This window comes from Actinoplanes flavus (assembly GCF_017592555.1).
GTDB classification, from domain to species: domain Bacteria; phylum Actinomycetota; class Actinomycetes; order Mycobacteriales; family Micromonosporaceae; genus Actinoplanes; species Actinoplanes flavus.
Genome location: NZ_JAGFNS010000020.1, coordinates 108,978 through 165,532, shown reverse-complemented (window position 1 = coordinate 165,532; position 56,555 = coordinate 108,978). Strand labels below are relative to the sequence as shown.

At 72.1% G+C, this 56,555-nt stretch carries 56 protein-coding genes and 1 riboswitch (1 of these 57 only partly in view); of the genes, 31 read left to right on the top strand and 25 right to left on the bottom strand.

Going from position 1 to position 56,555, the window contains the following annotated elements; genetic code table 11:
• The 11 genes in view from J5X75_RS28315 to J5X75_RS28265 are tightly spaced (at most 8 nt apart) and all read left to right on the top strand, a layout consistent with a single transcriptional unit that may run on beyond the window.
• A protein-coding gene (locus J5X75_RS28315) for a carbamoyltransferase family protein (protein WP_238489554.1) crosses the window boundary here: on the top strand, positions 1-989 show its 3' portion. The gene continues 691 nt to the left of window position 1, outside the view; only the last 989 of its 1,680 coding nucleotides appear in the window; its start codon lies off the left edge, out of view; the stop codon is at positions 987-989.
• Complete coding sequence (locus J5X75_RS28310; RefSeq protein WP_208470552.1) at positions 986-2,023, top strand: glycosyltransferase family 2 protein; 1,038 nt, start codon at positions 986-988, stop codon at positions 2,021-2,023. Before J5X75_RS28315 ends, J5X75_RS28310 begins: the two co-directional genes overlap by 4 nt.
• Positions 1,927-3,597 carry an HAD-IIIA family hydrolase gene (locus tag J5X75_RS28305; RefSeq protein WP_208470551.1) on the top strand — a complete coding sequence of 557 codons (1,671 nt, stop codon included), beginning with the start codon at positions 1,927-1,929 and terminating at the stop codon, positions 3,595-3,597. The genes J5X75_RS28310 and J5X75_RS28305 overlap by 97 nt, the downstream gene beginning before the upstream one ends.
• The gene (locus tag J5X75_RS28300; protein ID WP_208470550.1) at positions 3,594-4,514 is read left to right on the top strand and encodes a glycosyltransferase; all 921 of its coding nucleotides are present in this window, start codon (positions 3,594-3,596) and stop codon (positions 4,512-4,514) included. Before J5X75_RS28305 ends, J5X75_RS28300 begins: the two co-directional genes overlap by 4 nt.
• Positions 4,499-5,701, top strand: coding sequence for a glycosyltransferase (locus J5X75_RS28295; protein WP_208470549.1), 1,203 nt, complete (start codon positions 4,499-4,501; stop codon positions 5,699-5,701). The genes J5X75_RS28300 and J5X75_RS28295 overlap by 16 nt, the downstream gene beginning before the upstream one ends.
• Positions 5,698-6,303, top strand: coding sequence for a D-sedoheptulose-7-phosphate isomerase (locus J5X75_RS28290; RefSeq protein WP_208470548.1), 606 nt, complete (start codon positions 5,698-5,700; stop codon positions 6,301-6,303). The genes J5X75_RS28295 and J5X75_RS28290 overlap by 4 nt, the downstream gene beginning before the upstream one ends.
• Positions 6,300-7,649, top strand: coding sequence for a PfkB family carbohydrate kinase (locus J5X75_RS28285; protein ID WP_208470547.1), 1,350 nt, complete (start codon positions 6,300-6,302; stop codon positions 7,647-7,649). The genes J5X75_RS28290 and J5X75_RS28285 overlap by 4 nt, the downstream gene beginning before the upstream one ends.
• Before the next feature lie 3 nt (positions 7,650-7,652).
• A complete protein-coding gene (locus tag J5X75_RS28280) occupies positions 7,653-8,333 on the top strand; it encodes an SDR family oxidoreductase (RefSeq protein ID WP_208470546.1) in 681 nt (226 codons plus the stop codon).
• Positions 8,330-9,259: a glycosyltransferase family 9 protein gene (locus J5X75_RS28275; protein WP_208470545.1), complete on the top strand. Its 930-nt coding sequence runs from the start codon at positions 8,330-8,332 to the stop codon at positions 9,257-9,259. Before J5X75_RS28280 ends, J5X75_RS28275 begins: the two co-directional genes overlap by 4 nt.
• Positions 9,240-10,229, top strand: coding sequence for a DNA topoisomerase IB (locus J5X75_RS28270; protein WP_208470544.1), 990 nt, complete (start codon positions 9,240-9,242; stop codon positions 10,227-10,229). The genes J5X75_RS28275 and J5X75_RS28270 overlap by 20 nt, the downstream gene beginning before the upstream one ends.
• Positions 10,230-10,237: 8 nt before the next feature.
• Positions 10,238-10,786, top strand: a complete 549-nt coding sequence (locus J5X75_RS28265; protein ID WP_307798310.1) for a GNAT family N-acetyltransferase — start codon at positions 10,238-10,240, stop codon at positions 10,784-10,786.
• Between the two features lie 41 nt (positions 10,787-10,827).
• Here J5X75_RS28265 and J5X75_RS28260 read toward each other — a convergent pair whose 3' ends face one another.
• The 5 genes from J5X75_RS28260 to J5X75_RS28240 all read right to left on the bottom strand — a co-directional run bounded on the left by J5X75_RS28260 (position 10,828) and on the right by J5X75_RS28240 (position 14,393).
• Positions 10,828-11,478, bottom strand: coding sequence for an N-acetyltransferase (locus J5X75_RS28260; RefSeq protein WP_208470543.1), 651 nt, complete (start codon positions 11,476-11,478; stop codon positions 10,828-10,830).
• Between the two features lie 26 nt (positions 11,479-11,504).
• The gene (locus tag J5X75_RS28255) at positions 11,505-12,242 is read right to left on the bottom strand and encodes a hypothetical protein (protein ID WP_208470542.1); all 738 of its coding nucleotides are present in this window, start codon (positions 12,240-12,242) and stop codon (positions 11,505-11,507) included.
• Positions 12,243-12,464: 222 nt separating this feature from the next.
• A complete protein-coding gene (locus J5X75_RS28250; RefSeq protein ID WP_208470541.1) occupies positions 12,465-13,115 on the bottom strand; it encodes a maleylpyruvate isomerase family mycothiol-dependent enzyme in 651 nt (216 codons plus the stop codon).
• Positions 13,112-13,561 carry a MarR family winged helix-turn-helix transcriptional regulator gene (locus tag J5X75_RS28245; protein WP_208470540.1) on the bottom strand — a complete coding sequence of 150 codons (450 nt, stop codon included), beginning with the start codon at positions 13,559-13,561 and terminating at the stop codon, positions 13,112-13,114. Before J5X75_RS28245 ends, J5X75_RS28250 begins: the two co-directional genes overlap by 4 nt.
• 79 nt (positions 13,562-13,640) lie before the next feature.
• On the bottom strand, positions 13,641-14,393 hold the full coding sequence (locus J5X75_RS28240) for a class I SAM-dependent methyltransferase (RefSeq protein WP_208470539.1): 753 nt from the start codon (positions 14,391-14,393) through the stop codon (positions 13,641-13,643).
• A 253-nt stretch (positions 14,394-14,646) separates the two neighbouring features.
• Here J5X75_RS28240 and J5X75_RS28235 point away from each other — a divergent pair, with 253 nt between their 5' ends.
• A complete protein-coding gene (locus J5X75_RS28235; RefSeq protein WP_208470538.1) occupies positions 14,647-15,252 on the top strand; it encodes a DUF7919 family protein in 606 nt (201 codons plus the stop codon).
• A 304-nt stretch (positions 15,253-15,556) separates the two neighbouring features.
• On the opposite strand, the gene J5X75_RS28230 is transcribed toward J5X75_RS28235, so the two are convergent.
• The 6 genes from J5X75_RS28230 to J5X75_RS28200 all read right to left on the bottom strand — a co-directional run bounded on the left by J5X75_RS28230 (position 15,557) and on the right by J5X75_RS28200 (position 24,298).
• On the bottom strand, positions 15,557-15,967 hold the full coding sequence (locus tag J5X75_RS28230) for a hypothetical protein (protein WP_208470537.1): 411 nt from the start codon (positions 15,965-15,967) through the stop codon (positions 15,557-15,559).
• A complete protein-coding gene (locus J5X75_RS28225; RefSeq protein WP_208470536.1) occupies positions 15,964-16,284 on the bottom strand; it encodes a hypothetical protein in 321 nt (106 codons plus the stop codon). The genes J5X75_RS28230 and J5X75_RS28225 overlap by 4 nt, the downstream gene beginning before the upstream one ends.
• A 49-nt stretch (positions 16,285-16,333) precedes the next feature.
• Entirely contained in the window at positions 16,334-16,906 is a 573-nt protein-coding gene (locus tag J5X75_RS28220) for a TetR/AcrR family transcriptional regulator (protein WP_208470535.1), read from the bottom strand.
• A gap of 10 nt (positions 16,907-16,916) precedes the next feature.
• Positions 16,917-21,440 (bottom strand): thiol reductant ABC exporter subunit CydD/CydC, encoded by a 4,524-nt coding sequence (locus J5X75_RS44705; protein WP_307798309.1) that lies wholly within the window; start codon positions 21,438-21,440, stop codon positions 16,917-16,919.
• 452 nt (positions 21,441-21,892) lie between these two features.
• Positions 21,893-22,873: a cytochrome d ubiquinol oxidase subunit II gene (cydB, locus tag J5X75_RS28205; RefSeq protein ID WP_208470534.1), complete on the bottom strand. Its 981-nt coding sequence runs from the start codon at positions 22,871-22,873 to the stop codon at positions 21,893-21,895.
• A gap of 12 nt (positions 22,874-22,885) precedes the next feature.
• On the bottom strand, positions 22,886-24,298 hold the full coding sequence (locus J5X75_RS28200) for a cytochrome ubiquinol oxidase subunit I (RefSeq protein WP_208470533.1): 1,413 nt from the start codon (positions 24,296-24,298) through the stop codon (positions 22,886-22,888).
• A gap of 73 nt (positions 24,299-24,371) precedes the next feature.
• Between J5X75_RS28200 and J5X75_RS28195 the strand changes: the two genes are divergently transcribed.
• The 3 genes from J5X75_RS28195 to J5X75_RS28185 all read left to right on the top strand — a co-directional run bounded on the left by J5X75_RS28195 (position 24,372) and on the right by J5X75_RS28185 (position 26,896).
• The gene (locus tag J5X75_RS28195) at positions 24,372-24,728 is read left to right on the top strand and encodes a BlaI/MecI/CopY family transcriptional regulator (RefSeq protein WP_208470532.1); all 357 of its coding nucleotides are present in this window, start codon (positions 24,372-24,374) and stop codon (positions 24,726-24,728) included.
• Positions 24,725-25,633: a M56 family metallopeptidase gene (locus J5X75_RS28190; protein ID WP_208470531.1), complete on the top strand. Its 909-nt coding sequence runs from the start codon at positions 24,725-24,727 to the stop codon at positions 25,631-25,633. Before J5X75_RS28195 ends, J5X75_RS28190 begins: the two co-directional genes overlap by 4 nt.
• A gap of 122 nt (positions 25,634-25,755) precedes the next feature.
• Positions 25,756-25,892, top strand: a riboswitch (cyclic di-AMP (ydaO/yuaA leader).
• Positions 25,893-25,909: 17 nt separating this feature from the next.
• Positions 25,910-26,896 carry a C40 family peptidase gene (locus tag J5X75_RS28185; RefSeq protein WP_307798308.1) on the top strand — a complete coding sequence of 329 codons (987 nt, stop codon included), beginning with the start codon at positions 25,910-25,912 and terminating at the stop codon, positions 26,894-26,896.
• 86 nt (positions 26,897-26,982) lie between these two features.
• Here the strand turns inward: J5X75_RS28185 and J5X75_RS28180 are convergent, their stop codons facing one another.
• Positions 26,983-27,405, bottom strand: coding sequence for a MarR family winged helix-turn-helix transcriptional regulator (locus J5X75_RS28180; protein WP_208470530.1), 423 nt, complete (start codon positions 27,403-27,405; stop codon positions 26,983-26,985).
• Between the two features lie 68 nt (positions 27,406-27,473).
• On the opposite strand from J5X75_RS28180, the gene J5X75_RS28175 reads away from it, so the two are divergent.
• From J5X75_RS28175 to J5X75_RS45610, 7 genes are all read left to right on the top strand, one after another.
• Positions 27,474-28,538: an epoxide hydrolase family protein gene (locus J5X75_RS28175; protein WP_208470529.1), complete on the top strand. Its 1,065-nt coding sequence runs from the start codon at positions 27,474-27,476 to the stop codon at positions 28,536-28,538.
• Positions 28,539-28,821: 283 nt separating this feature from the next.
• Complete coding sequence (locus J5X75_RS28170; RefSeq protein WP_208470528.1) at positions 28,822-30,093, top strand: AAA family ATPase; 1,272 nt, start codon at positions 28,822-28,824, stop codon at positions 30,091-30,093.
• Positions 30,090-30,674 (top strand): hypothetical protein, encoded by a 585-nt coding sequence (locus J5X75_RS28165; RefSeq protein WP_208470527.1) that lies wholly within the window; start codon positions 30,090-30,092, stop codon positions 30,672-30,674. Before J5X75_RS28170 ends, J5X75_RS28165 begins: the two co-directional genes overlap by 4 nt.
• Positions 30,671-31,693, top strand: coding sequence for a tetratricopeptide repeat protein (locus J5X75_RS28160; RefSeq protein ID WP_208470526.1), 1,023 nt, complete (start codon positions 30,671-30,673; stop codon positions 31,691-31,693). Before J5X75_RS28165 ends, J5X75_RS28160 begins: the two co-directional genes overlap by 4 nt.
• A gap of 776 nt (positions 31,694-32,469) precedes the next feature.
• Positions 32,470-33,237 (top strand): phosphatase PAP2 family protein, encoded by a 768-nt coding sequence (locus J5X75_RS44695; protein WP_238489552.1) that lies wholly within the window; start codon positions 32,470-32,472, stop codon positions 33,235-33,237.
• On the top strand, positions 33,206-33,541 hold the full coding sequence (locus tag J5X75_RS45615; protein WP_307798307.1) for a tyrosine-protein phosphatase: 336 nt from the start codon (positions 33,206-33,208) through the stop codon (positions 33,539-33,541). The genes J5X75_RS44695 and J5X75_RS45615 overlap by 32 nt, the downstream gene beginning before the upstream one ends.
• Complete coding sequence (locus J5X75_RS45610; RefSeq protein ID WP_208470523.1) at positions 33,517-33,894, top strand: tyrosine-protein phosphatase; 378 nt, start codon at positions 33,517-33,519, stop codon at positions 33,892-33,894. Before J5X75_RS45615 ends, J5X75_RS45610 begins: the two co-directional genes overlap by 25 nt.
• 33 nt (positions 33,895-33,927) lie before the next feature.
• Here the strand turns inward: J5X75_RS45610 and J5X75_RS28140 are convergent, their stop codons facing one another.
• From J5X75_RS28140 to J5X75_RS28125, 4 genes are all read right to left on the bottom strand, one after another.
• Positions 33,928-34,632: a GntR family transcriptional regulator gene (locus J5X75_RS28140; RefSeq protein ID WP_307798306.1), complete on the bottom strand. Its 705-nt coding sequence runs from the start codon at positions 34,630-34,632 to the stop codon at positions 33,928-33,930.
• Positions 34,619-35,410, bottom strand: coding sequence for a tryptophan synthase subunit alpha (gene trpA, locus J5X75_RS28135; RefSeq protein WP_208470522.1), 792 nt, complete (start codon positions 35,408-35,410; stop codon positions 34,619-34,621). The genes J5X75_RS28140 and trpA overlap by 14 nt, the downstream gene beginning before the upstream one ends.
• Positions 35,411-35,623: 213 nt before the next feature.
• Positions 35,624-36,784 (bottom strand): tryptophan synthase subunit beta, encoded by a 1,161-nt coding sequence (gene trpB, locus J5X75_RS28130; RefSeq protein ID WP_208470521.1) that lies wholly within the window; start codon positions 36,782-36,784, stop codon positions 35,624-35,626.
• Positions 36,785-36,919: 135 nt separating this feature from the next.
• Positions 36,920-38,104, bottom strand: coding sequence for a sigma-E factor regulatory protein RseB domain-containing protein (locus J5X75_RS28125; RefSeq protein ID WP_208470520.1), 1,185 nt, complete (start codon positions 38,102-38,104; stop codon positions 36,920-36,922).
• A gap of 119 nt (positions 38,105-38,223) precedes the next feature.
• Here J5X75_RS28125 and J5X75_RS28120 point away from each other — a divergent pair, with 119 nt between their 5' ends.
• Genes J5X75_RS28120 through J5X75_RS28110 form a run of 3 tightly spaced genes read left to right on the top strand, consistent with a single transcriptional unit; the run spans position 38,224 to position 41,190 of the window.
• Positions 38,224-39,126, top strand: coding sequence for a dioxygenase family protein (locus J5X75_RS28120; RefSeq protein ID WP_208470519.1), 903 nt, complete (start codon positions 38,224-38,226; stop codon positions 39,124-39,126).
• Positions 39,127-39,180: 54 nt separating this feature from the next.
• The gene (locus tag J5X75_RS28115) at positions 39,181-39,843 is read left to right on the top strand and encodes a response regulator transcription factor (protein ID WP_208470518.1); all 663 of its coding nucleotides are present in this window, start codon (positions 39,181-39,183) and stop codon (positions 39,841-39,843) included.
• A 3-nt stretch (positions 39,844-39,846) separates the two neighbouring features.
• On the top strand, positions 39,847-41,190 hold the full coding sequence (locus J5X75_RS28110) for a sensor histidine kinase (RefSeq protein ID WP_208470567.1): 1,344 nt from the start codon (positions 39,847-39,849) through the stop codon (positions 41,188-41,190).
• A gap of 13 nt (positions 41,191-41,203) precedes the next feature.
• On the opposite strand, the gene J5X75_RS28105 is transcribed toward J5X75_RS28110, so the two are convergent.
• The 3 genes from J5X75_RS28105 to J5X75_RS28095 are packed head-to-tail and all read right to left on the bottom strand — an operon-like array spanning position 41,204 to position 43,935.
• Positions 41,204-41,698 (bottom strand): MarR family transcriptional regulator, encoded by a 495-nt coding sequence (locus tag J5X75_RS28105; protein ID WP_238489550.1) that lies wholly within the window; start codon positions 41,696-41,698, stop codon positions 41,204-41,206.
• Positions 41,699-41,706: 8 nt separating this feature from the next.
• Positions 41,707-42,954 carry an FAD-dependent oxidoreductase gene (locus J5X75_RS28100; protein WP_208470516.1) on the bottom strand — a complete coding sequence of 416 codons (1,248 nt, stop codon included), beginning with the start codon at positions 42,952-42,954 and terminating at the stop codon, positions 41,707-41,709.
• 51 nt (positions 42,955-43,005) lie between these two features.
• A complete protein-coding gene (locus J5X75_RS28095) occupies positions 43,006-43,935 on the bottom strand; it encodes an alpha/beta hydrolase (protein ID WP_307798305.1) in 930 nt (309 codons plus the stop codon).
• A gap of 316 nt (positions 43,936-44,251) precedes the next feature.
• On the opposite strand from J5X75_RS28095, the gene metK reads away from it, so the two are divergent.
• Positions 44,252-45,448 (top strand): methionine adenosyltransferase, encoded by a 1,197-nt coding sequence (metK, locus tag J5X75_RS28090; RefSeq protein ID WP_208470515.1) that lies wholly within the window; start codon positions 44,252-44,254, stop codon positions 45,446-45,448.
• Between the two features lie 144 nt (positions 45,449-45,592).
• On the opposite strand, the gene rfbH is transcribed toward metK, so the two are convergent.
• Complete coding sequence (gene rfbH / locus J5X75_RS28085; protein ID WP_208470514.1) at positions 45,593-46,894, bottom strand: lipopolysaccharide biosynthesis protein RfbH; 1,302 nt, start codon at positions 46,892-46,894, stop codon at positions 45,593-45,595.
• 107 nt (positions 46,895-47,001) lie between these two features.
• Positions 47,002-47,223: a hypothetical protein gene (locus J5X75_RS28080; protein WP_208470513.1), complete on the bottom strand. Its 222-nt coding sequence runs from the start codon at positions 47,221-47,223 to the stop codon at positions 47,002-47,004.
• 354 nt (positions 47,224-47,577) lie between these two features.
• Between J5X75_RS28080 and J5X75_RS28075 the strand changes: the two genes are divergently transcribed.
• The 4 genes from J5X75_RS28075 to J5X75_RS28060 are packed head-to-tail and all read left to right on the top strand — an operon-like array spanning position 47,578 to position 50,804.
• Positions 47,578-48,393 carry a class I SAM-dependent methyltransferase gene (locus J5X75_RS28075; RefSeq protein ID WP_307798304.1) on the top strand — a complete coding sequence of 272 codons (816 nt, stop codon included), beginning with the start codon at positions 47,578-47,580 and terminating at the stop codon, positions 48,391-48,393.
• A 10-nt stretch (positions 48,394-48,403) separates the two neighbouring features.
• Entirely contained in the window at positions 48,404-48,667 is a 264-nt protein-coding gene (locus tag J5X75_RS28070) for a phosphopantetheine-binding protein (RefSeq protein ID WP_208470511.1), read from the top strand.
• Between the two features lie 50 nt (positions 48,668-48,717).
• A complete protein-coding gene (locus J5X75_RS28065) occupies positions 48,718-49,923 on the top strand; it encodes a cytochrome P450 (RefSeq protein WP_208470510.1) in 1,206 nt (401 codons plus the stop codon).
• Between the two features lie 35 nt (positions 49,924-49,958).
• On the top strand, positions 49,959-50,804 hold the full coding sequence (locus J5X75_RS28060) for an alpha/beta fold hydrolase (protein ID WP_208470509.1): 846 nt from the start codon (positions 49,959-49,961) through the stop codon (positions 50,802-50,804).
• Between the two features lie 15 nt (positions 50,805-50,819).
• On the opposite strand, the gene J5X75_RS28055 is transcribed toward J5X75_RS28060, so the two are convergent.
• The 4 genes from J5X75_RS28055 to J5X75_RS28040 form a co-directional block, all read right to left on the bottom strand.
• Entirely contained in the window at positions 50,820-51,407 is a 588-nt protein-coding gene (locus tag J5X75_RS28055; RefSeq protein ID WP_208470508.1) for a TetR/AcrR family transcriptional regulator, read from the bottom strand.
• Between the two features lie 135 nt (positions 51,408-51,542).
• Positions 51,543-52,997, bottom strand: coding sequence for a serine hydrolase domain-containing protein (locus J5X75_RS28050; protein WP_208470507.1), 1,455 nt, complete (start codon positions 52,995-52,997; stop codon positions 51,543-51,545).
• Positions 52,998-53,027: 30 nt separating this feature from the next.
• Complete coding sequence (locus J5X75_RS28045; RefSeq protein WP_208470506.1) at positions 53,028-54,203, bottom strand: cytochrome P450; 1,176 nt, start codon at positions 54,201-54,203, stop codon at positions 53,028-53,030.
• 78 nt (positions 54,204-54,281) lie between these two features.
• Complete coding sequence (locus J5X75_RS28040) at positions 54,282-55,451, bottom strand: nucleotide disphospho-sugar-binding domain-containing protein (protein ID WP_208470505.1); 1,170 nt, start codon at positions 55,449-55,451, stop codon at positions 54,282-54,284.
• Positions 55,452-55,623: 172 nt separating this feature from the next.
• On the opposite strand from J5X75_RS28040, the gene J5X75_RS28035 reads away from it, so the two are divergent.
• Positions 55,624-56,451, top strand: a complete 828-nt coding sequence (locus J5X75_RS28035; protein ID WP_208470504.1) for a class I SAM-dependent methyltransferase — start codon at positions 55,624-55,626, stop codon at positions 56,449-56,451.
• The last annotated feature ends 104 nt before the right edge of the window (positions 56,452-56,555 follow it).

The window sequence follows — 56,555 nt, the reverse complement described above, 5'->3', positions numbered from 1 at the left end:
TGGTCCGGGCCGACGGCGACGGCGGGTTCACCGTCGAGCGCATCGACTGGGACGCCCTCGCCAAACCGCGGACCGCCGGCGAGGAGATGACCGAGGCGCACGCCGACCTCGCCGCCAGCGTGCAGAAACGCCTCGAGGAGGTGCTGCTCGACCTGGCCCGGTGGACGTACCGGGCGGCCGGCGGGCTGTCCACGCTCACCCTGGCCGGCGGCACCGCGCTCAACTGCGTGGCCAACGCCCGGATCGCCGCCGAGGGCCCGTTCGAGCGGGTGTGGGTGCAGCCGGCCGCCGGTGACTCGGGCACCGCCCTCGGGGCCGCGCTCGCCGTCAACGGCGAGCACCTGCCGTTCACCACGGCCGCGCTGGGCCGCGGCTGGAGCGACGACGAGCTCGAGGCGGAGCTGCGCCGGGCCGCCGTGCCGTACACCCGGCCCGCCTCGATCGCCGCCGAGGCCGCCGGGGTGCTGGCCCGCAACGGCATCGTCGCCTGGTACCAGGGCCGCAGCGAGTACGGGCCGCGCGCCCTCGGCCACCGGTCCCTGCTCGCCCACCCCGGCGACCGCGACACCCAGACGCGGATGAACGACGTGAAGGGCCGCGAACAGTTCCGGCCGATCGCGCCGATGGTCCGGGCGGAACGCTTCCACGACATCTTCGAGGGCGTCTACCCGAGCCCGTACATGCTCTTCGTCCACCGGGTGCGACCGGACTGGAGGGACCGCATCCCGGCGGTCACCCATGTCGACGGCACCGCACGTGTGCAGACCGTCCATGCCGAGGACGAGCCGGTCGTGTCGTCCCTGTTGACGGAGTTCGAGCGGTTGACCGGACTGCCGGTGGTCGTCAACACGTCGCTCAACACGGCCGGCCGCCCGATGGTCGACACCCCGCGCGAGGCCCTCGAACTGTTCGGGTCGGCGCCGGTCGACCTGCTCGCGCTCGGCCCGTTCGCGGTGCACCGTGCCCAGACCTACCGGAGCGTGGAGTGACGTTCGCCAGCATCGTCGTACCCACCGTGGGGCGGGTCAGCCTCGGCGCTCTGCTCGCCGCGATCGGTTCGCTGCCGGAGGACGTCGAACTGCTGATCGTCGACGACCGGGCCGACCGGCGTACCCCTCTCGAAGTGCCCGCCCGGGTGATCGCCGGCCGCGCCGCCGGGCCCGCCGCGGCCCGCAACACCGGCTGGCGGGCCGCCGAGGGCGAGTGGGTGGCGTTCCTCGACGACGACGTGCTGCCCGACCCGGACTGGATCGAACGGCTCGCCGACGACCTGCGGTCGGCGCCCCCGACCGTCGGCGGGGTGCAGGGCGACCTACGGGTGCCGTTGCCGCCGGGCCGGCCGCCCACCGACTGGGAGCGGGTCACCGCGTCCCTCGCCGACGGCGAGTGGATCACCGCGGACATGGCCTACCGCCGGGCCGCGCTGGCCCGCGCCGGCGGCTTCGACGAACGGCTGCCGCGCGCCTTCCGCGAGGACGCCGAGCTGGCCTTCCGGGTCCGGCGGGCGGGCTGGGAGCTGCACCGCGGCCGTCGCCGGGCCACCCACCCGGTCCGTCCGGAAGACCGATGGATCAGCGTACGGGCACAGCGCGGCAACGCCGACGACGCCCTGCTGCGCCGCCTCTACGGTCCGGAGTGGCGGGCGATGCTCGGGATCCCGCCCGGCCGCCGGCACCGGCACGCCGTGACAACCGCCTGCCTGGCCGTGGCCGCCGGATCGGCCGTCCTGCGCGCGGCCACCGGCGGCCGCGTCTGGTCGCCGGCGGCCGCCCTGGCCGCGGCCGGCTGGGCGGCCGGGACCGCCGAGTTCGCGATCGCCCGCATCGCTCCCGGCCCCCGCGACGCCCGCGAGGTCGCCACCATGCTGGTGACCAGCGCCGTCATCCCCCCGGTGGCGATCGCCCACTGGCTGTACGGCTGGCTCCGATGGCGCGGCGCCGAGCCGCACCGGCCGGTTCCCGAGGCGCCGTCCGTTCCGCTGTCCGACGGCTCCGCCGGGTCGCACGGGGGGCGGGCGCGGTGAGCGCGCCGCTCTACGACGCGGTGCTGTTCGACCGGGACGGCACGCTGATCGTGGACGTGCCCTACAACGGGGATCCGTTCAAGGTCCGGCCGATGCCCGGCGCCCGCGCCGCCCTGGACCGGCTGCGGGCCGCCGGCCTGCGGCTCGGCGTGGTCACCAACCAGTCCGGCCTGGCCCGCGGCCGGTTCACCGCCGAGCAGCTGGCCGCCGTCAACGAACGGGTCGAGGAGCTGCTCGGCCCGTTCGGCACATGGCAGGTGTGCCCGCACGACGACACGGCCGGCTGCGCGTGCCGCAAACCGGCCCCCGGACTGGTGCTGGCCGCGGCGGCCGCGCTCGGCACCACCCCGGACCGCTGCGTGCTGGTCGGCGACATCGGCCGGGACGTGGAGGCGGCGCTCGCCGCCGGGGCCGCCGGGATCCTCGTCCCGACCGGGGTCACCCTGGAGGCCGAGGTGGCCGCCGCCCCGCACCACGCCGCCGACCTGGCCGGAGCCGCCGACCTGATCCTCGGCCGGCAGCGGCTGCTCAGCCCGGCGCCCCGGCCGCGCGCCGCCGGCACGGTCCTGGCCGTCCGCTCCGACTCGGCCGGGGACGTGCTGGTCACCGGCCCGGCGATCCGTGCCCTGGCGGCCGGCGCGGATCGGGTGGCGCTGCTCTGCGGCCCGCGCGGCCGGGCCGCCGCCGAACTGCTGCCCGGCGTGGACGAGATCATCGAATGGCGGCTGCCGTGGATCGACCCCGAGCCGGGACCGGTCGACCCGGCCGACATGCGGGCGCTCATCGACCGGCTGCGGGCGGCCGGCGCGGACGAGGCCGTCGTGTTCACCTCGTTCCACCAGTCGGCGCTGCCGCTGGCCCTGCTGCTGCGGATGGCCGGCGTCGACCGGATCACCGCGATCAGCGAGGACTATCCGGGAACGCTGCTGGACGTACGGCACCGCGTACCGGACGACCTGCCCGAACCGGAACGTGCCCGCAGCGTCGCGGCAGCCGCGGGTTTCGCTCTTCCGGCGGATGACGATGGGCGCCTGCGGGTGACCGTCGCGCGCCGGCCGCGTGGCGGGTACCTGGTGGTGCATCCCGGCGCGAGCTGCGAGGCCCGGTCGTGCCCGCCGGACAACCTGCGCCGCATCGTGGCCGCCCTCGCCGACCAGGGCCACCGGGTCGTGGTCACCGGCGGGCCGGGGGAGCGGCACCTGGCCGCCTACGTGGCCGGCGACGCCGCCGACGACCCCGGGCCGATGCCGCTGTCCGAGCTGGCCGCCCTGCTCTCCGGCGCCGACTGCCTGATCGTCGGCAACACCGGCCCGGCCCACCTGGCGGCGGCCGTCGGCACCCCGGTGATCAGCCTGTACGCGCCGACCGTCCGCTACGGCCGGTGGGGCCCCTACCGGGTGCCCGCCGTCCGGCTCGGCGACGCGGCCGCACCCTGCCGGGACACCCGGGCCACCCGCTGCCCGGTCCCCGGCCACCCCTGCCTGACCGGCATCCGACCGTACGACGTGCTGGCGGCGGTGCACCGTCTCGGCATCGCCGTACCCGACCCGAACCACGACGAGGTGGCCGCGTGAACATCCTGCTCTGGCACGTGCACGGCTCCTGGACGACCTCGTTCGTCCAGGGCAAGCACCGGTACCTGGTACCGGTCAACCCGGCCCGCGACGAGTGGGGCCGCGGCCGTGCCCGTACCTTCGACTGGCCGGACACCGTCGAGGAACTGCCGCTCAACGAGATCCGCGACGTGGACGTGGCGATCGCCCAGCGTCCCGCGGAACTCGACCTGATCCCCCCGCACGTGCCGGTGATCTACGTCGAGCACAACACCCCCAAGGGCGACGTGCCGAACACCCGGCATCCGCTCGCCGACCGTGACGACCTGGTCATCGCGCACGTCACCGACTTCAACGACCTGTTCTGGGACTGCGGCGGCACCCGGACCGCGGTCATCGAACACGGCGTCGTCGAACCGGCCGCCCGCTGGACCGGCTCGCTGTCGCGCCTGGCCGTGGTCACCAACGAACCGGTCCGTCGCGGCCGGGTCACCGGCACCGACCTGTTCCCCCGGTTCGCGTCCGTCGCCCCGCTGGACGCCTTCGGCATGGGCGTCTCCGGGCTCACCGGATGCACCACCTTCGAGGACCCGCCGCAGCACGAGATGCACGCCGCGGTCGCCGAACGGCGCGCCTACCTGCACCTGTGCCGGTGGACGTCGCTCGGGCTCAGCCTCATCGAGGCCATGCAGATGGGCATGCCGGTGCTGGCCCTGGCCACCACCGAGGCGATCGCCGCCGTCCCGCCGGACGCCGGGATCCTCTCCACCCGGGTGGACACCCTGGTCGAGGCCGCCCGCCGGCTCATCGACGAACCGGACGAGGCGGCCCGCCTCGGCGCCCGGGCCCGGCAGGTGGCCCTGGCCCGGTACGGCCTGGACCGCTTCCTCGCCGACTGGGATCGATTGCTGGAGGAGGAAACATGCGCATCGCGATGATCTCCGAACACGCCAGCCCGCTCGCGGCGCTCGGTGGCGTCGACGCGGGCGGGCAGAACTCGCACGTCGCCGAACTCGCCGCCGCACTGGCCGCGAACGGGCACGAGGTACGCGTCTACACCCGGCGGGACAGCCCCGACCTGCCGGAGGTGGTGCCGATGGGAGAGCGGGCCGACGTGGTCCACGTACCGGCCGGTCCGCCCGAGGCGCTGCCCAAGGACGAGCTGCTGCCGTACATGGGCGCCTTCGCCGCCTGGATGGCCGGGGACTGGCGCGCCGAGTGGATGCCGGACGTGGCGCACGCCCACTTCTGGATGAGCGGGCTGGCCACCCTCGACGCCGGGCACGCCTGCGGGGTGCCGGTGGTGCAGACCTTCCACGCCCTCGGCACCGTCAAGCGCCGCTACCAGGGCGCCGCCGACACCAGCCCACCCGGGCGGATCGGCTACGAACGCCACATCGGGCGAAGCGCCGACCGGGTGATCGTGCAGTGCCGCGACGAGATCGAGGAACTGCTGCGCCTGGGGGTGCCGCGGTCGAGGATGTCGCTGGTGCCGTCCGGGGTCAACACCGAACGGTTCAGCGCGCGCGGTCCGGCCGTGGCCCGCACCCCCGGGCTGAACCGGATCCTCACGGTGGCCCGGCTCGTCGAGCGCAAAGGCATCGAGGACGCCATCCGGGCCATGCCGGCGGTGCCCGGCGCCGAACTCGTGGTGGTCGGCGGCCCGCCACCCGAGGAGCTGGACGCCGAACCGTACGCCCGCAGGCTGCGGGCCCTGGCCGCACACTGCCGGGTCGCGGACCGGGTCCGGCTGGCCGGCGCGGTTCCGGCGCACGAGATGCCGGCCTGGTACCGGTCCGCCGACGTGCTCGCCGCCACGCCCTGGTACGAGCCGTTCGGGCTCACCCCGCTGGAGGCGATGGCCTGCGGGGTGCCGGTGGTGGCCACCGCGGTCGGCGGGCTCACCGACACGGTCGTCGACGGCGTCACCGGCGACCTGGTGCCACCCCGCGATCCGCGCGCCCTGGCCGTCGCGCTGCGCCGGATCGCCGGGGACGAGGTCCGCCGGTACGGCTACGCCGCCGCGGCCGCCGACCGGGCCGCCGCCTCCTACTCGTGGCCTCGCATCGCCGAACGACTGACCGCCGTCTACTCGACCGTCGCCAACCTGGAGGTAGTCGCTTGAACCCCCTCGACGTCCACCTGACCGGACTCGTCCAGGCGCTTCTGCCGTACCGGGAACAGGCCGGGCGGCTGGCCCGCTGGGGCGCCACGCTGGCCCGCCACCTCTCCGGCGGCGGGCGGCTGCTGGTCGCCGGCAACGGCGGCAGCGCCGCCGAGGCCCAGCATCTGGCCGCCGAACTCGTCGGCAAGCTGCGCGAGGACCGGATCCCGCTGTCCGCGATCGCGCTCACCCCCGACTCGTCGGCGGTCACCGCGATCAGCAACGACTACGGATTCGAGGAGGTGTTCGCCCGCCAGGTCCGGGCCCACGGCCGCCGCGACGACATCCTGCTCCTGCTCTCCACCAGCGGCCGCAGCCCCAACCTGGTGGCCGCGGCGCACGCCGCCCGGGAGATCGGCATGCGGACCTGGGCGATGGTCGGCGAACGGCCCAACCCGCTCGCCGAGATCTGTCACGAGGCGCTGTGCTGCCCGTCGCCGGACAGCCAGGTGGTCCAGGAGCTGCATCTGGTCTCGGTGCACGTGATGTGCGAGTACCTGGACCGGCATCTGGCCCCTTTGGTCCCGGGCCGCGACGAGCTGGAGGAGATGGTCAGCGCATGAGGCTCGTGGTCGTCGGGGACACGCTGCTCGACCGGGACGTGCACGGCACCGTCACCCGGATCGCCCCGGACGCGCCCGCCCCGGTCCTCGACGAGGAGCGGGTGTCGGAGCGGCCCGGCGGCGCGGGCCTGGCGGCTCTGCTCGCCGCCCGGCGGGGCATCGAGGTCGCGCTGGTCACGGCGCTCGCCCCGGACGCCGCGGGGGCCCGGCTGAGCGAGCTGCTCACGGCCGAAGGCGTTCAGGTGTACGCGCTCCCGCTGCCCGGGGACACCCCGGAGAAGATCCGGCTGCGCGCCGGTGGCCAGGTGCTGCTGCGCCTGGACCGTGGTGGCGCGCCCCAGCCGCCCGGCGACGCCCCGGACGCCGTGCTCGACGTGCTGCGCGCGGCGGGCGCCATCCTGGTCAGCGACTACGGCCGGGGTGTGGCCCGGCATCCGGCGCTGCGGGCCGCCATCGAGCAGTCGAAGGCGCCGGTGGTGTGGGATCCGCACCCGAACGGGCCGCCGCCGGTGCCGAACTGCCGTCTCGTCACCCCGAACGAGGCCGAGGCGCGGCGGCTGTCCGGCGACGCCGGCAACGGCTCCGGGCTGACCACCGCGCAGCGGGCCGGGCACGCGCTGCGGCAGCGCTGGCAGGCCGCGGCGGTGGTGGTGACCCGCGGTGCGGACGGCGCCGTGCTCTGCCAGGGCGGCCCGACACCGCTGGTGGTGCCGGTTCCGGCGGCGTCGTCCGGTGACACCTGCGGCGCCGGGGACGCGTTCTCCGTCGCGGCCGCGGTGGCTCTGGCGGAGGGCGCCCTGGTCTCGGAGGCGGTCGGTGAGGCGGTCGCCGCGGCATCCGGCTACGTAGCCAGAGACCACGAGATATCGGGCAAAGATGGACATGAGGGCAGGATCGGCGCCGACGAGGCCGGCCGGCTCGCCGCCGAGGTGCGGGCCCGCGGCGGCACCGTCGTCGCCACCGGCGGCTGCTTCGACCTGCTGCACACCGGCCACCTCGCCACCCTGCGAGCCGCCCGCGCGCTCGGCGACTGCCTGATCGTCTGCCTCAACAGCGACACCTCGGTTCGTGGCCTGAAAGGCGACAACCGTCCGCTCACCGGCCAGGAGGACCGCGGCCGCCTGCTCGCCGCCCTGGACTGCGTCGACGCCGTCGTGATCTTCGACGAGCCCACCCCGGAACCGGTCCTGGCCTGGCTGCGCCCCGACATCTGGGTGAAGGGCGGCGACTACGACACGCTGCCGGAGACCGAGATCGTCCAGCGCTGGGGCGGCCAGACCGTGATCGTGCCGTACCTGAACGGCCGCTCCACCACGAAAACCATCGCCGAAGCACGCAGGAGGTAGCGCATGGACGCAGTCATCGTCACCGGGGGATCCAGTGGACTGGGCGCCGCGGTCGTCGACGCCGTCATCAAGGCCGGCGGCCGCCCGTACGTCATCGACCGGCAGCCCCCGAAGCCGGGCGTCGACTGGATCGAGTGCGACCTGGCCGACACCCGCGCCGCCGAACGGGCCACGGCCGAGCTGATCGAACGGGCCGGCGGCAGCGTCGACGGCGTGGTCACCGCGGCCGGCATGGACGTGCCCGGCGCCCTCGCCGACATCCCCGGCGAGACCTGGGACCGGATCGTCACCATCGACCTGCTGGCCACCGCCGCGGTGATCCGTGCCGCGCTGCCCGCGCTGAAGCGCTCGCACGGCGGTGTCGTGACGATCTCGTCCACCCTCGGCGTCAAGGCCGTCTCGGACGCCACCGCCTACTGTGCCGCCAAGTTCGGTGTCGTCGGCTTCACCCGGGCGCTGGCCGCCGAACTCGCCGGCGAGGTGAACGTGACGCTGCTGATCCCCGGTGGCATGCGGACGAAATTCTTCGACGAACGCGACGACCGGTACAAGCCGGGCCCGGACGCGATCCTCAACGATCCGGCCAACGTGGCCGCCGCGGTGCTGTTCGCGCTCAGCCAGCCGCCCGGCTGCGCGGTCCGGGAACTCGTCGTGGCGGCGGAGACGGAGAGCTCGTACCCGTGATCCTCGTCCTGCGCGCGCTCGGCGTGGGAGACCTGGCGACCGCGGTGCCCGCCCTGCGCGGGCTCCGTGCCGCCTTTCCCGGCGAGACGCTCGCCCTGGCCGCCCCCGCCTGGCTCACCCCGCTGATCGTCACGATCGGCGGCATCGACCGGATCGTGCCGGCCCGCGAGCTGGAACCCCTCGACGGCGCCCCCGCCACGCCCCGGCTCGCGGTCAACCTGCACGGCTCCGGACCGGAATCGCACCACCGCCTGCTGGCGCTGCGGCCGGGTGCGCTGTGGGCGTTCGCCAGCACGCCGGCCGGGCACCACGACGGGCCCGGCTGGCACGACGACGAGCACGAGGTCCGGCGCTGGTGCCGGCTGGTGCGCTACTACGGCGTACCCTGCTCGGAAAATGATCTTGATCTGGACGCGCCGGCCGCGGACGTGCCCACCGGGGCGACGATCATCCATCCCGGCGCGAAATCGCCGGCCCGGCGCTGGCCTCCGGACCGCTACGCGGCCGTCGCACGACGGTTGCGCGCGGCGGGTCACCACCCGCTGATCACCGGTTCCGCCACCGAGAGAGACCTTTGTGTACGGGTGAGCGAGCTCGCCGGGCTGACCGAGGAGGCGGTTCCCCGCACCGGGCTCGGCGAACTGGCCGCACTGGTGGCGTCCGCCCGGCTGGTGGTCAGCGGCGACACCGGCATCGCCCATCTCGCCACCGCCTACCGGACGCCGTCGGTCACCCTGTTCGGCCCGGTCTCGCCGCAACGCTGGGGACCGCCGCCGGACCGCCCCTGCCATCGCCCGATCTGGCACGGCACCCGCAGCGAGCGCGGCGACCTGCCCGGCCCGGTCCACCCCGCCCTGCTCGCGATCACCCCCGACGAGGTGCTCGCCGCCGCCGACCAGGTCCAGCATGCGGCTGCATCGCGCTGACCTGCGTAAACCCGGCCTGTCCCGGCGCCGATCCGGGAAAGGGTTCGCCTACCTGGACGCCTCCGGGGAACCGCTGCGCGACGCCGAGGCCGTGGCCCGCGTGAAAGCTCTGGTCATCCCGCCGGCCTGGCGGGACGTGTGGATCTGTCCGGATCCGCGCGGCCACATCCAGGCCACCGGCGTCGACGCGGCCGGGCGCAAGCAGTACCTCTACCACCCCGCGTGGCGAGAACAGCAGGACCGGGTCAAATTCGACCACGCCCTCGAGGTCGGCGCCCGGCTGCCCGAGGTCCGCGACCGGCTCCGCGCCGACCTCGCCGGCCGCGGCCTGACCCGGGAACGGGTGCTGGCCGCCATCGTCGGGCTGCTCGACATGGGCATGTTCCGGGTCGGTGGCGAGGAGTCGGCGGCCCGCGCGGAGGATCCCTCCTTCGGGCTCTCCACGCTGCGGCCCGCACACGTGCGCGCCAAAGGCGGATGCGTCCTGCTGGAGTTCCGTGGCAAGTCCGGCGTCGAGCACGCGGCCACCGTCGGCGACGGCGAGGTGTGCGCGGTGCTCCGCGACCTGAAACGGCGCCGCGCCGGCGAACAGCGCCTGTTCGCCTACTGGGACCCGGGCCGCCGCCGCTGGCAGGAGATCCGCGCCGACGCCGTCAACGACTACCTGCGCGAGATCAGCGGCGAACAGATGACCGCCAAGGACTTCCGCACCTGGCACGGCACCGTCCAGGCGGCCGCCGCGCTCGCTGAGGAGGGCCCGCAGCCGACCGCCACGAAACGGAGGAAGGCCGTGTCCAAGGCCATGAAGGAGGTGGCCGAGCTGCTCGGCAACACCCCCACCGTGGCCCGTAACGCCTACGTCGACCCGCGGGTCATCGAGTCCTACGAGAGCGGCGAGGTGATCGAACCCGGCCCACCGGAGAAGACCGAGGCCGAGGTCATCGAACTGCTCACCGGAGATTCTGATTGACTTCCGCCGTGGGCGACTGGGAAGTACGGCTGATCGGATCCGACGGGCTGACCGAGGGGGAGACCGCCGGCGTCGTGGCGCTGCTGCGCGCCCTGGTCGCCGGGGGCGCCGCCCTCGGCTGGGTGGAACCGCCGCCGGCCGCCGAGGTGCGCGCCCTGCTGGAGACGCTGGCCGCGGCCGTCCCGTCCGGTGACGCCGCGATCGCCCTGGCCGTCCTCCCCACCGACGAGGTGGCCGGATTCGGGTACTGGCGCCGGTACGGCCGGCCCACCCACTGGCACAGCGCCGACCTGGAGAAGCTCGCCGTCGACCCGGACCGGCAGGGCCTCGGCCTCGGGCGAACCCTGGTGACCACGCTGATCGCCGCCGCGCTGCGCCACCGCGTCGAAGTCCTCACCCTCGACCTGCGCGGCGACAACACCCGCGCGGCGGCCCTCTACAAGAAACTCGGCTTCCACCAGTACGGCCGCCTCGACCGGTTCGTGGCCGTCGGGGAGGCCCGCTACGACAAACTGCTCTACGCCCTCGACCTGCGCGAACTACGCGGCCCGGCGTAGTCGATCATGCCACTCGTCGGGTTCTCGTCGTCGCTTCCGTCCTAGCCGGGGGTGGTGGCGACGAGCACCCGGGCGACCGTCCGCCAGCCCAGCCTCGGATAGAGCATCTGCCCGTCCGTGCTCGCGATCAGCAGGCCCGTCTCGGCGCCCGCCGCCACGGCCGCGGCCGCCAGCGAGCCCATCACCGTGCTGGCCAGACCCCGGCGCCGGTGGGCCGCGTGCGTCTCGATCCGGTCGGCGACCGCGTCCGTGCCGGACAGCCCGGCGGTGCCCCAGGCGGCCACCTGACCCGACTCATGGACGACGGTGGACTTCACCACCGCACCGGACCGGACCGTCTCCACCCGGTAGCCGGCGGCCGCCTCCGGCCGAGGATGGTCCCGCAGGTCGATCGCCATCATCGCCTCGGACTTCTGCAACAGCACCAGCCCGGCCGTCTCCAGCGCCGCCGTCGCCGCGCCCGGATCGGTGGCCGGCACGGTCAGCCAGGTCACCGCCCGCTCCGCCGCGACCCGGCCGGCCAGCCCGGCGAGCGTGGCCGGATCCGTGTCGAGAGCCAGGTATTCGACATCGCGGGTCGGCTGCCGGCAGTCCGACCGCAGCCCGCCGTCGACCGCCTCCGCCGGCGGCAGGGAACGGGCCACCGTCCAGCCGCGCTGCCACCGGACGACGGTCTCGCGTAGATCACTCACCGGCCCAGTAGATCATCCATCCGCGCTCACCAGTCCATCCAGCCGTCCAGGCTGGGCTTTCGCAGGTACGGCGGCTCCTCGAAGTCGATCGCGGTCAGCCATCGGGTGCCCGGCTCGGCCCGGTGGCCGATCCCGCGCAACTCGCGGACCACGACCGGGATGTGCAGGGCGCCGAAGACGACGGCGACCTCCATGTTCTCCGCCGCGAACGCGCCGTCGATCTCCCGGATCGCGCCGAGCAGCAGTTCGTCGCGTTCGGCGAGGATGACCCGGGTCAGGTGGTCGTCGGCGAACCGCGGCCGGCTCTCGTCGGTCAACTCCAGCGACGTCATACCGTCCACCAGGTCGGAGCCGGTGAGAGCCATCCGGATGGCGAGAAGCGGGGTCATCACGGCGAGATCCACCCACGCTTCGCGGGGCAGGCGACGGTCCGGCTGCGCTTCCGGCCCCAGATGCGCGTCCGGAAAGATGATCGGTACGTCCAGAGCGCCGTAGTCGATGTCCTGGTGCACCAGCTGCCGGGCCACCCGCTGCCCGGTCCAGCGCATCGCGGTCAGGTAGGCGAGCCCGGTCGAGCTGGGACCGTCGTACTGCTCGGCGATGACCGCCTGACAGGTGCGAAGGCGCTGCCAGATCTCCCAGTAGTAGTCCGCGTGCCCCATGTGGATCGTCGGGATCACCACCCACCGGATGCCGCCGCCGGGCCGTGCGAACACGCTGACGGAGGTCCGGTAGCAGGTGCCGCTCATCTCCGTCAGCCGCATGCCGCCAGGGTAGAGAAGCTTCGCTCCTCACCCGGCTCTCGGCCGTAGGTGTGGCTTCGGGCTGTCGGGCGCTGCTCCGGCCTTTGATCAGGCCTGCCTCCGCCGGGTGCTTTCAGCCGACCGCTTTCAGCCGACCGCTTTCAGTCGACCGCTTTCAGCCGACCGCTTTCAGCCGACCGCTTTCAGTTGGGCGCTTTCAGCCGGGCCCTCAGCCGGGTGCTCTCAATCTCGCGCCTTCAGCCGGGCGCGGAGGAGGGCGACTCCCGGGCCGGTCAGGTCGGGTAGCGCGGCGGTGCGCCCGGTGGCGGCCATGCCGAGCGCCTCGATCGGGCCGGTGATCAGCGCCCCCTCGCCGGCGCTCCAGTCGGTGTCGGTGGCCGCGAGGCGGAGGCCGTCCAGGCGGCCGGGTGGGGCGAGGGCCGGGGCCGGGCGGGGGTCGGCCGACGTCAGGTACCCGAGCAGGATCCGCCAGTGCCCGGCCGGGACGTCGTCGGGCAGGCCGAGGGGCCGGGCGATGTCGCGCAGGTGCACACACGTCTCGGCGAACGGCCCCGCCGGACCGACCCGCGGCGGGTTCACCTCGTCCGGGGCGTGCTGCCGGAGCAGGGCGATCAGTTCGGCGGGGGAGTGCCGGGCCAGGCGGCGGGTGAAGTGGTCGACGGTCCGGTCGGTGTCCCCGCGATGCCGGATCGATGCCAGGAAGAACCGACCGAAACCGATCATCATCGGCTGGACGAGGTGGGCGGCCAGATGCCGTACCGTCCAGCCCTCGCACAGGGTCTGCGCGGCCCAGGCGGCGTCGTCCAGGCTCTCCAGGAAGTCGGCGATCATCAGCCGGTTCCGGCTCGTCAGCCGGTAGATCTCGGGGTTCATGAGCGACCGGCCTCCGCGCGGATGTCCCGGTGCAGGGCGGCCAGCACCCGCAACGCCGTCGCGATCTCCGCCGATCCGCATTCAGCGGCCATCGTGCCGAGCCGGGCTAGTTCCCCCGCACGGATCCGCTCGAACAACGCGGCCCCGGCCGGGGTGGTGGCGATCAGTACCGAGCGCCGGTGCGCCGGGTTCGGCCGCTGCTCGGCCAGCCCCCGGTCGATCAGGTCGTTGACGTGTCGCTGGATGCCCTGCCGGGCCAGATCCAGGCGGTCGCCGATCACCGGCACGGTGAGTGGGCCTTGTTCGGCGAGAACCTCCAGCACGGCCCGCATGCCGACGGTCAGATCGTCGGACCGCAAGGACGTCTCGACCACCCGAGCCGAGTTCAGCGCGAGTGGCCGGACGGGCCGGAGGAGGTCGTACAGCATCGCTCCACGCTCAGACATGACAACAATGATGTCATATTGACCGTCCCTCGCAACCCGCGCTCGCCGAGTCGGAATGCCGTGAGGCGTGCGGGACCGTTCAGGCCCGCCGGGCGTCGATCAGCGTCCGCGTCGAGTACGCGGCGAACGACCCGTGTTCCCGAATGTGCGCGTCCAGCGTTCGTAGCTGCTCGCGATACCTCTCGACGGTGAAGTCCGGCACCCACCACACGCATTTACGCAGGATCCAGACGACGGCCCCGACATCACAGAACTCCATCCGGCACCGCGCCGTCCGCAGATCCACGATCTCCAGTCCGGCCCGTCGTGCCGCGGCCGCCTCGGCTTCCGGGTCGCGAGCGAGATTCGTTGCCGGAAGCGGCCCGAGAAACCACTCGATCAACCCGAACGCCGACGCCGGACCCACATGCTGCGCCAGGTAGCCACCGCCGGGCACCAGCACCCGGGCGATCTCCGGCCAGTCCGGCCGTACCGGATGACGGCTGCTGACCAGCTCGAACGTCCTGTCCGCGAAGGGCAGGGGAGCACCCGGCGCGACCTCGGCGACCGCCACACCACGTGGCTCCAGCAGCCGCCGCGCACACGCGGCGTTCGGCGGCCAGCCCTCGGTCACCGCCATCCGTGCCGGCAGCACCGGCATCCCACCGATGATCTCCCCGCCACCGGTGTCCACATCCAGCGCCGACGACACCGAGGCCAGCCGGGCCGCGAGCCGCCGCGCATATCCCCACGGCGGCCGCTCCTCGGTGGCCCGCCCGTCCAGCCAGCCGAAACCCCACCCGGTGACATCCGCGAGAGAACCTTCCACCACCAATTCCTCAAACGTACGCACAACGCGCCCCCCCCGTTACCACACCTGTCCAACGTGCCCGACCTGCCAGCGAGCTCCCAGCACTGTCTCCAGCGCTCCGAAACAGCCCCGACAGCCAGCCGGAACCACCGGCTGGCCGATGACAACGCATCCCGTTTCTGTGGCCGAACCCTGCGGCCCCACGTGACGGGCGGCCGCTTGGAGCGGTTGCCGATCGGCGATGGCGGCCATCTTCGTACCGGAAACGGGTTTGGTTTTCTGATAGGACATCGACGTGGCGCATTTTGCGGATCTGAGTGTCTACACGTATCACCCGGAGGAGATCATCGGCTTTCCGGGCGGCGCGACCAGCTATCAACCGAGCTATGAGCGGCTCAACGTGGGCTGGCTGGATGCGCCGCACGAGTGGGAAACGGGAATCGTTCCCGACGGGTTCGCGGACGCGCTGCTCGACATCATCGCCGGGCGGCGGATCAACCAGATGCGCGGCTTCCACGTGTGCACGTTGTGCCCCGCGCCGACCTCACCCGGGCGGCCGCGGACCCTGGACGTGAAGCACCGATCGCGCACGCTGTATCTCGGATCCTCCGAGATCAGGGTGCCGTCAGGGCCCGGCACGATGTTCGCGGCGCCCACGCTGATCTGGCATTACGTGACGGCCCACGGCTACCGGCCGCCGGACGCGTTCGTGCGGGCCGTGCACGCCTACGACCCGGAGTGGACGTCCGGCCCGTGGGTTCCCGCCGACGCCGACCGCCGGGATTCTCGCGGGAATCCGCTGGTCTCACCGGATCTGCGGCCACTGTTCGCGCGCACGGGCACGCCCGCCCTGAATCTGCGGCCCGGTTCCGGTGCAACCGGGAATCGTTCTCGACGATGACGCGGTCGGCCTGCTCCGCGACGGACCCGGCCGGTACGACACGGAGATCCGCTGGATGGTGCACCTCGACGACTCCGGCGTGCCGCGATGGTGGCGGCCGGGGAAGGGGCGGCAGGTCTACGAGGCGCGGCTCGTCCCCGGGCCGGACGGCGCGACGCCGACCGGGCGCACGGTCGAGCAGGATCAGCCGCGTCACCAGGGAACCCTGGAAGGGGAACCCCACCTCTTCGAGAAGGTGCGGCGGTCGTGTCTCGATCACCTGCGGCGATTCCGGGCGGGCCACCGTCCGTACGGGCCCTTGCCCTCACGGGCATTCCACGCTGAGCGTGGTGACGCCGGTCCCGTCGAGACGCATGGACAGCAGGCGCAACTCGGCCTCGGTGCCGGCCAGACCTTGACCAGTCAATGTCGTCACCATGGCGGCGATGTCGGAGAGCGCCGCGCCCCGCTCACGGAGCACCTTCATCACCGTGACCCGCGAGGTGATCCCGGACAGGCGCAACCGGAAGACGCCGCATTGGTCCAGCAACGCCTGGCGCATCGCGGGCGGAGGCTCGTCCCGGCCGCATTCCAGGATCGGGCCATCCGTGCAGGCGTGCAGCTGTGACCAGTGCAGGCGGCCGTTGACGATCGTCTCGCTGACCGTGGCGGTGGCGCCCGGCGGACAACGGTCGCAGGCGAACGGCACGACAGCCTCATCGGGGAATGTCGTCACGGGAGCGGAACGTCCTGGCGGTGGAGGGTGATCCGGTCCGGGGAGATCGTGCCGGGAAGGTACTCGAACCCCTCCGGCGAGATGACCAGCGAAGCCGGGTCGACGCCGTCGGCCGCCCACACGTCCACCGGACCGCCGGTGTTGTTGATCCGGATGAAGAAGCCGGCGGTGTGCTCGTCGGCCAGGAAGATCCCGTCGACCTCGGGTCCCCGGCTGCCGGCGATGCCGCGGGCGGCGCCCATCCGTGACGGGTCCAGGCCGAACCTCCGGATCGAATCCCGGTTGCGGACCGAGGTGACATGGTAGAGACGTCCCACCGGCCGACCATAGCGGTCACCCGCGGCCGGCTCCCCCGGATATTCGCCGTCACCGGGCGGCGCCGACACCTCTGCCGGCTTTCGCGCGTACCAGTTCGGTGATCCACTCGACGGCGACTCGCGCTTGCCCGGGCGGTCCCGTGTACAGGCCGTTCACGATGAGCCAGATCCGGTCGGCGAGCAGCGGGCTTCCGCCGATGCCGGTGACGAGGCGATCCCACTGGGCGCGGCTGTCGGCCAGATAGGCCTGGGCGACACGGGACGGCTCGTCGTCCTCGCCCGGGAACTCGGCCAGATAGTTGCGAAACGCGCACCCCCGATAGCCCGGCCGCTGAACCATCTCGGCGACCTCCCCGGTCAGCGCGAGCAACCGGTCAACCGGATCGGTGGACCAGTGCAGAGCCTCGGTCACCGAGCGTTCCCGCTCATGCCGGATCAGCGAGAGGTACGCCGCCGCCAGCTCGGCCTTGCTCGGAAAGTGCTTGTAGAGCAGGTTCTTGCCGCAGCCGGCCGCCTCGACCACCTGGGCCATGCTGACAGCGCGGACGCCGTACTCGTAGAAGAGCCCAGCGGCCGCCGTCAGGATGGTGTCCCGGGTGCCCCGAGCAGGCGTGCGTGCCATGATATTCAGCTTAAGGGGTCATATCGGTCAGTTTGCCCCGGCTGAGGCTGAGCCTCCGGTCCGCGAGCCCAAAACCTTCCACGCGATGCGCGAAGACCAGCACGGTACGCCCGTCGGCCGCCCCCAGCAGGTCCGCCATCAGCCGGTGCGCGCCGTCCTCGTCGATCCCCTCGGTGGGTTCGTCGAGAATCAGCAGCGCCGGATCCGCGAGGAGCGCCCGCGCGGTCGCGAGACGGCGGCGTTGCCCACCGGAGACGGTGCTGCCGCTGGTGCCCAGCCAGGTGTCCAGGCCGGCCGGCAGCCCTGCCAGCCACTCACCGAGCCCCACCCGCCGTAGTACGGCGTCAAGGTGCTCATCACCCGCGTCCCGGTCCCCGAGTCGCAGATTCTCCCGCAGCGTCGACGCAAAGACATGCCCCGTCTCGTCCCCCACCAGCACAATCCGCCCACCCCCGGTGGCGGTGGTGGTGCGGTCGCCCGCAGGCCCACCCGTGATGATGCCGTTCCCGGTCGTGCTGCGCGTGCCGTTCCCGGTTGCGGTGTGCGGGCCGTTATAGGGCTCCTTCACGATGACCGCGCCGTCGCGGGGCGGTAGGAGGCCTGCGAGTACCGCAGCGAGCGTCGATTTGCCGGACCCTGATCGCCCCGTGATCACCGTCCGTGATCCCGCGGGTAGGTGCAGATCCAGGCCATCGAGTATCGGCTCGCGCCTCGGATCCCACCCGGCGACGAGCCCTTCGACCCGAACCTCGCCCCGTCCACCGGCCACCACGGCGTCGATCGCCCGCATCGCCGATGATCCCGACGCTTCCGCGGCTGACCTTGGGCGAGCAACGGAGATGCGCCCATCCACGCCGAAAAGATCGACGTCTGTATGGCCGGCGCCGTCCCGTTCGTTGAAGTCGGCTGCGACTGTGCCGTCGTCCATGGTGAGGGCGGTCTTGATGGCGCCGTCGTCCATGGTGAGGGCGGTCTTGATGGCGCCGTCGCCCATGTTGAAATCGGTCTTGACTTCGCCGTTGTCCATGTTGAGGTTGGCGTTGACAGCGCCGTCGTCCATATCGACGTCTTCATTCGATGTGCTCATGAGGTGGCCGGTCATATTGATCAACTGGCCGCTCATGTTGACGGGTTGACGACCTTTGTCGACGTCTGGACTGGTTGCGTTGACTGGCTTGACTGTCATGTTGACGTTCATGTTGATCGGCGTGTGACCGGCCGTCAGCGCGGAGACCCGGTGTTCGGCTGCGGCGGCACGGCGCCCGGCGATCGCTGCCTCAGGAAGACCGACCACCGCTTCGCCGAGCACGATCACGCTCAGCAGCACCACGGTGCTCCACTCCGTGGACAGGCCCCCGCGCGCGAGCAGGACAGCGACTCCGGCGGCTGCGGCGCCCCAGCCCAGGTGAGCGGTGGCCGCTGCCAGTCCGGCTTCACGGGCGGCCCGGGCCTCCAGCGCGGCGAGGGTTCGGCTTCGCTGCTGTGGTACGCCCGGGCGGCCGCCTCCGCCGCTCAGCTCCTCGATTCCGTCGACGGTCTCCACCACCGCGTCGCGAAGCGCCGAACGGGCCGCGCCGGTCGCCGTCTCCTGGCGGTCCACCTGCCGGGCGGCGATCGCCGGGGCGAGTACTCCCGCGATCACCAGGCCCACCGCGAGCGGTACCGCGAGCGCCGGATCCGTCCACGCCACCGCCAGCACGCAGACCGTCACCGTCACGGCCGTGGTGATCATCGGCAGGCGGCCGCGGAGAAGCCCGTCGACCCGGGCGTCGACATCGTCGACGAGCCGGGTGAGCAGGTCACCCCGCCGGTGCAGCCGCGGCCCCGGTACGTGCGGAATCAGGTTGGCGTACACCTGTGCACGGCGGGCGCCCAAGGAGGCGAACGCCACGTCGTGCGCGAGCAGCCGTTCCAGGTAGCGCAGCAGGGGTCGGGCCACCGCGCTGCCCCGCACCAGCACGACCGCCGCCGAGAGACTCAGCACCGGCGGCAGCGCGGAGGCCCGCACGAGCAGCCACGCCGCAGCCCCGGTGAGCAGGATCCCGGCCAGCGAAGATCCGGCACCGAGCACGGCCGCCGTACCGAGACTCCGCAGCCGGCCCCACCCTCGCCGGCCCCGCCTCCGCGGCTGTGTGGGGGTGTTGTGGGTGGTGTCTCCCCACCCTCGGGGCTGTGTGGGGGTGTTGTGGGTGGTGTCTTCTCGCTCTGGCGGCTGTGTGCGGGCGGTGCGGGTGGTGTCTTCCCGCCCTTGCGGCTGTGTGCGGGCGGTGCGGGTCGCGTCTTTCCACCCTTGCGGCTGTGTGCGGGCGGTGCGGGTCGCGTCTTTCCACCCTTGCGGCTGTGTGCGGGCGGTGCGGGTCGCCTCTTCCCACCCTCGCGGGTCTGTGGGGGCGGTGCCGGTCGTGCCTTCCCACCCTTGCGGGTCCGTGGAGGGGCTGTCCGGAGCGCTCGGTGCTCGGACGGCATCGGCGGTTTTCTGTGAGGTGTCCTGTCTAGCCAGGGATCTATCGCGGTCAGGCCCAGCGTCGCCCGTCCCGCGTGCCAGACCGTGCGATCTTGGATGTTCTGCCGCCGACAGCGGTAGTGGATCGCCCGAGATCGGCGCCTGATCGGCGTGGGAGGGGCCACAGCCACGACCCTGACCGCGGAAACGGTCTAGCAAGCGTGCTGGCGGGCGGGCCGGTGGCGGTTGTTCGTGCCGGTTCGCCGCGGGCCGGGTGAGGCCATGCGGTGGTTGTGCCGCATTGACAGCCGGGGTGGGCAGCGGCTCGGCGGGTGTGGCTGTCGACGGCTGAACCGGCTGGTGGGCGAGGGCGGAACGTGACGCCGTGGGCCGGATGACGGTGGCCGTCGATGGCCCGGCCGACCAGGAGGGCTGTTCGGCATCGTTGGGGACGACGGCCGTCACGGTGCTGGCCGGCACGGCCGGGCCGGCGGGTGGGGTGACGTCGACTATGCGGTCGGCGGCGGCCAGCAGGGCCGGGCGGTGGGCCACCACCAGGACGGCACAGCCCCGGGCGGCCAGGTCTCGCAAACGGTTGATGATCAGGCGTTCCGTCGTCACATCCAGGTGGGCGGTCGGCTCGTCCAGCAGCAACGTGACCACCGGCGAGGGGAACCGGGGCGTCAGCCGGCCCTGTGCGATCGTGACCAGAGGCGACGAGGAGGACATCGCCTGGGTGGCCCGGTGCCACAGCACGGCGAACGCCAGGCGCTGGCGCTGGCCCGCGGAGATTCCGGAGACGTGTTCGCCGAGTGGCGTCTCCGGGGTGATCTCGCCGGTCAGGCCGGCCGATTGCAGCGCGGTGAGGATGTCTGCGAGGGCGGCCTCGGCCGGGAAGGCATCGGCGACCGTACGGGCGTGCGGCAACGCCGAACGCTGCGGCAGGTAGAACGTGCTGCCTACGGCGAGCGCACCGGACTCGGCGGGGTGCAGCCCGGCCAGCACGCGCAGGGCGGTGGTCTTGCCCGCGCCGGACGGGCCACGCAACGCGACCAGTTCCCCCGCGTGCACGAACAGCTCCGGCAGCAGCAGCGCGTCAGTGAACGAACCGGGATAACGGGCCCGGAGCCCGGCGGCGCGGACCCCCCACCGGCCGGTGTCGCCCGGCCGGAATCCCTCCGGCGCCGGAACCCGGTGCGATGCCATGGGGGTACGCCGGACCTCGTCGGCGAGATCAGTCTCTGACGGCGACGGGGCGGTGAGGATCTCGTCGACGTCGGCGATGACGGCGCCCGCGTCGGTGGACGCGTGGTAGCGGGCGGCCATCTCACGCAGCGGACGGTAGGCCTCGGGCGCCAGCAGGATCACCAGCAGGGCCGGGCCGAGGTCCATGGCGCCGCCCGCCACCCGGAGGCCCGCCTGGACGGCGATCAGGCCGACCGCGAGGGTGCCGACCAGGTCCAGGGCGGTCGAGGAGAGGAACGCGACCCGCAGCACCCGCATGGTCGCCGCTCGATGGCGGTCGGTCAGATCGGCGATGACGTCGATCTGGTGTTCGGCGCGCCCGTACATCTTGAGGGTCGGCAGACCGCGCACGACGTCGAGGAAGTGACCCGCCAAGCGTGCGTCCGCGGCCCAGCGCCGTTCGGCGCGGGCCTTGGTGGCCCAGCCGATCAGAGCGCCCAGGATCGGCAGCAACGGCAGGGTGAGCAGGGCGATCACCGCGGAGGTGGGGTCCACGGCGGCCATGATCACGACGACGGTCGGGGGCAGGAGGGCGCCGAGCACGAGCGCCGGCAGGTAACCCGAGAACCATGGGCGCAGGGCGTCGAGGCCGGTGCCCAGGACGGTCGTGAGGCGGCCGGAACCGTAGGCGGCGACCCAGGCGGGGCCGCGACGGATCACCCGGTCCAGGAGGGAGCGGCGTACCTCGTCGGTGACCGCGGCGGCGGTGCGCTGGGCGACCACCTGTTCCGCCCAGGCCAGTGCGCCGCGCGCCGTGAACGCGGCGGCCAGCAGCAGGATCGCTGTCGTCCCGGTCAGCGCGCCGGGGAAGACCGCCACGGAGCGGCCGGCCGCGAGACCGGTCACGATCCCGCACAGGGCCGCAGCGATGGCGATCGTGGCCGCGGCCTGGCCGATACCGATGAGCGTGAGCAGGGCGATCCCGGCTCGGCTGGTCCGTGCATGGCGGAGCAGCCGCGGGTCGACCGGCCCACGGGAGACCCGCGGGCCCGCCGGCCGCGCCTCCGGTCGCCCGGTCCGCCTAGCGGCCTCGGCCCTTTCCCGACCGCGTACGGTGGTCGACCGTCCAGGATTCGCCGTAGCTGACTCGCGCTCCTCGCGCTTGGGCCTTTCGCTACCCGTTGCGGTGAAGGATCGTCCAGGATGCGCTGTCGTTGACTCGTGGTCTTCGCGCTCCACGATCCTGGGCGCTTCCCTGCCGGAGGTGGTGGGGGGTGTCGGTTCGGGTCGCTTCGCTGAGAGGTGTTCGGGGGAGGATGGTCTGTTCACGGTGGGTCGGGGGCTAGGGCCGGTGGGGTTCACGAGGTGACTCGCTCGCTGGCTACCCGGCGGCGGAAGACCCAGTACGACCAGGCCTGATAGACCAGCACACCGGGCAGGATCAGCACCCCGGCGATGGTGATCAGGCGGAGGGCGGCGGGGCCGGCGGCGGCCGAGGCCCGGGTCAGGGACCAGGCCGGGTCGAGGGTGCTGCGCAGCACCACCGAGCCGTGCGCGGTGAAGACCGTGACGACCGCGCCGGCGACGGCCACGGCGACGGCCGTGAAGGCGGTGCCCTCCCGGGAGCGCCGCGCCTGCAACCCGGCAACGAACACGATGGCCGCCGCCGCCAGGGCGAGGCGATTGCCCGTACCGATGCCGATGAGCAGAAGGGTGACCGCGCCGGCCGTGCTGGTGTGGCGTGCCACGTCGCGTGCCCGGCGGCGCACCGGGCCGGTGGTGCGCAGCGCGAGGAACGTCGCGCCCAGCAGGACGGCGGCGAGCAACGCGGCGAGCGCGCCGAGACCGGCGGCGGGGCTGAGCAGGGGACCGAGGCTGCGGCTGAGCCCGGTGCCGGTCACCTCGCCGTCGCTGCCGAGGGCGAGGCCGTCGACCAGTACGCCGAGGACCGCCCCCCAGAGCAGCACGATCCCGCAGGAACTCGCGGCCAGCAGCAGATCGCAGCGACGGCGCCACGATGGCGAGTCGTGTTTGCCGCGGAACTCCAGGGCGACGCCGCGAACCGCCAGGAGCAGCAGGATGGCGACCATCGGCAGGTAGAGGGCGGACATCAGGGCGGCGTACCACGCGGGGAAGGCGGCGAAGGTGACGCCGACCGCGGCGACCAGCCAGACCTCGTTGCCGTCCCAGAACGGGCCGACGGTACGGATGATCGCGCCGCGCTCGTGCTCGTCGCGGCCGAGGGCCGGGGAGAGGAAGCCGACGCCGAAGTCGAAGCCCTCGAGGACGAAGTAGAGCACCCAGGCGACGACGAGGACCGCGAACCAGAACGTGATCATGGGAGACGACTCCTAGTAGGCGGGAACCGGCTCGGGCTCTTCCTGTTCGGAAGCGACCGGGGTGAGCGGCTGGCGGGAGAGGTGGACGACCAGGCGGTACCAGGCGATGGCGAGCAGGCCGTAGATCAGGGTGAAACCGGCCAGCGAGGCGATCACCTCGGCGCGGGTGAGTCCGGGGGAGACACCGTCGGCCACCTTCGAGATGCCGAAGGCGAGCCATGGCTGGCGGGCGGTCTCGGTGAAGATCCAGCCGAAGGTGTTGGCGGCGGCCGGCAGCGCCGGAGCGAGCAGCACGAACCGGCGCAGCCAGCCTGGCGTGCCCCGCCCGGGCTGCAAGAACGTGGGCAGCAACGGGATCCGCCGGCTGGTCTCCCAGGTGGACCACAGGTGGTAGGCGGCGAGCGCCATGGCCAGGACGCCGACACCGATCATGAGGCGGAAAGTCCAGAACGCGACCGGGATCATCGGCACGTAGCTGCCCGGGCCGTACTGGGCGACATAGGCCGCCTGGAGGTCGTCGATGCCCTGGACCGTTCCGCTGAAGGATCCGGTACCGAGGAACGACAGCAGGCCGGGAACTTCGATGCTGAAGAACGGCCGGTCGTGCCCGAGCTCGCCGATCGCGAAGAGCGAGAACGGTGCGGCGGTGGCGGTTTCGTAGAGGGCCTCGGCGGCGGCCATCTTCATCGGCTGCACGGCCGTCATCACCTTGCCCAGGTGGTCGCCGCTGATCGCGGTGACCGCGCCGCCGATCAGCATCGTCCAGGCGCCGACCCGGGCGAGCGTGCGGAAGGCGGCGTCGGCGGCGGTGCGCCAGATGCCGATCGCCATCAGGAGCCCACCGCCGGCCATCGCGGCGCCGCCCATCGTGTGCGGGAACGCGGCGAGCACCACCTCGTTGGTCATCAGCTCGGTGAAGCTGGTGAGCACGGCCCGTCCGGTCGACGGGTCCAGCTCGTACGCCACCGGGTTCTGCATGAACGAGTTGGCGGCCAGGATGATGTACGCCGACAGCAGCGTGCCGACCGCGACGACCACGATGGTGGCGGCGTGCAGACGGCGGGGCAGCCGGTCCCACCCGAAATACCACAGCGCCAGGAACGTGGCCTCGAGGAAGAACGCGAGCATCCCCTCGATGGCCAGCGTCGGCCCGAACACGTCGCCGTAGAACCGGGCGAACGCGCTCCAGCCGAGCCCGAACTGGAACTCCTGCACCAGGCCGGTGACCACGCCGACCGCGAAGGTGACGATCAGCAGCTTCCCGGTGAACTTGGTCAGGTGCAGGTACTTCTCGCGGGCGGTGCGCAGCCAGGCCAGGTGGAAGCCGGCCGCGGTGGCGGACAGGCAGATCGACACCGGCACGAACAGGTAGTGGTAGATCGTCACGACCGCGAACTGCAATCGAGTCAGGTCGAGCACGTCCATGGCAACCCCTCTACGACGATTCGTAGTAGATACTACGGCTCGTAGTACGACGCTGTGCAGTAGACTGCCTCACATGGCGAGGAACGACCTCGAGCGCGAGGTCATGGCGAAACTGTGGGACGCACGCGAGCCGCTCACCGTCCGGCAGGTGCACGATCTGCTCAGCCGTGACCGCGATCTGGCGTACACGACGGTGATGACCGTCCTCGACCGGCTCGCCAAGAAGGGCCTGGTCGTTCAGCAGCGAGCGGATCGCGCCTACCGGTACGCCCCGGCGCAGACCCGGGAGGAGATGACCGCCGGTGTGATGCTGGACGCGCTGAGTGCCACGCCGGACCGTGACGCCGCGCTCGCCTACTTCGTCGGCCAGCTGCCACCGGAAGCGCTGAAGGCGGCCATCGAGAAGGCCGCCCGTAACATCGAGCGGTGACCGCTCTCCTGCTCGGCGCCCTCGGGCTGACGCTGTCGCTTGCCGTGCCGAAGCTGCTGGCCAGCGCCCGCTGGCCGGACCGCGCCCCGGTCGCCGGGGTGCTGCTCTGGCAGGCGCTGACCCTGACGGCCGTGCTCTGTGCGCTCGGGGTCGTGCTCGCCGCCCCGGAGGAGCTGGTCCGTGCGGCCGGCGCACGGCACCCGGAGACCGTCGCGGCGCTGCTGTTCTCCCTGGCGGTGGCCGCGACCATCGTGACCCGGCTGGTGGTCTCGCTCGTCAAGGTGACCTCCCGGGCCCGTGCCCGGCGTGACCGGCATCGCATGCTCGTCGACCTCCTCGATCGGGTGGAACGTCATGAGGGCTTGGGTGGGGGAGAGGTGCGGGTGCTGGAGGCGCCCCTGCCACTGGCCTACTGCGTGCCGGGCCGGAACCCGCGGGTGGTGCTCAGCGGCGGCGTGCTCGACGTGCTCGACCGGGAGCAGATCGACGCCGTCCTCGCCCACGAGCGTGCCCACCTGCGGCACAAGCACGAGCTGGTGATGGAGTCGTTCACGGCCTTCTATCAGGCCGTGCCCCGGCCGCTGCGGTCGAAGGCGCCGCTGGACGCCGTACACCTGCTGTTGGAGATGGTGGCCGACGATGCCGCGAGGCGCCGCGCCGGGCACGCGCCGCTGCGGGCCGCGCTGGCTCGTCTCGCCGACGCCGTCCCCCTGGCGGAGGAGGTGACCGCCGACCCCGAGGGTGAATCGCGGCGGCGGCGCCTGGCGCGGCTGGATCGTCCGGGTCGCCGATCGACGGCCCTCGCGGTGGCCGCGACGGCGGCGGCCGCAGGTCTGTTGGTGCTACCCACAGTGATCGTCGTCGTGCCGTGGCTGGGGCGTGCCCTGAATACCTGGCCATTCTAGTAACCCTCCGTATCGCCAGCTGTTCGTACAGTTCGGCGAGCTGTGCGACCTTCATTTGCCGGCATGATCCGAGTACGGTGGTCCCCGGTTCGGCAGCCCCCCATCGTCCATCCGGCCGATCTGGCGAACCACCGCCCAATCGCGACACGCGAACCGGGGACCCAGGTCAGTGGGGTGAAGCCGTGGCACCCACGCGCGGCCGGGCATGCTTCCCGCCCGAACCCGTCAGCTAACCCGGTCGGCGGCTGAGTGGGAAGAAAGGACGACGCACACAACGTGAAACGCAATGGCGCGCGTCGCGCCGGCCTGCTGCGCATCCTGGTTTGCGCGCTCGCCGCGGCCGGCCTGGTGGTCACGGGTCCGGTGGCGGCCCATGCCACTCCCTCGCCGTCCACCGTCGAGGGTCAGATCGACGAGGAGTGGAACAAACTCGAGCCCGTCATCGAGGAGTACAACGCCAACCACACGAAGCTGACCAAGCTGAGGAAGCAGCAGAAGCAGCTGGCGAAGACGCTGACGCCGCTTCAGCTTCAGGTGGATGTCGCGATGGCGCAGGTGCGAGGTCTGGCGGTCGATGCCTACATGCAGGGCCCGCCGGGAAACCTCAACGCTCTGCTGAGTGGTGACCCGGACGGTCTGGTGGAGAAGCTCACGCTGCTCGACCAGCTCGCCCACAACCAGGAAGCCTCGATCTCCAACGTCGCGAAGCTCCGCGACAAGTACGCCGCCGACAAGGCCAAGGTCGACCAGCTCGAGTCCGAGATCTCCGCCCGCGACACGGACCTCGCGACGAAGAAGACGGCGATCGAGAAGGAGATCACGAAGCTCCAGAAGCTCCGGATCCAGGCGTACGGCGACGCGAACATCGACGACGGCCCTCTGCGCACCGGCCCGTGCCCGGTCACGTACACCAACGACAAGGGCGGCCGTGCCGCCCAGAAGGCGTGCGACCTGATCGGCAAGCCCTACGTCTTCGGCTCCGAGGGACCGAACAGTTACGACTGCTCGGGCCTGACGAAGGAGGCGTGGGCCGCGGTCGGCGTGCATCTCGAGCACTACACGAAGGACCAGTGGGGCTCGGGCACAGCGGTGAGCCGGAGCGAGTTGAAGCCGGGTGACCTCGTCTTCTACTACTCCGACGTGCACCACGTCGCCATCTACATCGGTGGCGGCCAGGTGGTGCACGCTCCGCACACGGGAGACCACGTGCGGATGGCGACCATCGATCGGGGGCCCATCGCCGGCTATCGCCGACCGGGCTAGAAAACCCTCCGGGAAAGACCGCCGTCGTTTCGCGCCGGCGGTCTTTCTTTTTGCCCGGTACGTGAGTGCCGGGTAGGAGTGGCCCGTCATCCACCCGATCGATGATGCTCCAGCAGACGCTGCAACAGACCGGCGAACTGCTCGCGCTCCGGAGCCGACAGCGGCGCCAGCAACTCCTCCTGGACCGCGTGTGCCCGCTCCGTCAGCTCCTCCGCCCGCTCCCGGCCCCGATCGGTGAGGCCGACGACGTTGCGCCGCCGGTCCGCCGGGTCGGGTGAGCGCCGCACATAGCCCGCCTCCTCCAGCTCGTTGAGCGCCCCGACCAGATCGCTGAGGTAGATCCCGGTGCGCCGGCCGAGCGCCGCCTGACTGGCCGGACCGTCGGTGGCCAGCGAGCGCAGCAGCCGGTAGTGATAGCCCCGCGCCCCCACCGCCCCGAACCTCTCCACGATGATCCGGTGACCCTGGGCCGAGACCTGACTCAGCACCCAGCTTGGCAGCTCTTCCATGTGCCGACTTTAACATTGGGCCACCTAACGTTGGACTTCCGAACGTTTACGAGTCTAACGTTAAGCGCATGAACGAATCCAGTGTCCGCGTTCCCCAATCCGAACTCGACGACCTCACCGCCCGCCTCGGCCACACCCGGTGGCCCGATGACGCTCCCGGTGACTACGGCATCCGGCTCGACCGGGTGCGGGCCCTCGCCGACCGCTGGCTCGGGTTCGACTGGCGGGCGCACGAGGCCGAGCTCAACGCCATCCCGCAGCAGGTCACCGAGATCGGCGGCGACCGGGTCCACTTCTTCCACGTCCGCTCCAGCGATCCCGGCGCTCTGCCCCTGGTTCTCACCCACGGCTGGCCCGGCTCCACCGTCGAGTTCCTCGACGTGATCGGCCCGCTCAGCGAGCACTTCCACGTCGTCGTCCCGGCCATCCCGGGCTTCGGGCTCTCCGGGCCCACCACCCGGCCCTGGGGCGTGCGCCGGATCGCCGAGGCCTGGGCCGAGCTGATGTCCCGTCTGGGCTATGACCGCTACGGCGCCCAGGGCGGCGACTGGGGTTCCGGCGTCTCGCAGGCGCTCGCCACCGCCGCTCCCGACCGGGTCGTCGGCGTTCACGTCAACTACCTGCCCACCCCGGGCCAGGCGGAGGGTCTCGGTCCCGAAGACCAGGAGCGGCTCGCCAAGACGATGCGGCTGGCCGCCAACCGCCATCCACACCAGATCCTGTTCGCCGCCACGCCGCAGACCCCGGCGTACGCGTTGAACGACTCCCCGGCCGGGCTGCTCGCCTTCCTCGCGGAGAAGTTCGACACGTGGGCCGACCCGGCGACGCCCGTTTCCGACGAGCGCATCGTGGCCGATGTCGCCCACCACTGGTTGTTCCGCACCGCGGGCTCGGCGGCCCGCATCGTCAAGGAGACCGGCCTGGGTGGTCCACAGGCGCCCTGCCCGGTCCCGCTGGGCGTGGCCGTCCTGCCCGGCGACATCGTCCAGTCCGTGCGCCCACTGGCCGAGCAACGCCACGACATCCGCCACTGGACCGAGTTCCCGCGCGGCGGCCACTTCGCCGCCCTGGAGGTTCCCGACCTGTTCACCGCCGACGTCACCACCTTCTTCCGCACCCTGACCGGCCGATGACCCGCCCTCGCCGGCCGGCCTCCGGCACCGACTCGACCCGTGGCCCCGGCCGTCGGCCGACGGCGCACTCCCGTAAGCCGAGCCGGTCTGGTCGAGAGAGCCGGTCCGACGGACACCTGGACGGGTCTCGATGCCGGCGGGACAGGGCGCGCTGGTGGGGCCGGGCAGAAGTGGCGGATGGAGGAGGACGGCAGTGATGAAGGAGCGCGGAAACGGACGGTGGGAGAGCCGCCGGGGTCTGTCCGTGGTCGGTGGGCGGTCTGGCGGGGGCATAATCGCCCGCATGAGCGATGCCTTGATCAACAGCCTGGCGGCCGCCGTCGAAGCACGGCCCGACGACCTGACGCTGCGGCTGCACCTGGCCGAGATGCTGGTGGCCGCCGGCCGGGGGCCGGAGGCGATCGGGCACGCCGCTCAGATCCTGGCTCGCGAACCCGGCAATGCCGGAGCGCAGCAGGTCATGGCCCGGGCACTGGGCGGGGCGTCGCCGCCCGTGCCCCCGGTGGGTGAGGAGCAGACACCACCGACCGCGGCCGATGCGCCGGCGCCGGAACGACCCGCGGCCGGTGCCTCCGGGATCGACTGGGCGGCCATGGAGGAGCAGTTCGGGGACGTGGTGCCACCGCGGTTCGCACGGGCCGACGGGGAGCCCGATCCGGTGCGCGGACACGCCGACCGGGCCTTCGACGTGGAGCGGTCCGCCGTCACGCTCGCCGACGTCGGCGGCATGGCCGACGTGAAGAAGCGGCTCGAGGTGTCGTTCCTCGGGCCGTTGCGCAACCCCAAGCTGCGCAGCCTGTTCGGCAAGAGCCTGCGAGGTGGTCTGCTGCTGTACGGCCCGCCGGGGTGCGGCAAGACGTTCCTGGCGCGGGCGGTCGCCGGGGAGATGGGCGCGGCGTTCGTTTCTCTGTCGATCACCGACGTGCTGAACATGTGGATCGGCAGCTCCGAGCGCAACCTGCACGACCTGTTCGAGTCGGCTCGCGGGCACGCGCCCTGCGTGCTGTTCCTCGACGAGATCGACGCCCTCGGACACAAGCGCAGCCAGTTGCAGTCGTCCATGCGGACGGTGGTGAACCAGCTGCTCACCGAACTGGATGGTGTCGACGGCGGCAACGACGGCGTGTTCGTGCTGGCCGCCACCAACGCGCCGTGGGACGTGGACTCGGCCCTGCGCCGCCCCGGCCGCCTGGACCGTACCGTGCTGGTGCTCCCACCGGACCGGCCCGCGCGTGAGGCCATCCTGGAATACCACCTTCGGGACCGCCCGGTCGCCGGGATCGACCTGGGCGCCGTCGCCGCCGCGACCGAGCATTACTCCGGCGCCGACCTGGCCCACCTCTGCGAGACAGCCGCGGAGTACGCGATGCGCGACTCGATCGCCACCGGCGACGTCCGCATGATCAGCCAGGCCGACATGCTGGGTGCTGCGCGCGAGGTCCGGCCGTCGACGGACGCATGGTTCGCGACCGCCCGCAACGTGGCCATGTTCGCCAACGAGAGCGGCGAATACGACGATCTGGCCGCCTACCTCAAGAAGCGGAAGATCCGATGATTCGCTCCCTCGCCGCGGCGGCCGTCCTCTCCGTCGTCCGCGTCGTGCTCGCCGGCTGCCACCTGCTGCGGGCGGGTTTCCCGGCCGCGGCCCGCTTCCTGCGCGCGACCCGCTTCGGATTCACGGCCCGGATCCTGCGCGCGGCGCGCCTGGTGTTCGCGGCACGCGTGCTGGGCGCGGCTCGCCTCCTGCTCGCCCTCCGGTTCCCGCCCGCGTCCCGTCCGCGGCTTCATGCCCGATTGTCATCCCCGGCCCGTCTTCGGTTCACTGCCCGATTCCCACGTGCGGCCCGTTTCCTGTTCGTTCTCCGGTTCCCGCCAGCGGCCCGTCTTCGGTTCACTGCCCGATTCCCACGTGCGGCCCGTTTCCTGTTCGTTCTCCAGTTCCCGCCAGCGGCCCGTCCTCGGCTCGCACGCCGGTTCCCGCCGGCGGCCTGTCCTCGGCTGCCTGCCCCGTTCCCGCGCGTGGCCCGTGTCCGGTTCCCGCGCGCGGTCCGCTTGCTCCTGGCCGCACGTCTCCTGCACCTCGCCCGTTCCCTGGTGGTGGCCAACCCACGTATCGCGACCGGTGACGGCCGGTGAGTGCCGCGGCGCGGGCGCGTGCGCTTGCCGATGTCGGGCGTCTCGAGCAGGCCGAGTCCGCCGTTCATGCCGGACTGGGCGAGACGCCCGCCGACCCGGAATTGCTCGGGCTGCTCGCCGGGCTGCTGCGGCTGCAAGGCCGTTACCAGGACGCTCTGGTGTCGGCCGAGGCCGCGGTGGCGGTGGCTCCGGAGGTGGCCGCCGTGCACATCGAGCACGCCGAGTGCCTGCTGTTGCTCTCCCGGCTGGACGACGCGCTGGCCGCCGCCCGGGAGTCGGCCCGGCTCCGGCCGGACGCCCCTGAGCCGCACCGCTCGGTGGCCCGTTGCCTCATGCTGCGCCGCGACTTCGACGGCGCCCGCGAGGCGGCCGGGCGTGCGGTCGGGATCGCGCCGCAGTCCGTACCGGATCTGATGACCCTGGCGGAAGCGGAACGCTACGCCGGCCACCGCGACGCCGCCCGCGCGGCAGCGGCCCGGGCCCTGGCCGAGGACCCGGACGACGCCGACGGCCGCTGGATGATGGCCCTGCTCGACGCGGAACGGATGCGCGTCCGTGACGCCATGCGGGGTCTCCGGCAGCTCGCCGCCGACCGGCCCGACCGGTACGGCGCGCCAGCCCTGACCTGGCCCGTCCGCGGCCTGCTCGCGGGTCTGCGCCGCGGCCTGGCCGCCGGAATTCCGCTCACCGCCGTCCTGGCCGTGATCGGCCACTGGTGGGCGCCTGCGGAACTGCTGGCCCGCGGTGCCGCCGCCGTCATGGTGTTCGTGACGGTCGGCCTGGCCGCCCGCGTGCTGATCCCGGCCGGCCGCCTTCCGTGGATCTGCGTGGGCCTGCTCCCGGCCCGCACGCGCCGCGCCGTCGTGGTCGGCCTGATCAGCGCGGTCGCCCTCCTACCGGTTCTCGTCCAGTACGCGGTGAGCGCCTCATGGCCGGTGCTGGCCTGCGCGTTCGTGTTGTTGATCGTGCTGCTCGCCGCCGGAGCGGCCGAGCGAACAGACGGTGATCTTCCCGATTAAAACTTGCCCAGCTGGCAAGATCGTCGGATGCTAGGCCCCTTGATCGACGGGGGAGCGTCATGGCGATTTCACCTTCCAGTGACCCGGCGGATACCTCCGAGTCTCCGCCCCCGTCCCGTACCCGCGTGCCCAAGCAGCGTGGCGCCGGCACCGCGGCGGGTGCCGCCGGCCGCCCGGGTCGTGCGGCGGGTGCTACCACCCGACTGGAGGGTCCCGGCCACGGAACGGGCGTCGCGGGACGTCCGGAGGGCTGGCGCCGGGCGTCGAGCATCGCCGGAGGCCATGGGACCGGCAACGCCAAACGTCCGGGGAGCCTACGTCGCGCGGCAGGCGCCGGTGGACGCGCGAGCCGCGCGGCGGGTGCTGCCGCCCACGCGGACGCTCCCGGCCAGCGGGTAAGCGCGCCCGGCCATCTGGCCACCGAGGGTCGGGGACCAGCCGAGGAACCCACGCCAGGTCGGCTGTCGCGCCTGTGGAGACGGTCCGGCGAATCCAGTCCGGGTCGGTTGTCGGGACTGTGGGGGCGGGCTGGGGAAGTCGGGCCGGGTCGGTTGTCGGGCCTACGGGGACCGGCTGGGGAAGCCAGTCAGGGTCGGTTGTCGCGCCTGTGGGGGCGGGCTGGGGAAGCCAGTCAGGGTCGGTTGTCGCGCCTGTGGGGGCGGGCTGGGGAAGCCGGGTCGGGTCGGTTGTCGCGCTTGTGGGGGCGGGCTGGGGAAGCTGGGCCGGGTCGGTTGTCGGGCCTGCCGGGACCGGCTGGGGAAGCCGGGCCGGGTCGGTTGTCGGGACTGTGGGGGCGGGCCGGGAAAGCCGCGCCGGGCCGGCTTTCGGCGCTGCGGGAGTTCGCGCTGATCGCTGCGCTGTTCCTCGTCTACAAGGTGGCGCGGCTTGCGGCGAACGGCCACGTCGACGAGGCGTTCCGCAACGCGCGCGCCGTCTGGGACGCCGAACGCTGGCTGCGCCTGCCCGGTGAACTGGCCGTCCAGCAGGGCCTGCTCGGGTGGAACCTCCTGGTCGAGGCGGCGAACAGCTACTACGCGTACGTGCACTTTCCAGCGACCGCGGCCTGCCTCGTCTGGCTGTACCGCTACCGCCCGGCCCACTACCGCTGGACGCGGAACGTGCTGGTCCTGCTCACGGGTGGCGCCTTGGGCGTACATTTCCTGGTCCCTCTCGCCCCGCCCCGCATGTTGACCGAAACCGGAATGCTGGATCTCGGCCGTCTCTTCGGCCCGGCCGTCTACGGCCCGCCGGAGACGGATCAGATCTCCAACCAGTACGCGGCCATGCCGAGCCTGCACGTCGGCTGGGCACTGGTCGTCGCGATCGCCCTGATCGCCGCGACCACTTCCCGGTATCGCGGCCTGTGGCTGCTGCATCCGGCGATCACCCTGCTGGTGGTCGTGGCCACCGGCAACCACTACTGGCTGGACGCGCTCGCCGCCGCGGCGCTGCTGGCCGTCGCCTACACCACGCTGCGCGGTCAGCGCCCGGCGCCGGCGGTTCCGCGACCACGTGCCGGGGAGGTTCTGGTTCACCTACCGTGAGCGCCCGGTCGGCCGCTGGACACGCCCGTCTACGTTCGCGGGTGTGCGACTCGACTGGCCGAACTGCGGCAACGCCCGTGACCTGGGTGGCACTCCGACCCGTGACGGCGGCCGTGTCCGTGCCGGCGCGCTGATCCGCTCCGACAGCCATGCCCGCATGACCGCGGCCTCGGTGGAGGCGCTGCGCGGCCACGGCTTGGGGTTGATCCTGGATCTGCGCTGGTTCGGGAGTGCGACAGCACACCGAGCCCGTTCGCGGCCGACCCGGTCTACCGAAACGTGCCGCTGCTTCCCGATCCGATGAACTACGAGGTTCCCGACCACACGTACGTGCCGATGCTCGACCACAACGGCGAACGCGTCGCCCGCGCCGTCCACGAGATCGCCGTCGCTCCGCCCGGCGGTGTGGTGATCCACTGCCACAGTGGCCGGGACCGGACCGGCCTTCTGGTGGCTCTCCTGCTCGGTATCGCCGGGGTGGACGCCGACGCGATCGCGGCCGACTTCGCCCGAACGCCGGGAACCGATCCCGCCGCCATGCGCGACACCCTCACGCACGCCGACGCCCGCTACGGCGGGGTGGTGCCCTACCTGCTTCTTCACGGCGTCCCGCCGACCGAGGTCACCGCGATCCGTCATCGCCTGCTGGAGCCCTGACCCGCGCCGGAGGCCCACCCGGCCAGTCGATCGTCAGACGGCCGGCCGGCTCCAGTGCAGGGTGAGGCCGTGCACGGCCCGTTCGGTACGGATTTCCATGGCCGACCCCAGGATCGTCGCCCGGTCCACCACCAGGGCCGAGTCGTCCAGCCCGTACGAGATCCGCTCGGACAGCAGCACCGGCTCGCCGGGGGAGCGGCGCAGCAGCGTGGCGCCCGGCTCCTCCAGCAGAGCGGGCCGGACCACCTCGGACGCCCGCCGGACACCGATGCCGTGTTCGGCCAGCGCCGCGTAGAGCGAGGTGCCGCTCAGGTCGGCGCCGGCCAGGACGGTGCCGTGGATCCACGAGAGCTGGTGGACGGCGGGGCGCCCGGCGACCAGCCGGAGCCGTTCGAGGCGGACCGCCGGGCCGTCGCCGAGGACCGTGGCGGCCCAGTCCGGGGGTGTTCCGGTGTCCTGGTCGAGGATCTCGGTGGTCACCGTCTGCCCCTGGGCGCGCAGGTCCTCGGCGAAGCCGCGCAGGGAGTCGAGTGTGTACGTCGCCCGTGGCGAGAACACGAACGTCCCCCGGCCCGCCTGCTGGGAGAGCAGCCCTTCGTCCTCCAGCCGCTTCAGCGCCTGCCGCAGCGTGGCCAGCGTGACCCCGTAGCGGGCGCTGAGCTCCTTCTGCGGCGGCAGCGCGGAGCCCGGCGGCAGCTCCCCAGCGCGGATCTTGCTGCTCAGGTCAGCCGCGATCACCTGATACTTCGGCGTGCGCGTGGTCAGCGGGCACCTCCTGGTCGGCCTGGTCGACGGCGGCCCGCAGCGCGGCGACGTCGTCCAACAGCTCGCCGGGTGTGGCCCCGTCCAGAACCCTACGCATCAGGGCGGAGGCGACGACCACCCCGTCCCCGGCACGGGCCGCCGCGGTGGCCTGCTCCGGACCGGAGATGCCGAAGCCGATCAGCACCGGCAGATCGGTGACCGCCTTGATCCGGGCGGCGAGCGGAGCGGCGGTGCCGGCCAGTTCGTCCCGCTCGCCGGTGGTGCCCAGCACGCTGACCGCGTAGACGAAGCCCCGGCTGCGTGCGGCGATCTCGGCGAGCCGCTCGGGCGGGGTGACCGGCGCGGCCAGCAGGACCAGGTCGACTCCGGCCGCCTCGGCCGCGGCGGACAGGCCGTCGGCCTCGTCGACCGGCACGTCCGGCACGATCAGCCCGGAGACGCCCGCCTCGGCCAGCCGTCGGCAGAACACCGCGGGGCCGTCACGGAAGACCAGGTTCGCGTAGGTCATCGCGAACAGCGGAACGCTGATCCGGTCTCGCACGGCGGCCAGGTCGGCCAGAATCGTGTCGACCGTGGTGCCACGGCGCAGTGACCGGTCGGAGGCCCGCTGGATGGTCGTGCCGTCGAGCATCGGATCGGAGAACGGCAGGCCGATCTCGATGGCGTCGGCCCCGGCCTCCTGGTAGGCGAGCAGGTAGTCGGTCCAGTCCTCGGTGATGCCGCCGGTCAGATAGGGGTAGAGCCGCTTCATGCGGCACCTCCAGTCGGTTGACGAAGCACGCGGCATTGCCGCGCGGGAACGTGGGTGTCGTGGGTGAGCCGCCGCCGAGACAGGGCGGCGGCGCCGAGGAGAACGCGCGGGCGCCTGCGCCCGGGACGACAGGGGAAGAGCCGTGCCGGCAGGCGGACCCGGGAGCGGGTGGCTCGGGAGGGAAGAACGAGCGGGGGTGCGGCCCCGGCGGGATCACTCGGTGACGCCGGCCAGCGTGGCCATGTCCTTGTCGCCCCGGCCGGAGAGGGTGAGCAGCACGGTGGAACCGGCCGGCAGCTCGGGTGTGCCGGCGGCGCGCAGCACCCAGGCGACCGCGTGCGCCGACTCCAGCGCGCAGATGATGCCTTCGGCACGGGCCAGGCGGCCCAGCGCGGCGACCGCCTCGTCGTCGGTGACGGTCACATACTCCGCGCGGCCGGTGGCGCCGAGGTGGGCGTGCTCGGGCCCGATGCCGGGGTAGTCGAGCCCGGCGGAGATGGACTCGGCCTCCAGGATCTGGCCCTGCTCGTCCTGGAGCAGCATGGAGCGGTAGCCGTGGACGACACCGGGCCGGCCGTGGGTCATGGCGGCCCCACCGGCGGCCTCCACACCGACCAGCCGCGCCCGGGTGTCGGCGAACCCGGCGAACGTGCCGGCGGCGTTGGAGCCGCCGCCCACGCAGGCCACCACCACATCGGGATGGACCGGGGCCTGGGCCCGGGCCTCCTCGCCGATGACCCGCTGGAACTGGCGGACCAACCACGGGTACGGATGAGGACCCGCCGTCGACCCGAGGCAGAAGTGCGCCTCCTCGACGGCCGCCACCCAGCCGCGCATGGCCTCGTTGGTGGCGTCCTTCAGCGTGCGGCTGCCGGCGGTGACCGGGATGACCTCGGCGCCGAGCAGCTCCATGCGGAAGACGTTGAGCCGCTGCCGGGCCATGTCGCGCTCGCCCATGTAGATGGTCGCGCGCATGCCGAACAGGGCGGCCGCGGTCGCGGTGGCCACGCCGTGCTGGCCGGCGCCGGTCTCGGCGATCAGGCGGGTCTTGCCCATCCGCTGGGCGAGCAGCGCCTGCCCGAGCACATTGTTGATCTTGTGCGACCCGGTGTGCGCCAGATCCTCCCGCTTGAGCATCAGGGTGATGCCCAGGTCGGCGGAGAGCGTGGTGGCCGGGGTCAGCGCGGTGGGCCGTCCGGCGTAGACGGAGCGCAACTCGGCGAGTCGCTCGTGGAAGGTCGCGTCGGCCCAGGCCTCCCGGAAGGCCGTCTCCAGCGCCGCGCAGGCCGGGACGAGGGACTCGGGCACATAGCGCCCGCCGAAATCGCCGAAGCGGCCGCCGGTGGGAGGGGCCATCGATTCGAGCACGGTCATCGCCATCTCCTAGAGTTCTAGAACTCTTGCCGGTTCAGTGTGCCATGAACACGGCGAGAGTTCTATAACTCTGGAACGAAAAGAACGCCCCGGCAGCCGGGAGAGCGGCGCCGGGGCGTTCCGGGGTGTTTCCGACTACTTGGCGGCCGCCGCGTACAGCGCCTCCGGCGAGACCAGCCCGCCGAGCACCCGGCCGTCGTCGGTCAGCAGCACGCTGAACAGCGAGCTGCGGAGCAACCGGCCCTTGCCCCAGGATCCCTCGACCTTCTCCAGGGTGCCGAGGAACTGCTCGGCGACCTGACCCGCCTGGGCCTCCTCGGGTGAGGAGGACGACGAGGACTTGGCGCCCTCCAGCTCGTCGAGCACCGGCGCCTTCCCGACCACGATCGTCGTCCAGCCCTCGCCGATGACCTTGAGGTCATCGCCGGCCGGAGAACCGGCGGGAGAACCAGCCGGAGCGCCGGGAACGGACGGCTTGCCCGGAACAACCGGAGCCGGCTTGCCGGAGTGATCGGCGATGCCGCCCTCGCTCACCTTCGCACCCGGCGGCGGGTTGAAGCTGAACTGGTCGTCCGCCGGAACCTCGAAGGTGATCTGCTCGAACGCCACCCGGAACGCGGGCTTGCTGGTGTTCTTCGCGTAGACGTCCACCCGCAGCGGGATGTGCTGCTCGGCGTCGATCGCCAGGCGCACCTGGCCGACCAGCGACGCGGTGTCCTTCGGGCTGAGCACCACCTCGTACGCGTCCCGCCCGGCCACCTCGGCGGCGCCGGTCGTCTCCACCTTGGTGCTCTCGTCGATCGCGGCGAGCGCGGCCTCGGCGGCCTCCTGCGGTGTCACCGGCACCCCGGCCGGCGCCTTGTCCGGCTTCCCGCCCACGTCGGCGGGGAGCTTCACGTGCGTACCGGTGTTGTCCTTGCTGCTCCAGATCCACACGTCGGAGCCGTTGCGGATCACGTCGGTCTCGCCGCTCGTGCCGAGCAGCGCGAACCGCGCCTTGTCCTCACCCGCGTACCAGACGCGTGCGGTGTTGCTTCCGGCGATCAGGCTGGTCAGGTTGCCGCCACCGCCGGAGACGTTGCCGAGCAGCCCCGCGATGCCCGGGAGCCCCAGGTCGGCGCTCTGCACCAGGGTGCCGGACAGACCCTTTGGATCGGCGTTCTGCAGGTCGACGAGCAACTGTGCGGCACTGCGCTCCGGCAGCCCCGGGTCGGCGTTCGCCACGATCGTCCCGGCCGCTGCGCCGCCCCCGATGACCGCCACCGCCGCAGCCGACGGGACCAGCCAGCGCAGCGCCGGCCTGGACCTCAACACGGACACGATGTCCACCTCCCGAATCTCTGGGGCCAATCGTGCGCCGGGGCCGCTGTGATCCTGCTGAGAAGCTCCCCTAGGGGTTCGCCGCCGATATAGCGTCATATCCGAACATGGGGGAATTAATGGCTTCCTATCAGGGGCATCCACTGCCCCGGCCCGGCACCGACATTCTCCATCAAGGTCTGGCCTTCGACCTGGCCACCATGCGCCGCCGTCAGGCGCTGCGCGTCCTCGGGCTGGGCGCGGTCGCCCTCGGGCTCGGCGGCTGCGGCGACGGTGAGCCGACGCCGACCGTCGAGACCGGCACGGTGCTCGGCGAGATCCCCGACGAGACCGCCGGGCCCTACCCGGCCGACGGCTCGAACGGGCCCGACGTGCTGACCCGGAGCGGCGTGGTCCGCAGCGACATCCAATCCAGCTTCGGCAGCTCGACCACCCGCGCCGAGGGCATCCCGATGACCCTCACCCTGAGCATCCAGAACCTGGCCGACGGCGGCGCCGCCTTCACCGGCGTGGCCGTCTACGTCTGGCACTGCGACCGGTCCGGCCGCTACTCGCTCTACTCCGAGGGCATCACCGGCGAGAACTACCTGCGCGGCGTCCAGATCGCCGGCGACCGCGGCCAGGTGACCTTCACCAGCATCTTCCCGGCCTGCTACAGCGGCCGGTGGCCGCACGTCCACTTCGAGGTCTACCCCGACCGGGCGAGCATCTCCGATGCCTCGAACGCCATCGCCACGTCGCAGGTCGCGCTTCCGGAGAACATCTGCCAGGAGGCATACACCCAGACCGGGTACGAGGCCTCGGTCACCCATCTCGCCCAGGTCTCGCTGGACGACGACAACGTGTTCGGCGAGGACTCCGGCGCGCTCCAGCTGGCCACCGTGACCGGCGACGCGATGAGCGGCTACACGGTCACGCTGGAGGTGGGTGTCGACACCACGACCACCCCGACGGGTGGTCAGCTCACCGGCGACGGCGCCCCGTCCGGAGCGCCACCGGGCGGCCCGCCGCCGAGTCGCTGAGAGGTCGCTGAGAGTCGCTGACGATCGCGTGCCCCGGCGTGCCAAGGTGTGGGGGTGCGGTTGCTGGTGGTGGAGGACGAGGCGCGGTTGGCCGCCGCGCTACGGCGTGGCCTGCAGGCCGAGGGCTTCGCGGTGGACATCGCCGCCGACGGCCAGGACGGTCTCGAGATGGCCCGCCACGGTGGGTACGACGCGATGATCCTGGACGTGATGCTGCCCCGCCTCTCCGGCTACCGGGTGGTGCGCCAGTTGCGCGCCGAGCGGCACTGGCTGCCGGTGCTCATGCTGAGCGCCAAGGACGGGGAGTACGACCAGGCCGACGGCCTCGACTGCGGCGCCGACGACTATCTGACCAAGCCCTTCTCGTACGTCGTGCTGTTGGCCCGTCTCCGCGCCCTGCTGCGCCGCGGCGCCCAGGCCCGTCCCGTCGTGCTCGCGTTCGGTGATGTCGAGCTGGATCCGGCGGAACGCCGGGTCCAGGTCCGCGGCGACGAGGTGACCCTCACCGCCCGCGAGTTCGCCCTGCTGGAGTATCTGATGCGCCGCCCCGGCCAGGTCGTCTCCAAGACCGAGCTGCTCGACCACGTGTGGGACGCCGCACTGGAGACCGCGCCGAACGCGGTCGAGGTCTACGTCGGCTACCTGCGCCGCAAGATCGGCCGCGAGCGGCTGGAGACGGTCCGCGGCGCCGGCTACCGGCTGGCGATCGTCGAGTAGATGATGCGCCGCGTCAAGGAGCTGAGCCTGCGGGCGCGGCTGCTGCTCGTCTCCCTCGCGGGTCTCGTCTTCGGCCTGTCCGCCGGCGCCGTCCTGCTGATCGCCGTGCTGGGGTACGCCCAGGTCCGCTCGGTGCAGAGCGAGGCGATGGCCACCGCCCGCGGCGTGGCCGCGCTCGTCGACCAGGGCGCGCTGCCGAACCCGATCCCGGTCACCCCGGGCGTGCAGGTGCAGGTCATCGACGAGCGCAACCGGGTGCTCGCCTCGTCGGCCACCGCGGACGACCTCACCCCGATGCTCGGCGCCGCCGACCTCGCCCACCTGCGCGACGGCGAGGGCCGGGAGATCCCCGGCTACCTGATCCACGACCAGGGCCGGGCCCGGGTCGTTCAGCTCACCGCCGGCCCGCCGACCGCGCCGGTGCGCATCCTGGTGGCCCGTTCCATCGACCATGTCACGCAGAACCTGCACATCCTGCGGCTCACCCTGCTGATCCTGTTCCCGCTGCTGGCCACGCTCCTGGCGGCCGGGCTGTGGCGGGCGCTCGGCGCGGCGCTGCGGCCGGTCGACGCGCTGCGGGCCGGCGCCGAGGAGATCACCGGCGGCACCCGGGCCGGCCGGCTGCCGGTGCCGGACTCCCGCGACGAGGTCCACCGGCTGGCCGTGACGCTCAACGACATGCTGCACCGGCTCGACGCGGCCCGCGCCCGGCAGCGCGCGTTCGTCGCCGACGCCGCACACGAGCTGCGCAGCCCGCTCACCAACATCCGTACCGAATTGGAGGTCGCGCAGCACCTGCCGGACGACACCGACTGGCCGGCGCTCACCGATGACCTCCTGGCCGACGTGCAGCGGCTGTCCCGCCTGGTCGACGACCTGCTCCTGCTGGCCCGCTCGGACGAGGGCGTGCCCGCCACCCGCCTCGAGAAGATCGACCTCGCCCAGTTCGTCGGCGAGGCGGCGCTGCGCTACCCCGATGTGGAGTACCGGGACCCGGGCACGCCGCTGCCCATGCTCGCCGAGCCGGACGCGCTGGCCCGGGTGGTGACCAACCTGCTGGACAACGCGGAGCGGCACAAACGCGAGAAGGTGACGGTCAGCGCCGCCGCCGACGCCGGGCATCTGCTCATCGTGGTCACCGACGACGGCCCCGGCATCCCGGACCACGACCGGGAGAGGGTGTTCCAGCGTTTCACCCGCCTCGACGACGCCCGGGCCCGCGACGCGGGCGGCTCCGGGCTGGGCCTCGCCATCGTCCGCGAACTGGTCCGCCGGCATCGCGGTTCGGTCACCCTCGGCGACAATCACCCCGGTCTCCGCGTCGAGGTACGCCTACCGAAGGCGTGACCAGCCGCGCGGCCTACCGCGACGGCGATCGCCGGGTGGGTCCGCCGTCGCGGAGGCCGGTCAGCTCGGCGAGGTACATCGCCCGCATCCGCTCGAAGTGCCGGGCCAGCAGCCGGATCTCCGCGACGCTGTAGCCCTCGACCAGCTGCGCCGCCCGGTGGGCGAACCGCTCGTACGGCCGCTCCAGCTCGGCGGCCCGCTCCGGCCGCAGGGTGACGATCACCCGCCGCCGGTCCGCCGGGTCCCGCTCGGCGGTGACCCAGCCGGCCTGCTGCAACCGGCGCAGCATGCTGGTCACGGCCCCGGTGGTGACGTTGGCCCGCTCGGCGATCTGCCCCGCGGTGGCCGATCCGGCGTCGGCCAGGAAGTCCAGGCACTCCAGGTCGCTCACGGTGAGCCCGAGCCGGTCCGCGATGGCGTACCGGAACACCGTCGACAGCCGCGAGGTCTCCCGCCCGGCGTGCATGAGGTCGGTGATCGCGGACGCACGGGCCGGCTCGTCGGACATGCCCGCCATCATGCCTCCGGCACGGTGACCCGGTGCAGCCGAGGTAGCACCCGGGTGAGCACCCAGTGCGGGGCCGCCGCGCCCCCGGTGAGCCGGCGCATCAGGCCGGCGGCGGTGCCGACGGCGCGGAACGCGTACGGCACCATCTCGTCCTGGTAGGCGGCGATCGCGTCCTCCACCGGGGTGCCGCTCACCCGGGCGTCGACGATCCGGCGGCCGAGCAGCGCGGCGTCGCGGAGCGCGGTGTTGCCGCCCTGCGCGCCGAACGGTGGCATGACGTGCACCGCGTCGCCCATCATCGTCGCCCGGGGCACCGCCCACCGGTGCGGGCGCCGGCCGGTGGCGAACGGGTTGAGCACCGTCGTGTCGAGCTCTCCGGTGGCGACCAGCAGGCGGATCAGCGGGTGGAAGCCGGCGCTCAGCCGGACGGCCAGATCCCGCAGCGCCAGCAGGTCGCCACGGGCGCCGGCCGGCACCTCCTCCCGCCGTACCAGAAGCCCCCACATGACGTAGTCGTCGCCGGTGGGCGCGTAGCTGCCCGGGGCCACGCGGGCGAACGCCGCGCGGGGACTCTCGCCGAACCGCATCGAGGTGAAGAAGAAGGCGCGGCCCGGCCGGTCGGCGATGGACAGGACCCCGCTGGTCCGCAGTGCTTCCGGGATGACGCTCACGCCGTCGTGCCACAGGGGTGACCGGGCGTAGACGCCCACCATCGGGGTGCTCTCCGGGTCGGCGTCCGGAACGAGTTGCGCGCGCAGCGCCGAGCCGACACCGTCCGCGCCCACCACGACCGACGCCGCGACCGCCCCGCCGTCGGCGAACCGCAGCCGCAGCCCGGCCGGGCCACCGTCGTCGACCGCGGCCGCGGCCCGGCCGTAGTGAACGCGCCCGTCCAGCCCGGTCATCAGGATCGACCGCAGAGTGGCCCGGTCGACCTGGCGGGTCGCGTCCGGCTCGTCCTTGAAGGCGATGGTGAAGGCGTCCCGCAACCGGCTGTCGGTGAAGCGCAGGCGCCCGCCGGGCTCGTCGCCGGTGGCCAGCGCCAGGCGGTACAGCGGGCGGGGCAGGCTTTCGCGCAGCGCCTCCAGCCCGTACCGGTCGAGGATGATCCGATAGCCCTGCTGCCGGACGAAGGGGCTCTGGTCCCGCTCGTAGACGTGAACGTCGATGCCGGCGCGCATCAGGTACTGGGCGAGACAGAGGCCGGAGAGGCCGGCGCCGGCGATCGCCACGGAGAAGTCAGTCGATATGCCCATGCGATTATCTTAATGACTAAGATAATCTCGGCAAGGGTACGGCCGCGGCGCTCAGCTCTCCAGGACCCTTCGGATGAACTCGTCGCGTGTGGCCAGCGAGGCGCGGGCGATGGCGGAGTGGCGGGCCAGCACCTCGTACCCGTGGCAGCCGCCGCCCCACAGGTGAAGATCGACGAGCACGCCGGCCTGTGACAGCCGCGTGGCGTAGTCGATCGCCTCGTCGCGGAACGACTCGGCCGAACCACAGTCGATGTAGGTGCGGGGCAGCCCGCCGAGGTCGGTCGCGCGTGCCGGTGCGGCGTAGGGCGAGACGTCCGGTCCGCCGCGCCGGTCGCCCAGCAGGGCCGTCCAGCCGAACAGGTTGTCGTTGCGGTCCCAGGTGCCGTCGCCGTCGAGCATCCGGCTGCTGTGGGTCTGCAGGCGGTCGTCCAGCATCGGGCAGATGAGCACCTGGTGGCTCAGCGCCGGAAAGTCGCGGTCCCGGGCCAGCAGCGCCGTGCCGGCCGCCAGCCCGCCTCCGGAACTCGCCCCGAGGATCATCAACCGGTGCGGGTCGATGTCCAGTTCGGCGGCGTTCTCGGCGGTCCACACCAGACCCGCGTAACAGTCCTCGACGGGGGCCGGGTCGGGGTGTTCGGGCGCGAGGCGATACTCGACCGACACCACCACGGCCCTGCCCTCCGCCACGTAGGGCAGCAGCGCATCGACCTGCGACCGGCGGTCACCGGTCACCATCCCTCCGCTGTGGATGTGGTAGATCCCGGCGACCGGCCCGGAGGCCGTCGCGGGACGCAGGATGAGCACGGTGACGTCCGGCTCGCCCGCCGGTCCCGGCACGACGCGGTCCTCGACGGTGACCAGGCCTCCGGCGGTCAGATCGGGCGCCGGCGCCCCCGGCGGCCCGCTGCTCATGCCGCTCCGGATCGCCGGCAGCGTCTCGGCAGTAAAGGGCGGCACCACCGCCCGTACGGCCTCGAGCACGGGGACGAGTTCGGCATCGAACGGAGGGCGGATCGGGGTGCCGGCGGTGGCGGTTGCCTCAGAAATGGTGTTCCTCCCGACGTGAGTGACGCACCGGTGTCGATGCGCTCGCCGTTCATCGGACGGGCGTTCTGCCCAGAAATGCCGCGGAACGAGGCGGCGGATCCCATGGTAATGACTTCGATCGATGTCGTGGGCGGTCGTTAAGCCTCGTTTCAGAGGGCCAGGTCAGGATCGGTGGCGGCGGCGACAAGCGTCGCGCGTACCGGGCCGATCCGATGACATCGCGATCGGCGATGACGTTCTGGAGGAAACCGTGTCCCTTCGATTGTTCACCTCGGAATCCGTCACCGAAGGCCACCCCGACAAGATCGCGGACCGCATCAGCGACGGCATTCTCGACGCGTTGCTGGCCCAGGATCCCCGATCGCGCGTGGCCGTCGAGACGCTCGTCACGACCGGACAGGTCCATGTCGCCGGCGAGGTCGACACCAGCGGATACGTGGACATCCCCCGGCTGATCCGGCAGATCGTGCTCGACATCGGCTACGACTCGTCGGCGAAGGGCTTCGACGGCGCGTCCTGCGGCGTGTCGGTCTCGATCGGGGCCCAGTCGCCGGACATCGTCCAGGGCGTCGACGCCGCCCACGAGGTCCGGATCGGTGGCAGCTCCGACGAGCTCGACCGGCAGGGCGCCGGCGACCAGGGCCTGATGTTCGGCTTCGCCTGCGACGAGACACCCGAACTGATGCCGCTGCCGATCACGCTGGCGCACCGGCTCGCCCAGCGCCTGACCCGGGTGCGCAAGGACTACGTGGTCCCGTACCTGCGGCCGGACGGCAAGACCCAGGTCACCATCGAGTACGACGGCGACCGGCCGGTGCGGCTGGACACCGTGGTGGTCTCCAGCCAGCATGCCGGAGACCTCGACCTGGAGTCGTTGCTGACCCCGGACATTCGTACGCACGTGGTCGAACCGGAACTGGCGGCGCTCGACATCGACACCTCCGGCTACCGGCTGCTGGTGAACCCGACCGGCCGGTTCGAGATCGGTGGGCCGATGGGCGATGCCGGCCTGACCGGCCGCAAGATCATCGTCGACACGTACGGCGGGTACGCCCGGCACGGCGGCGGCGCCTTCTCCGGCAAGGACCCGTCCAAGGTCGACCGATCCGCCGCGTACGCCATGCGCTGGGTCGCCAAGAACGTGGTCGCCGCGGAACTGGCCCGCAGGTGCGAGGTGCAGGTCGCCTACGCGATCGGCAAGGCGGAGCCGGTCGGCGTCTTCGTCGAGACCTTCGGCACCGGCGCGGTGAGCCAGGACCTGATCCAGAAGGCCGTCCTGGAGGTCTTCGACCTGCGGCCGGCGGCGCTGGTCCGGGATCTCGATCTGCTGCGCCCGATCTACAGCCGGACCGCCGCCTACGGCCACTTCGGTCGCGAGCTGCCGGAGTTCACCTGGGAGCGCCGCGACCGGGTCCAGAAGCTCCGCGAGGCCGTGTACGGCTCCTGAGCACCGCGGCTGCGTGCCGTGTCCGGCATCCCGCTCCCGAGGTGCCGGACGCGGCCGGAACGCCACGACGCCGCCCGCGCGTCAGCCCGGACGGCGTGTCAGCCGGCGGCCGGGAGCGGGTGCGTCACCGCTCCTGCCGGGCCCTCACCGGTTCTTCGTCACGAACTCGCGGATCGAGTCGACCACGAACTGGATCATCTCACCGGTGATGCCGGGATAGACCCCGATCCAGAACGTGTGCTCGGTGACGATGTCGCTGACGGACAGATCGCGCGAGACACGGTATTCGACATCCGCGTAGGCGGGGTGACGCGTCAGATTGCCGCCGAAGAACCGCCGGGTGGCGATGCGGCGTCCTTCCAGGAAGGCGATGAGTTCCTGACGGCTGAACGGCGCGTCCGGCCGCACGGTCAGGACGAAACCGAACCAGCTCGGATCCGAATCCGGCGTCGGTTCCGGTAGCAGAAGACCGGGCAGCCCGTCGAGCCCTTCGCGCAGCAGGCGCCAGTTGCGCCGCCGTGCCTCACCGAACTCGTCGACACGTTGCAACTGTGCCAGGCCGATCGACGCATGCAGGTCGGTGCTCTTCAAGTTGTAGCCGACATGGGAAAATATGTACTTGTGGTCGTAGCCGCGCGGTAGGGAACCGAGCTGCTGATCGAAGCGTTTGAGGCACTTGTTGTCCTCGCCGGGTTCGCACCAGCAGTCCCGTCCCCAGTCGCGGATCGACTCCACCAGGCGAGCGAGAGCCAGGTCATTGGTCAGGACACAGCCGCCCTCACCGAAGGTGATGTGGTGGGCGGGATAGAAGCTCACCGTGGCGAAGTTGCCGAAGGTCCCGGTCAGCCGGCCGCGGTACCGGGAACCGACGGCGTCGCAATTGTCCTCGATCAGATACAGATCGTGCTCTCGGGCGAGGTCGGCGATCTCGGCCACCGCGAAGGGATTGCCGAGCGCGTGCGCGGTCATGATCGCCCGGGTCCGTGGCCCGATCGCCTCGGCGATCCGCTCCGGCGTCGGGTTGTAGGTTCCCAGCTCGATGTCGACGAAGACCGGCTTCAGGCCGTTCTGCAGGACGGGATTGACGGTCGTCGGAAAACCGGCGGCGGCGGTGATCACCTCGTCACCGGGGCGCAGACGTGCGTCGCCCAACTGGGGTGACGTCAGCGCGCTCAACGCCAGCAGGTTCGCCGATGACCCGGAATTCGTCAGGTGTGCCTTGCGCAGACCGAAGTAGCGGGAGAACTCACGCTCGAAGCGGCGTGCGCTCGGGCCCGCCGCGATCCGCATGTCCAGCGCCGCCTCGACCAGGGCGACACGGTCGACCTCCTCCAGCACGGCGCCGGAGGTGAGGATCGGAGTGGTTCCCGGTGTGAACCCGTCGTTCACCTGATTCCGGTGGTATTTCCGTACCAGCTCGAGAATGGCGTCCTTGTCCTCACCCATAGTGGGCACCTCCATAGCCGTCTTCCGACGCTTCCGCCGGGAAGTCGAGGGTGGTCGTTAGATTTGCCGGAACCGGATCGGGCTGGGTGACGAGAAGGCGGACGGGCTCATTCGCGCGGCGGTGTGAAGCCCAGCCGTACCCAGAGGTCCAGCTCGGCGTCGGTGGGCGGCCGGGAATCGATCTGCTCGGGATGCCGCAGCGGCAGCAACGCCGTACTCGGGGGTGGCGGGGACTCCCGATCGTGCCGCCACCAGATCAGGTATTCCACCGGGAAATCGGGCGGCACCGGGCCCATGGTCCAGCCGAGCAGGGCGAGGCTGCGCACCACGGCGCGGAAGACTCTCGCGGGACGGCCCGGCCGTGAACGACGCGATTCGGGCGCCATGAGCCCCCTTTCTCCGATGCGGTGAGCGAGCGACGTCCGGGCACGGCTCTCTGGCCGGACCGGCGGACGTCGGCACGGGTCACAGTGCCGCACCGTGCACACGCGACCAACCCTGTCTGATGGGGGTGGCCGCGCCGGGGGAGAGGTGCTACCGCCCAGCGTCCACATCGCAGCCGCAGGTACCCCCTACTTATCGGGCCTTGTCGCGGCCGGCGCCGCTCGGCACGGTGACATTGATGAGAAACCGCCCGTGCTGCGGTATCGCCGTTGCCCACTCATAGACAGGAAATGTCTACCGTGCCCTCTCCGCGAGTACGCCTCTCCGAGAACGAACTGCACCGGCACCGGCAGGTGGCGGAAGCGTTCGGATCGGATCCCGAACGCTACGACCGGACCCGGCCGCGCTATCCCGAGGCTCTGGTGAACCGGATCACCGGGAATGGCACGAAGCTCGACATCGTCGACGTCGGCTGCGGTACGGGCATCGTGAGCCGGCAATTCCAGGCGGCCGGTCACACCGTACTCGGTGTCGAAGTGGACCCCCGGATGGCCGCCTTCGCCCGGCAGCGCGGAACCGACGTGGAGGTCGCGGCCTTCGAGGACTGGGACCCGGCCGGCCGGACCTTCGACGCGGTCGTCTCCGGGCAGACGTGGCATTGGCTGAACCCGGTCGCCGGAGCGGGCAAGGCGGCGCGGGCACTGCGCCCCGGCGGGCGGGTCTCGGTGTTCTGGAATGCCGAACTCCCCTCGCCCGAGGTGCTGCGGGCCTTCGGTGAGGTCTACCGCCGGGTGCTGCCCGATTCGCTCGTGGCCCGCCAGTGGACGGCGAACGCCATCGACGGCTACGTCATGTTGTGCGACAAGGCCGCGGACGGCATGCGGACGACCGGCGCGTTCGGCGAGACGCAGGAGTGGCGTTTCGACTGGAGCAGGTCCTACCGCCGGGACGAGTGGCTGGACCAGTTGCCCACCCACGGCGACCACGGCCAGTACCCCGTCGCCGTGGTGGAGGAGGTCCAGGCCGGCATCGGTGCGGCCATCGACGCGATGGGAGGCGGCTTCGAGATGCGCTACACCACCATCGCCGTGAGCGCGGTCCGGAATCCCGAGTGAGGACGATCCGATGACCACCCAGGACGCCGCGCACGACATGGTCCTCACCCGGCTCCGAGCCCTGCTCATCGAGGTGTGGGACGAGCATCCCGCCGAGGAGTCGCTGGACAGTGACGCCTCGCTGCTGAACCTCGGGGTCGACTCGCTGACCCTGTTGTCATTGCTCGACCGGATCGAGGCGGAGTTCCACCCCCACTGGGACGCCGACGATCCGCCCAGCGCCTACAGCTCCCTGCGATCGCTCGCCCGTGCGGCGGCGCCCACCGAGCCCTAGCCGATGGGGCCCCGCCACGACCGCCCGCAGACCCCGGGAAGAGGACCACGATGACCGATACCGAGCAAGGGGTGGGACTCGCCGGCCAGTCCGGTGACGCCGCGTCGGTGCTCGCCTGGTTCCGGCGGATGCGGGCGACCGAGCCGGTCAGCCACGACGAGCAGGCCGGCGTCTGGCACGTCTTCGGCAGCGCGGACGTGGAGCGGATCCTGTCCGACTCCGCGACGTTCTCCTCCGAGTTCAGTTCGCTCATGCCGGCCCAGGAGGACGTCGACCGCTTCATCAAGGGCAACGTCCTGCGCAAGGACCCGCCCCAGCACCGCAAACTCCGCAACCTGGCGAGCAAGGCCTTCACCCCGCGCGTCGTCGCCGACCTCGCGGACCGTATCGACGTCATCGCCGACGAACTGCTGGACGCCATGGCCGGCGCGCCGAGGGTCGACCTGGTCGCGGATCTCGCGTATCCGCTGCCGGTGATCGTGATCGCGCAGCTTCTCGGTATCCCACCCGAGGACCGTCCGATGTTCGGGCGGTGGGCCGACTCCCTGGTCGCTCCGGAGAGCCAGACGGGGTTCATCCCGAACGCGGAGCGGACGCGGGCCATGGCCGTGGTGATGCGCGAGATGAACGCCTACTGCCTGGATCACATCCGCCGCCGCCGGGCCCACCCCACCGACGACCTCACCAGCAAGCTCGTGGCCGCCGAGCTGGACGGGCAGCGTCTGGACGACGAGGAGATCATCGGGTTCGTGGGACTGCTGTTGCTGGCCGGTCACATCACGACCACGGCGCTGCTGAGCAACGTCATCCTGTGCCTCGACGAGCACCCGGAGGCCGCCGCCGCCCTGCGCGCGGATCCCGCCGCGCTGCCCGGCGCCATCGAAGAGGTGCTGCGGTACCGCACCCCGCTGGCGCCGAGCATGCGCAGAACCACCAGAGACGTCCGGATCGGCGAGCACACCGTACCGGCCGGCCAGATCGTCCTCGCGTGGCTGGCCTCGGCCAACCGGGACGAGCGGCGATTCGCCGAGCCGGATCGCTTCGACATCCGGCGTACGCCCAACCCGCACCTGAGCTTCGGGCACGGCATCCACTTCTGCCTCGGGGCACCGCTGGCCCGTCTGGAGGTCCGGATCGCGATGGAGAAGATCCTCGCCCGCTGGAGTGAGATCTCGGTCGGTGACGGGGCCGAACACCACGACGCGCGGGGAATCTTCGGAGCCCGACGGCTTCCGCTGGACGTGCGCTGGGCCTGATCACGATACCGGGGCACGAGTGAAGGAGACCGTACGTGCCGATCGACGAGCCGCGCACCGGTTCCCTGCCGGTACCGGGCGCACGCCTGTACTACGAGGTGCGGGGGACCGGCCCGGTGCTGGTGCTGAACGGTGTGCCGATGGGCGCCGGGGGATTCGCCGAGCTCGCTCCGCTGCTGGCCGAGCACTACACCGTCGTGAGCTACGACCCGCGCGGTACGTTCCGCAGCGGTGTCGACGATCCGGCGCGGGCGACGCCCCCGGAGCTGTTGGCCGACGACCTGCACCGGCTGCTGACGGCCCTCGGCGACGGCCCGGCGCATCTGTTCGGCAGCAGCGGTGGGGCCGTCACCGGGCTCGCCCTGGTCGCCCGGCACCCCGGCCAGGTGATCACTTTCGTGGCCCACGAGCCACCGCTGCCGGAGTTGCTTCCGGACCGCGATGAGGTACGAGCGGCGATCGACGAGGTGTGCGACACCTATGTCAGCGCCGGTCGTGAGGCGGCCCTGAAGAGGTACGCCGCCGTCACCGGAATCGAGCGCTTCTCGCAGCCGCCCAGCGCCCGCGGCGGATCAGCCGCCCCGGCGACGTTCACCGCACCGGCCGATGTGCGCGCCATTCTCGACCGGTTCTTCCGGCACCTGCTGCGCCCCATCGTCGGCTGTCGCCCCGACATGACCGCCCTGCGGGAGTCGCCCACCCGGATCGTGGTGGCCGGGGGAAGCACGTCGCGTGGGGAACTGGCGCACCGGACCGCGGCGGCCCTCGCCGATCGGCTCGGCACCCGCATGCTCGACTTCCCCGGCGGGCACACGGGGTTTCAGCAGGAGCCGCGGGAATTCGCCCGCCTCCTGCACCGGGTGCTCAGCGGACCGGCGTGAGGCCCGGCGCACCGGTCACCGGACGGCGTCGCCCAGGACCGTCGTGACCATCTTCCGGACCGCGTCGACCTCGGGACGGCCGCCTTTCCGGTCCGCGTACAGCAGGTGGCCCGCCCCGATCAGGGTGAAGCCGATGATCTCGACCTCGGCGCCGGCGGGCAGGCGCCCCCGGTCGCGTTCCGCGGCGAGATAGTCGCCGATCATCGTGGCCGCCTCGGTGAGAACGGGGACTCCCGCCGGCCAGGTGTCGCGCAGCCGGTCACGGAGCTCGTCGCGGAAGGTGATGAGGGCGACGACCGCGACCGCGACCGACTCGAACAGGGCCGTCAGGGTCTGGGTGAGGTTGTCGACGATGGTGCCGCTGCCGACGGCGTCACGCAGAGCCGCGGCCCGGGAGTCCATCTGCTGGACGCGGTTCATCACGAACTCGGCCAGGAACGCGTCGAAATCGGTGAAGTGCCGGTGCAGGACGCCCTTGGCGACACCCGCCTCGGTGGTGAGCGCCCGGCTGGTCAGGGCGTTCGGCCCGTCCCGGAGGAGAACCCTCTCGGCTGCGCTGAACAGATGCTCGCGTACGTCACGGATCGAAACACCTGTCGGCAACTGCGCCCCCTCACACCCTCGCCTGGCGCTTGGCCAACGAGTGATCGAAAGCCCCTGCGCGGGGCACCGATATCATACCTCCGGGGTAAGCGCCGACCGGAAGGTGACGGGCGGCCGGAAACCACCGCTGACCGGCTAAGGGCGCCTGTCCATCCAGAACCGCACCGGTGCCGGATCCTCGAAATTCTTGGCTCCCCACTGCTTGCGCGTGAGCTTGCGGAACAGCCCGCCGACCGGGCACTGCCCGGCCAGGAACTCGTCGATGCGCCCGTCACGTACCGCGGCCTGCATGTCCAGGAAACCTTCGGCGAACCGGCTCTCGTCGAACTCCGCGACGGACGGCCGCCCGATCGGCCGCGACCCCCTGGCCAGCTCGGCGACCTGGTGTTCGTCCAGGTGCGCGCCCATCAGGCCGGCGAACCTGTCGGCGGCGACGAGGCCCATCACGTACGAGCTCGACGCGGCGTGGGTGGCCAGGCTACGGACGTCGACGGCGCCGCTGAGGATCCAGTTCGCGATCTCGTAGGCGAGGATGCCGAACGAATACTGCTCGGGTGGGTTGAAGACGTCCCGCTGATCCGCGAGATTCGTGCACACCGTGACGCAGAAGGGTTCCGCGGCGTGCGGATAGGCGAGCGAGACGGCCCACCATCCGAACGCGTAGTGGCCCACCGAGCTGACGCAGTGGTCCGCCGCGCCCGGAGTTCCGGCCAGCCGGACTCCGAAGCCGACCCGCGTGCCGTTCCGGCCGGCCGTACGCGGCTGGAGCACCGTCTGGGCGACCTCACCGCGGAAGTGGCCGTCGGGGCCGGTCAGCGCGAGCATCAGCGTGGTGAAGTCGGCCGGGGTCGTGACCGCCCCCACGGAGTGGTAGGTGCCGCACTCGTGCCACGGCAGCGGGACGGCGCGGTCGCCGAAGACCATGTGGCCCCGGGTGCAACGGGACCGCACGTCGTCCCAGTGGGGACTGTCCAGCCAGGCGGTGTCCCGCAGGCCCAGCGGGTCCAGGATCTCCTCCTGCGCGTAACGGCCCAGGGGCATCCCGGTCACGGCCTCGGCGGTCAGCGCGGCCACCTGGTACATGAACGACGACGAACTCCAGCCGGCGTCGTCGGCCGAGGTGACGAACCGGGGCGCGCCGGTGCCGTACTCGTGGACCACGCCACGCTCGAGTTCGCGTTCGATGTACCTCATCGCCGGTTCGGGCCGTTCGACCCAGTCGTACCCGTCCGTGACCGCGCCGGTGAGCATGGCCAGTGCCTTGGTCAGGGTGATCGTGCCGCCCTTCGGATTGACGACCGGGAACGGCAGGTGCTTGTCGATCGGGTCGTCCAGGTCGAGGTCGCCGGAGCGGACCAGAGCGGCGATCGCGGTGGCCACCACGACCTTTCCCAGGCTGCCGACCCGCATGGTGTGCGACGCGGTCACCGGAGCGCCGGTTTCCACGTCGGCCACGCCGTACGCGAGGGTCAGCGGGCTCCGTCCGGTCATGCCGATGCTGATCAGGGCTCCGGGCGTGCTGGTGGTCGCCAGCACCTCCGGGGCGATCCGGTCGATACCGTCGCGCAGCACGTCCCACGACAGGGTCACGGAGATTCCTCTCGATCCGCGCGCACCGGGTCACCAGGTGACGGGGATGGACTCGGGAATGGCGGCGAACGACGCCCGGCGTACGATCAGGTCCTTCGCCGGCATCGTCAGGCGCATCTCGGGGAACCGCTGGGTCAGCTGGCCGAAGGCGGTCTGCAGCTCGAGCCGGGCCAGCGGCGCGCCGATGCAGTAGCGCAGGCCGAAACCGAAGCAGAGATGCGGGTTGTTCTCGCGGGTCACGTCGAACCGGTCGGGTTCCGGGAAGATCCTCTCGTCGTGGGCCGCGGCGTACATGTCGAGCATCACCAGGTCGCCGCTGCGGACCGCGGCCCCGGCGATCCGCAGGTCCTCGCGGGCGTAGCGGATGTTCGGCGGAAGCAGGCGGCTCACCACCCGCAGGCTCTCCTCCGCCGCCGCCGGCCCCAGCTCCGGATCGCCGCGAAGCGCCCGCCACTGCTCGGGGTCGTCCAGCAACAGCACCGTGCCCACACAGAGCGCGGCGGCGGTCGTCTCGTACCCGGCGAAGAGCACGCCCATCGCGAGCTGGGCGACCTGCTCGTCGGACAGGGTCTCGTCGTCGGTCAGCCGGGAGACCAGGTCGTCGCCCGGTTGCTTGCGCTTGTGGGTCACCAGCTCCCGGCCGTACGCGTGCAGGCTGGCCAGGCCGTCGGCCGATCGTTGCCGGTCGCCCGCGTCACTGATCGCCGTCGTCCACCCGTTCAGGGCGGCCCGGTCCTCCAAGGGGACACCGAGCAGCTCGTTGATCACCTCCTGCGGGAGGGCGAGCGCCAGGGCCGTGGCCAGGTCTCCGGGAGGACCCTGCTCGGCCAGCCGGTCCAGCAGGCCGCTGGTCAGGGTCTCGACGCGCGGTCGCATGGCCTGGACCTGTCGCGGTGAGAAGAAGGGCTGCAGGCGCGAGCGCATCAGCGCGATCCACGCGTGCTCGGTCTCGGGGTCGCCCCGCGGCCCGTCGAGGAGCGCCGACTCACCGCTGCGCGAGGCGTTGTCGGGGTCGGGATGGCTGCGGCCCAGCCGGGGATCGGCCAGCAGCGCCTTGATCTCCTCGTAGCCGGTCACCAGCCAGGCCGGGTGGCCCACCGCGGTGCGGACCCGGTGCACCGGCGCCTGCCGCTGGATCGCCTGGAGGTGGTGCTGCGGGCGTGCGGGGTGCGGCGGGTCGAGGGGAAGCTGGATCAGGGCGGTCATGACGGGTTACCTCTTCCTGTGATCACCGAAACCCGCGATTCCGTACGCCCATCGCGCCCGGAATCCGTCGTCCGTAGGTCACTGTCGTGCCGACGTGGTCAGGTGTGCGACCACCTCGGAGGGCGCCGGCATCGCCGCCATGTCGTGGCGCAGGTGGTCCGCGGCCGAGCGGATCCGCTCGTTGGTGAGGACCTCGGATATCGCCGACGTCACCCGTTCGGCGGTGGCGGCGGCGACGGGGATCTCGAAACCGGCTCCGGCGGCGGCCATCGGGGCGCAGGACGCCATCACGTCGGGCGTCGCGGTGATGGCCACTTGCGGAACACCGTGACAGGCGGCGGTCATCAGGGTGCCACCGCCGCCGTGGTGGACGATCGCGTCGCAGGTGGGCAGGATCGCGTCGAGCGGGAGCTGTTCGGCGACCCGGACGGTGGCGGGCAGGTCGCGCGTCAGTTCGCGGTCGCGGCCGGTTACCGCCAGGACGATCTCCACGTCGAAGTCCTCCAGGGCGCTCACCACGTCGGCGATCGGGAAGCCGAGGAGACCTTCCCGGCGGATCAGCATGGTTCCCCAGGTGACCAGGACCCGCCGCTTCTTCGGGGGAGCCAGGAGATCGGGCGGGACGACGGTCGCGCCGTTGTACGGCAGGTACCGCATCGGGATCCGCGACGGAGCCGCACCGATGCGTAGACCCGGCGGGCAGGGGTCGACGGAGCCGGCGCCGCTCTCGGGCTGTGGATCGAGCCCGTACGCGGCATGCAGGTCGCGCAGCGATTCGGGCCACTGGTCGAGCGGTTGACCGGCGCCGGGGTAGCCGAAGGTCCGGATGATGTCCGGTCCCCACAGTTGCTTCACCAGGGGTACCCCCGCGTGGCCGGCGACGATCGGCGCGGCCAGCATCAACGGGTCGCCCACGACGAGGTCGGGGCGCCAGTCGCGGCAGAGCGAGACGGTGTCGGCCGTGATCGTCCGGGCGAGTGCGGTGTGGACCTTGGTCATGGCCCGGAATCGTGCGATCGGGTCGCTGTCCGGGCTGTTCAGCGGTCCGCGGTCGCGCTGCGCCTCGGCGAGCAGGTCGAACGATGCGGCGACGGTGATCATCGGGGTGCCCGATCCGACGACGGCGGATTCGATCGCGGGTTGCCCGACCACGCGGGTGTGGTGACCCGCGGCGCGGAAGGCCCAGAGGAGAGGCACCATCGGCAGGTAGTGCGACGGTGCCGAGAACGGCATGAAAAGGATGCGCATCGCACTGTCCTCTCTCGGCTGGGGGAGCACGCGGGTGGTGGCCGCAATCCACGTTGTCCGATGGCGGGTACGGGCGACAATCCGCGATTTGTGAGGGTGCCGGCGGCTTCGATGGCCGGTGGTGCGCCGTGCCCGATTGACGAGTGGGCGATTGCCCACATAAGGTGGGCGCATGACCACTCAATCATCTGGGAACACACCCGCCCCCGGTCTCCAGTCGCATCAGGCCAGGGAAGCGGCGGAGTCGTTCGGGGTGGATGCCGAACGCTACGACCGGACTCGCCCCCGTTACCCCGAGGCCATGGTCGAGGCGATCGTCGCCGCCAGCCCCGGGCGGCGCTTCCTCGACGTCGGAATCGGCACCGGTATCGCCGCCCGGCAGTTCCAGATGGCCGGCTGCTCGGTGCTGGGGGTCGAGCCCGACGAGCGCATGGCCGAGTTCGCGCGGCGGACCGGTATCGAGGTCGAGGTCTCGACGATCGAGACCTGGGACCCTCGGGGTCGCCAGTTCGACGCGATCATCGCCGGGCAGACCTGGCACTGGGTCGACCCGGTCCTCGGCGCCGCCAAGGCGGCCGCCGCGCTGCGGCCCGGTGGCCGGCTGGCGGTGTTCTGGAACGCGGCCGAGCAACCGCCCGAGCTCAACGCCGCCCTCGCCGAGGTCTACCGCCGGGCCATGCCCGACTCGCCGATCACCCGCGGGGCGGCCGTCTCCGCCGCTCAGGGATATGCGGCCCTGGGCGAGAAAGCCGCCGACGGCATGCGTCAGGTGGGCGGGTTCGGTGAGCCGGAGCAGTGGCAGTTCGAGTGGGAGCAGCGCTACACCCGCGACGAGTGGCTGGCCCAGCTGCCGACGACCGGGCTGCACACCCGGCTTCCCGCGGACGTTCTGGAGCAGGTGCTGAGCGGCACCGGCGCGGCCATCGACGCGATCGGCGGCAGCTTCGTCAATCGCTTCACCACCATCGTGGCCACCGCGGTGCGGGAGGGCTCCGCCTGATTCACGTGAGGTGCGGTTCATGGCGAGGCGTGGGGGGCGGGGGGCCCCCCCCCCGGGGGGGGGGGGGGGGCCCCCCGGCCGGGCGGGGGCAACCCCCGGTGGTG

Coding starts and splice junctions, on each gene's coding strand:
- J5X75_RS28305 (WP_208470551.1), top strand. CDS start 1,927: ATGGCGCGGCGCCGAGCCGCACCGGCCGGTTCCCGAGGCGCCGTCCGT.
- J5X75_RS28295 (WP_208470549.1), top strand. CDS start 4,499: ATGCGCATCGCGATGATCTCCGAACACGCCAGCCCGCTCGCGGCGCTC.
- J5X75_RS28285 (WP_208470547.1), top strand. CDS start 6,300: ATGAGGCTCGTGGTCGTCGGGGACACGCTGCTCGACCGGGACGTGCAC.
- J5X75_RS28280 (WP_208470546.1), top strand. CDS start 7,653: ATGGACGCAGTCATCGTCACCGGGGGATCCAGTGGACTGGGCGCCGCG.
- J5X75_RS28270 (WP_208470544.1), top strand. CDS start 9,240: ATGCGGCTGCATCGCGCTGACCTGCGTAAACCCGGCCTGTCCCGGCGC.
- J5X75_RS28255 (WP_208470542.1), bottom strand. CDS start 12,242: ATGCGGCTGACGGAGATGAGCGGCACCTGCTACCGGACCTCCGTCAGC.
- J5X75_RS28250 (WP_208470541.1), bottom strand. CDS start 13,115: ATGAACCCCGAGATCTACCGGCTGACGAGCCGGAACCGGCTGATGATC.
- J5X75_RS28245 (WP_208470540.1), bottom strand. CDS start 13,561: ATGTCTGAGCGTGGAGCGATGCTGTACGACCTCCTCCGGCCCGTCCGG.
- J5X75_RS28220 (WP_208470535.1), bottom strand. CDS start 16,906: ATGGCACGCACGCCTGCTCGGGGCACCCGGGACACCATCCTGACGGCG.
- cydB (WP_208470534.1), bottom strand. CDS start 22,873: ATGATCACGTTCTGGTTCGCGGTCCTCGTCGTCGCCTGGGTGCTCTAC.
- J5X75_RS28200 (WP_208470533.1), bottom strand. CDS start 24,298: ATGGACGTGCTCGACCTGACTCGATTGCAGTTCGCGGTCGTGACGATC.
- J5X75_RS28195 (WP_208470532.1), top strand. CDS start 24,372: ATGGCGAGGAACGACCTCGAGCGCGAGGTCATGGCGAAACTGTGGGAC.
- J5X75_RS28180 (WP_208470530.1), bottom strand. CDS start 27,405: ATGGAAGAGCTGCCAAGCTGGGTGCTGAGTCAGGTCTCGGCCCAGGGT.
- J5X75_RS28175 (WP_208470529.1), top strand. CDS start 27,474: ATGAACGAATCCAGTGTCCGCGTTCCCCAATCCGAACTCGACGACCTC.
- J5X75_RS28170 (WP_208470528.1), top strand. CDS start 28,822: ATGAGCGATGCCTTGATCAACAGCCTGGCGGCCGCCGTCGAAGCACGG.
- J5X75_RS28165 (WP_208470527.1), top strand. CDS start 30,090: ATGATTCGCTCCCTCGCCGCGGCGGCCGTCCTCTCCGTCGTCCGCGTC.
- trpA (WP_208470522.1), bottom strand. CDS start 35,410: ATGAAGCGGCTCTACCCCTATCTGACCGGCGGCATCACCGAGGACTGG.
- trpB (WP_208470521.1), bottom strand. CDS start 36,784: ATGACCGTGCTCGAATCGATGGCCCCTCCCACCGGCGGCCGCTTCGGC.
- J5X75_RS28120 (WP_208470519.1), top strand. CDS start 38,224: ATGGCTTCCTATCAGGGGCATCCACTGCCCCGGCCCGGCACCGACATT.
- J5X75_RS28110 (WP_208470567.1), top strand. CDS start 39,847: ATGCGCCGCGTCAAGGAGCTGAGCCTGCGGGCGCGGCTGCTGCTCGTC.
- J5X75_RS28105 (WP_238489550.1), bottom strand. CDS start 41,698: ATGTCCGACGAGCCGGCCCGTGCGTCCGCGATCACCGACCTCATGCAC.
- J5X75_RS28100 (WP_208470516.1), bottom strand. CDS start 42,954: ATGGGCATATCGACTGACTTCTCCGTGGCGATCGCCGGCGCCGGCCTC.
- rfbH (WP_208470514.1), bottom strand. CDS start 46,894: ATGGGTGAGGACAAGGACGCCATTCTCGAGCTGGTACGGAAATACCAC.
- J5X75_RS28070 (WP_208470511.1), top strand. CDS start 48,404: ATGACCACCCAGGACGCCGCGCACGACATGGTCCTCACCCGGCTCCGA.
- J5X75_RS28065 (WP_208470510.1), top strand. CDS start 48,718: ATGACCGATACCGAGCAAGGGGTGGGACTCGCCGGCCAGTCCGGTGAC.
- J5X75_RS28045 (WP_208470506.1), bottom strand. CDS start 54,203: ATGACCGCCCTGATCCAGCTTCCCCTCGACCCGCCGCACCCCGCACGC.
- J5X75_RS28040 (WP_208470505.1), bottom strand. CDS start 55,451: ATGCGCATCCTTTTCATGCCGTTCTCGGCACCGTCGCACTACCTGCCG.
- J5X75_RS28035 (WP_208470504.1), top strand. CDS start 55,624: ATGACCACTCAATCATCTGGGAACACACCCGCCCCCGGTCTCCAGTCG.